The 56234-nt window shown below is 67.9% G+C and carries 56 protein-coding genes (1 of these 56 running past the window's edge); 34 read left to right on the top strand and 22 right to left on the bottom strand.

Translation table 11 applies throughout. The features are described from left to right. The 6 genes from smc to ACJH6J_RS20005 form a co-directional block, all read left to right on the top strand. Positions 1 to 1810 carry the 3' portion of a chromosome segregation protein SMC gene (smc, locus tag ACJH6J_RS20030; protein ID WP_406804439.1) on the top strand. Its footprint begins 1778 nt before the window's first position, so the window shows 1810 of its 3588 coding nt (coding positions 1779-3588); its start codon lies off the left edge, out of view; the stop codon is at positions 1808 to 1810. 60 nt (positions 1811 to 1870) lie between these two features. Then, the gene (locus ACJH6J_RS20025) at positions 1871 to 3712 is read left to right on the top strand and encodes a DUF222 domain-containing protein (protein WP_406804438.1); all 1842 of its coding nucleotides are present in this window, start codon (positions 1871 to 1873) and stop codon (positions 3710 to 3712) included. A 113-nt stretch (positions 3713 to 3825) separates the two neighbouring features. Continuing rightward, positions 3826 to 5193 carry a signal recognition particle-docking protein FtsY gene (gene ftsY / locus ACJH6J_RS20020; protein WP_212811901.1) on the top strand — a complete coding sequence of 456 codons (1368 nt, stop codon included), beginning with the start codon at positions 3826 to 3828 and terminating at the stop codon, positions 5191 to 5193. A 254-nt stretch (positions 5194 to 5447) separates the two neighbouring features. Then, a complete protein-coding gene (locus tag ACJH6J_RS20015) occupies positions 5448 to 6767 on the top strand; it encodes an ammonium transporter (protein WP_212811900.1) in 1320 nt (439 codons plus the stop codon). A gap of 60 nt (positions 6768 to 6827) precedes the next feature. Further along, positions 6828 to 7166 carry a P-II family nitrogen regulator gene (locus ACJH6J_RS20010; protein WP_212811899.1) on the top strand — a complete coding sequence of 113 codons (339 nt, stop codon included), beginning with the start codon at positions 6828 to 6830 and terminating at the stop codon, positions 7164 to 7166. 23 nt (positions 7167 to 7189) lie between these two features. Continuing rightward, a complete protein-coding gene (locus ACJH6J_RS20005) occupies positions 7190 to 9682 on the top strand; it encodes a [protein-PII] uridylyltransferase (RefSeq protein WP_406774891.1) in 2493 nt (830 codons plus the stop codon). Here the strand turns inward: ACJH6J_RS20005 and ACJH6J_RS20000 are convergent. Continuing rightward, positions 9663 to 11108 carry an FAD-dependent monooxygenase gene (locus tag ACJH6J_RS20000; protein WP_212811897.1) on the bottom strand — a complete coding sequence of 482 codons (1446 nt, stop codon included), beginning with the start codon at positions 11106 to 11108 and terminating at the stop codon, positions 9663 to 9665. The genes ACJH6J_RS20005 and ACJH6J_RS20000 overlap by 20 nt on opposite strands. A 133-nt stretch (positions 11109 to 11241) precedes the next feature. Here ACJH6J_RS20000 and ffh point away from each other — a divergent pair, with 133 nt between their 5' ends. Next, on the top strand, positions 11242 to 12819 hold the full coding sequence (gene ffh / locus ACJH6J_RS19995; RefSeq protein ID WP_212811896.1) for a signal recognition particle protein: 1578 nt from the start codon (positions 11242 to 11244) through the stop codon (positions 12817 to 12819). 5 nt (positions 12820 to 12824) lie between these two features. Beyond that, positions 12825 to 13892, top strand: coding sequence for an amidohydrolase family protein (locus ACJH6J_RS19990; RefSeq protein WP_406804437.1), 1068 nt, complete (start codon positions 12825 to 12827; stop codon positions 13890 to 13892). A 1-nt stretch (position 13893) separates the two neighbouring features. Here ACJH6J_RS19990 and ACJH6J_RS19985 read toward each other — a convergent pair whose 3' ends face one another. Further along, positions 13894 to 14727, bottom strand: a complete 834-nt coding sequence (locus ACJH6J_RS19985) for a D-alanyl-D-alanine carboxypeptidase family protein (protein ID WP_212811894.1) — start codon at positions 14725 to 14727, stop codon at positions 13894 to 13896. A 74-nt stretch (positions 14728 to 14801) separates the two neighbouring features. After that, a complete protein-coding gene (locus ACJH6J_RS19980; RefSeq protein WP_406804436.1) occupies positions 14802 to 15680 on the bottom strand; it encodes a D-alanyl-D-alanine carboxypeptidase family protein in 879 nt (292 codons plus the stop codon). Positions 15681 to 15716: 36 nt separating this feature from the next. Between ACJH6J_RS19980 and ACJH6J_RS19975 the strand changes: the two genes are divergently transcribed. The 5 genes from ACJH6J_RS19975 (at position 15717) to trmD (ending at position 18262) form a co-directional block, all read left to right on the top strand. Next, positions 15717 to 16148: a nuclear transport factor 2 family protein gene (locus ACJH6J_RS19975; protein ID WP_064979066.1), complete on the top strand. Its 432-nt coding sequence runs from the start codon at positions 15717 to 15719 to the stop codon at positions 16146 to 16148. 176 nt (positions 16149 to 16324) lie between these two features. After that, positions 16325 to 16795 (top strand): 30S ribosomal protein S16, encoded by a 471-nt coding sequence (rpsP, locus tag ACJH6J_RS19970; RefSeq protein WP_406804435.1) that lies wholly within the window; start codon positions 16325 to 16327, stop codon positions 16793 to 16795. Beyond that, the gene (locus ACJH6J_RS19965; protein ID WP_003881089.1) at positions 16792 to 17034 is read left to right on the top strand and encodes an RNA-binding protein; all 243 of its coding nucleotides are present in this window, start codon (positions 16792 to 16794) and stop codon (positions 17032 to 17034) included. The genes rpsP and ACJH6J_RS19965 overlap by 4 nt, the downstream gene beginning before the upstream one ends. Positions 17035 to 17036: 2 nt before the next feature. Next, positions 17037 to 17567, top strand: a complete 531-nt coding sequence (rimM, locus tag ACJH6J_RS19960) for a ribosome maturation factor RimM (RefSeq protein ID WP_212811892.1) — start codon at positions 17037 to 17039, stop codon at positions 17565 to 17567. 5 nt (positions 17568 to 17572) lie between these two features. Continuing rightward, complete coding sequence (trmD, locus tag ACJH6J_RS19955; protein ID WP_212811891.1) at positions 17573 to 18262, top strand: tRNA (guanosine(37)-N1)-methyltransferase TrmD; 690 nt, start codon at positions 17573 to 17575, stop codon at positions 18260 to 18262. Positions 18263 to 18267: 5 nt separating this feature from the next. Here trmD and ACJH6J_RS19950 read toward each other — a convergent pair whose 3' ends face one another. Continuing rightward, complete coding sequence (locus ACJH6J_RS19950; protein WP_212811890.1) at positions 18268 to 19188, bottom strand: serine hydrolase; 921 nt, start codon at positions 19186 to 19188, stop codon at positions 18268 to 18270. A gap of 316 nt (positions 19189 to 19504) precedes the next feature. On the opposite strand from ACJH6J_RS19950, the gene rplS reads away from it, so the two are divergent. The 5 genes from rplS (at position 19505) to ACJH6J_RS19925 (ending at position 22570) form a co-directional block, all read left to right on the top strand. Then, positions 19505 to 19846 carry a 50S ribosomal protein L19 gene (rplS, locus tag ACJH6J_RS19945; RefSeq protein WP_020103768.1) on the top strand — a complete coding sequence of 114 codons (342 nt, stop codon included), beginning with the start codon at positions 19505 to 19507 and terminating at the stop codon, positions 19844 to 19846. Between the two features lie 43 nt (positions 19847 to 19889). Beyond that, complete coding sequence (lepB, locus tag ACJH6J_RS19940) at positions 19890 to 20756, top strand: signal peptidase I (RefSeq protein ID WP_318985981.1); 867 nt, start codon at positions 19890 to 19892, stop codon at positions 20754 to 20756. Positions 20757 to 20765: 9 nt separating this feature from the next. Next, the gene (locus ACJH6J_RS19935; protein ID WP_212811888.1) at positions 20766 to 21449 is read left to right on the top strand and encodes a ribonuclease HII; all 684 of its coding nucleotides are present in this window, start codon (positions 20766 to 20768) and stop codon (positions 21447 to 21449) included. Between the two features lie 92 nt (positions 21450 to 21541). After that, positions 21542 to 21847, top strand: coding sequence for a DUF2469 domain-containing protein (locus tag ACJH6J_RS19930; RefSeq protein WP_003893809.1), 306 nt, complete (start codon positions 21542 to 21544; stop codon positions 21845 to 21847). A 3-nt stretch (positions 21848 to 21850) separates the two neighbouring features. Continuing rightward, complete coding sequence (locus tag ACJH6J_RS19925) at positions 21851 to 22570, top strand: trimeric intracellular cation channel family protein (RefSeq protein ID WP_244872588.1); 720 nt, start codon at positions 21851 to 21853, stop codon at positions 22568 to 22570. Here ACJH6J_RS19925 and ACJH6J_RS19920 read toward each other — a convergent pair. After that, positions 22561 to 23805, bottom strand: a complete 1245-nt coding sequence (locus ACJH6J_RS19920; protein WP_406804434.1) for a cytochrome P450 — start codon at positions 23803 to 23805, stop codon at positions 22561 to 22563. The genes ACJH6J_RS19925 and ACJH6J_RS19920 overlap by 10 nt on opposite strands. Positions 23806 to 23917: 112 nt before the next feature. Between ACJH6J_RS19920 and ACJH6J_RS19915 the strand changes: the two genes are divergently transcribed. Further along, positions 23918 to 24451, top strand: coding sequence for a TetR/AcrR family transcriptional regulator (locus ACJH6J_RS19915; RefSeq protein WP_406804433.1), 534 nt, complete (start codon positions 23918 to 23920; stop codon positions 24449 to 24451). Between the two features lie 60 nt (positions 24452 to 24511). Next, positions 24512 to 25180, top strand: coding sequence for a PadR family transcriptional regulator (locus tag ACJH6J_RS19910; protein WP_020103763.1), 669 nt, complete (start codon positions 24512 to 24514; stop codon positions 25178 to 25180). Here the strand turns inward: ACJH6J_RS19910 and ACJH6J_RS19905 are convergent. Continuing rightward, positions 25177 to 26688, bottom strand: a complete 1512-nt coding sequence (locus ACJH6J_RS19905; RefSeq protein ID WP_406804432.1) for a PTS transporter subunit EIIC — start codon at positions 26686 to 26688, stop codon at positions 25177 to 25179. The genes ACJH6J_RS19910 and ACJH6J_RS19905 overlap by 4 nt on opposite strands. A gap of 137 nt (positions 26689 to 26825) precedes the next feature. Between ACJH6J_RS19905 and ACJH6J_RS19900 the strand changes: the two genes are divergently transcribed. Together ACJH6J_RS19900 and ACJH6J_RS19895 are read left to right on the top strand one after the other, a co-directional pair. After that, positions 26826 to 27308 carry a PTS glucose transporter subunit IIA gene (locus ACJH6J_RS19900; RefSeq protein WP_406774892.1) on the top strand — a complete coding sequence of 161 codons (483 nt, stop codon included), beginning with the start codon at positions 26826 to 26828 and terminating at the stop codon, positions 27306 to 27308. A 3-nt stretch (positions 27309 to 27311) separates the two neighbouring features. Then, complete coding sequence (locus tag ACJH6J_RS19895) at positions 27312 to 27698, top strand: DUF2237 family protein (RefSeq protein WP_029118411.1); 387 nt, start codon at positions 27312 to 27314, stop codon at positions 27696 to 27698. 4 nt (positions 27699 to 27702) lie between these two features. Here the strand turns inward: ACJH6J_RS19895 and ACJH6J_RS19890 are convergent, their stop codons facing one another. Further along, complete coding sequence (locus ACJH6J_RS19890) at positions 27703 to 29409, bottom strand: 3-ketosteroid-delta-1-dehydrogenase (RefSeq protein WP_212811883.1); 1707 nt, start codon at positions 29407 to 29409, stop codon at positions 27703 to 27705. 143 nt (positions 29410 to 29552) lie between these two features. Here ACJH6J_RS19890 and ACJH6J_RS19885 point away from each other — a divergent pair, with 143 nt between their 5' ends. Genes ACJH6J_RS19885 through ACJH6J_RS19875 form a run of 3 tightly spaced genes read left to right on the top strand, consistent with a single transcriptional unit; the run spans position 29553 to position 31769 of the window. Beyond that, entirely contained in the window at positions 29553 to 30686 is a 1134-nt protein-coding gene (locus ACJH6J_RS19885; protein ID WP_212811882.1) for a Rieske 2Fe-2S domain-containing protein, read from the top strand. Then, entirely contained in the window at positions 30686 to 30964 is a 279-nt protein-coding gene (locus ACJH6J_RS19880) for a ferredoxin (protein WP_212811881.1), read from the top strand. Before ACJH6J_RS19885 ends, ACJH6J_RS19880 begins: the two co-directional genes overlap by 1 nt. Positions 30965 to 30968: 4 nt before the next feature. Then, positions 30969 to 31769, top strand: coding sequence for an SDR family NAD(P)-dependent oxidoreductase (locus ACJH6J_RS19875; RefSeq protein ID WP_212811880.1), 801 nt, complete (start codon positions 30969 to 30971; stop codon positions 31767 to 31769). A gap of 24 nt (positions 31770 to 31793) precedes the next feature. Here ACJH6J_RS19875 and ACJH6J_RS19870 read toward each other — a convergent pair whose 3' ends face one another. Both ACJH6J_RS19870 and ACJH6J_RS19865 read right to left on the bottom strand, forming a co-directional pair. Further along, positions 31794 to 32576, bottom strand: a complete 783-nt coding sequence (locus ACJH6J_RS19870; RefSeq protein WP_212811879.1) for an SDR family NAD(P)-dependent oxidoreductase — start codon at positions 32574 to 32576, stop codon at positions 31794 to 31796. Between the two features lie 84 nt (positions 32577 to 32660). After that, the gene (locus tag ACJH6J_RS19865; RefSeq protein ID WP_406804431.1) at positions 32661 to 33605 is read right to left on the bottom strand and encodes a hypothetical protein; all 945 of its coding nucleotides are present in this window, start codon (positions 33603 to 33605) and stop codon (positions 32661 to 32663) included. Between the two features lie 66 nt (positions 33606 to 33671). On the opposite strand from ACJH6J_RS19865, the gene ACJH6J_RS19860 reads away from it, so the two are divergent. Further along, positions 33672 to 34256, top strand: a complete 585-nt coding sequence (locus ACJH6J_RS19860) for a TetR/AcrR family transcriptional regulator (protein ID WP_346415769.1) — start codon at positions 33672 to 33674, stop codon at positions 34254 to 34256. A 6-nt stretch (positions 34257 to 34262) separates the two neighbouring features. Here the strand turns inward: ACJH6J_RS19860 and ACJH6J_RS19855 are convergent, their stop codons facing one another. Beyond that, a complete protein-coding gene (locus ACJH6J_RS19855; RefSeq protein ID WP_318985992.1) occupies positions 34263 to 35699 on the bottom strand; it encodes an amino acid permease in 1437 nt (478 codons plus the stop codon). Between the two features lie 69 nt (positions 35700 to 35768). Further along, complete coding sequence (locus tag ACJH6J_RS19850; RefSeq protein WP_318985993.1) at positions 35769 to 36281, bottom strand: anthrone oxygenase family protein; 513 nt, start codon at positions 36279 to 36281, stop codon at positions 35769 to 35771. An 80-nt stretch (positions 36282 to 36361) separates the two neighbouring features. Here ACJH6J_RS19850 and ACJH6J_RS19845 point away from each other — a divergent pair, with 80 nt between their 5' ends. Then, positions 36362 to 37288 carry a cupin domain-containing protein gene (locus ACJH6J_RS19845; RefSeq protein ID WP_406804446.1) on the top strand — a complete coding sequence of 309 codons (927 nt, stop codon included), beginning with the start codon at positions 36362 to 36364 and terminating at the stop codon, positions 37286 to 37288. 12 nt (positions 37289 to 37300) lie between these two features. Here the strand turns inward: ACJH6J_RS19845 and ACJH6J_RS19840 are convergent, their stop codons facing one another. From ACJH6J_RS19840 to ACJH6J_RS19815, 6 genes are all read right to left on the bottom strand, one after another. After that, positions 37301 to 38155 (bottom strand): SDR family oxidoreductase, encoded by an 855-nt coding sequence (locus tag ACJH6J_RS19840; RefSeq protein WP_406804445.1) that lies wholly within the window; start codon positions 38153 to 38155, stop codon positions 37301 to 37303. Between the two features lie 33 nt (positions 38156 to 38188). After that, positions 38189 to 39097, bottom strand: a complete 909-nt coding sequence (locus tag ACJH6J_RS19835) for an alpha/beta hydrolase (protein ID WP_318985994.1) — start codon at positions 39095 to 39097, stop codon at positions 38189 to 38191. Positions 39098 to 39128: 31 nt separating this feature from the next. Then, positions 39129 to 39929: an IclR family transcriptional regulator gene (locus ACJH6J_RS19830; protein WP_212811874.1), complete on the bottom strand. Its 801-nt coding sequence runs from the start codon at positions 39927 to 39929 to the stop codon at positions 39129 to 39131. Between the two features lie 250 nt (positions 39930 to 40179). Beyond that, complete coding sequence (locus ACJH6J_RS19825) at positions 40180 to 41643, bottom strand: FAD-dependent oxidoreductase (RefSeq protein ID WP_406804430.1); 1464 nt, start codon at positions 41641 to 41643, stop codon at positions 40180 to 40182. After that, positions 41640 to 42548: a biphenyl-2,3-diol 1,2-dioxygenase gene (gene bphC / locus ACJH6J_RS19820; RefSeq protein WP_318985996.1), complete on the bottom strand. Its 909-nt coding sequence runs from the start codon at positions 42546 to 42548 to the stop codon at positions 41640 to 41642. The genes ACJH6J_RS19825 and bphC overlap by 4 nt, the downstream gene beginning before the upstream one ends. 1 nt (position 42549) lies before the next feature. Further along, complete coding sequence (locus ACJH6J_RS19815; protein WP_212811871.1) at positions 42550 to 43731, bottom strand: acyl-CoA dehydrogenase family protein; 1182 nt, start codon at positions 43729 to 43731, stop codon at positions 42550 to 42552. Between the two features lie 281 nt (positions 43732 to 44012). Here ACJH6J_RS19815 and ACJH6J_RS19810 point away from each other — a divergent pair, with 281 nt between their 5' ends. The 3 genes from ACJH6J_RS19810 to ACJH6J_RS19800 all read left to right on the top strand — a co-directional run bounded on the left by ACJH6J_RS19810 (position 44013) and on the right by ACJH6J_RS19800 (position 46757). Then, a complete protein-coding gene (locus ACJH6J_RS19810) occupies positions 44013 to 44282 on the top strand; it encodes a hypothetical protein (RefSeq protein ID WP_406804429.1) in 270 nt (89 codons plus the stop codon). 67 nt (positions 44283 to 44349) lie between these two features. Next, a complete protein-coding gene (locus tag ACJH6J_RS19805; protein ID WP_406804428.1) occupies positions 44350 to 45957 on the top strand; it encodes a flavin-containing monooxygenase in 1608 nt (535 codons plus the stop codon). Then, positions 45957 to 46757, top strand: coding sequence for a mycofactocin-coupled SDR family oxidoreductase (locus ACJH6J_RS19800; RefSeq protein ID WP_318985998.1), 801 nt, complete (start codon positions 45957 to 45959; stop codon positions 46755 to 46757). Before ACJH6J_RS19805 ends, ACJH6J_RS19800 begins: the two co-directional genes overlap by 1 nt. 80 nt (positions 46758 to 46837) lie before the next feature. Here the strand turns inward: ACJH6J_RS19800 and ACJH6J_RS19795 are convergent, their stop codons facing one another. Further along, the gene (locus tag ACJH6J_RS19795) at positions 46838 to 47995 is read right to left on the bottom strand and encodes a serine hydrolase domain-containing protein (protein WP_406804427.1); all 1158 of its coding nucleotides are present in this window, start codon (positions 47993 to 47995) and stop codon (positions 46838 to 46840) included. 94 nt (positions 47996 to 48089) lie between these two features. Between ACJH6J_RS19795 and ACJH6J_RS19790 the strand changes: the two genes are divergently transcribed. After that, positions 48090 to 48695 (top strand): TetR/AcrR family transcriptional regulator, encoded by a 606-nt coding sequence (locus ACJH6J_RS19790; protein ID WP_406804426.1) that lies wholly within the window; start codon positions 48090 to 48092, stop codon positions 48693 to 48695. Between the two features lie 98 nt (positions 48696 to 48793). Here the strand turns inward: ACJH6J_RS19790 and ACJH6J_RS19785 are convergent, their stop codons facing one another. After that, positions 48794 to 50188 (bottom strand): WS/DGAT/MGAT family O-acyltransferase, encoded by a 1395-nt coding sequence (locus ACJH6J_RS19785; RefSeq protein ID WP_406804425.1) that lies wholly within the window; start codon positions 50186 to 50188, stop codon positions 48794 to 48796. Between the two features lie 269 nt (positions 50189 to 50457). Continuing rightward, positions 50458 to 51297, bottom strand: a complete 840-nt coding sequence (locus ACJH6J_RS19780; protein ID WP_406804424.1) for an alpha/beta fold hydrolase — start codon at positions 51295 to 51297, stop codon at positions 50458 to 50460. 113 nt (positions 51298 to 51410) lie between these two features. On the opposite strand from ACJH6J_RS19780, the gene ACJH6J_RS19775 reads away from it, so the two are divergent. The 3 genes from ACJH6J_RS19775 to ACJH6J_RS19765 are packed head-to-tail and all read left to right on the top strand — an operon-like array spanning position 51411 to position 55018. Next, positions 51411 to 52613 carry a CoA transferase gene (locus tag ACJH6J_RS19775; RefSeq protein ID WP_212811866.1) on the top strand — a complete coding sequence of 401 codons (1203 nt, stop codon included), beginning with the start codon at positions 51411 to 51413 and terminating at the stop codon, positions 52611 to 52613. Then, complete coding sequence (locus ACJH6J_RS19770) at positions 52610 to 53410, top strand: acyl-CoA thioesterase II (protein ID WP_212811865.1); 801 nt, start codon at positions 52610 to 52612, stop codon at positions 53408 to 53410. The genes ACJH6J_RS19775 and ACJH6J_RS19770 overlap by 4 nt, the downstream gene beginning before the upstream one ends. Before the next feature lie 45 nt (positions 53411 to 53455). Beyond that, the gene (locus tag ACJH6J_RS19765) at positions 53456 to 55018 is read left to right on the top strand and encodes an acetolactate synthase large subunit (protein ID WP_406804423.1); all 1563 of its coding nucleotides are present in this window, start codon (positions 53456 to 53458) and stop codon (positions 55016 to 55018) included. A 1-nt stretch (position 55019) separates the two neighbouring features. Here ACJH6J_RS19765 and ACJH6J_RS19760 read toward each other — a convergent pair whose 3' ends face one another. Together ACJH6J_RS19760 and ACJH6J_RS19755 are read right to left on the bottom strand one after the other, a co-directional pair. Then, on the bottom strand, positions 55020 to 55787 hold the full coding sequence (locus ACJH6J_RS19760) for a maleylpyruvate isomerase N-terminal domain-containing protein (RefSeq protein WP_212811863.1): 768 nt from the start codon (positions 55785 to 55787) through the stop codon (positions 55020 to 55022). A gap of 105 nt (positions 55788 to 55892) precedes the next feature. Further along, positions 55893 to 56060 carry a hypothetical protein gene (locus ACJH6J_RS19755; protein ID WP_165605545.1) on the bottom strand — a complete coding sequence of 56 codons (168 nt, stop codon included), beginning with the start codon at positions 56058 to 56060 and terminating at the stop codon, positions 55893 to 55895. Positions 56061 to 56234: the final 174 nt, after the last annotated feature.

Genomic DNA, 56234 nt, shown 5'->3' with positions numbered 1-56234 from the left:
CGAAGTACCGGCTCGGCTCTCGGGTGCGATGCACGCCATGCTGGCGCGGGTCGCGGTCGTCGCGGATCTACCTGCTGCGCTGGAGCTGGTCGCGGCGCGACCGGACCTGCAGGCCGTCACGGCCGACGGCGACCTGGTCGGTGCCGGGTGGGTCAATGGCGGCTCCGACCGCAAGCCGAGCGCCCTCGAGATCACCGCGGAGATCGACAAGGCGCGCGCCGCGTTGGTCGAGGCCGAACGCCAGACCAGCGAATACGGCGCCGCGCTGTCCGGTGCCCTCGCCGAACAGAAGGCGCGGCGCGACGCCGTCGAACATGCGCTGGCCGCACTGCACGAATCCGACGCCGCGATCTCGGCGATCTACGAGCAACTGGCCCGGCTCGGGCACGAGGCCCGGACCGCCGAGGCCGAATGGCAACAACTGGTCCGGCAGCGCGACGAACTGGACGCCGGCCGCAGCCGCACGCTGGCCGAGCTGGCGGAGCTGGAAGACCGGTTCCACAACGCGCAGCAGGAGCCGATGTTCGACGTCGAGTTCGTCGACCGGTCCGAGACGACGGCGGCCGCCGAAGAGGCGCGCGCAGTCGAGGTGGAAGCCCGGCTGGCAGTGCGTACCGCGGAGGAACGCGCGAATGCCGTTCGCGGACGGGCGGATTCGCTGCGCCGGGCAGCGGCCGCCGAGCGTGAGGCGCGAGTGCGCGCGGCGCGGGCGCGCGAAGCCCGAGAGAACGCGGCGAAAGTCGCGGCCGCTGTCGCCGATTCCGGCCGACTGGTGGCCGAAAAGCTCGCTGCCACAGTGAGTCTGGCGGCACGCAAGCGTGATGCACTGGCCGCCGAGCGGGCTCAGCGTTCCGAAGGTCTGACGCGGGTCAGGGCAGAGGTGTCCGAACTCAGCGCGCGCGCCGGCGCGCTGACCGAGGCGCTGCACCGCGACGAGGTCGCCAAAGCGCAAGCGGCCCTTCGTATCGAGCAACTCGAACAGCAGGTGCTGGAGCAGTTCGGTATGGCCGTCGCCGACCTGGTCGCCGAATACGGACCGGACGTGCCGCTGCCGCCGACCGAACTTGAGATGGCCGAGTACGAGCAGGCCAAGGAACGTGGTGAACAGGTCAGCGCGCCCACGCCGATGGCGTTCGACCGGCCCACCCAGGAGCGCCGCGCCAAGAAGGCCGAGAAGGAACTGGCCGAGCTCGGTCGGGTAAATCCGCTGGCGCTGGAGGAGTTCGCCGCGCTCGAGGAGCGCTACAACTTCCTGTCCACCCAGCTGGAGGACGTCAAGGGCGCCCGCAAGGACTTGATGGACGTCATCGCCGACGTCGATGAGCGCATCCTGCGGGTGTTCACCGAGGCCTACGCCGATGTGGAGCAGGAATTCACGCAGGTCTTCTCGACACTGTTCCCCGGCGGTGAGGGCCGGCTGCTGCTGACCAACCCAAGCGACATGCTCACCACCGGCATCGAGGTCGAGGCCCGGCCACCGGGCAAGAAGGTCAAGCGGTTGTCGCTGCTGTCGGGCGGTGAGAAGTCACTGACCGCGGTGGCGATGCTGGTGGCGATCTTCCGGGCGCGGCCGTCACCCTTCTACGTCATGGACGAGGTCGAGGCCGCGCTGGACGACGTGAACCTGCGCCGTCTGATCAGTCTGTTCGAGCAGCTGCGGGAGAAGTCGCAGCTGATCGTCATCACCCACCAGAAGCCGACCATGGAGGTCGCCGACGCGCTCTACGGCGTCACCATGCAGGGCGACGGCATCACCCAGGTGATCTCGCAGCGCATGCGCGGCCAGGAGTTGGTTTCCAGCCAGTCATAGGCGGGGTTCGGCGTGGCCCTTTTGTGGCACGTGTCGGTCCTTGATGGCATGTTCGAACACATGTTCGAACATGTGGGTGTCGGGGCCGGCGGTGTGCTGGTTCACGATGCCTCTGTGGTCGATGCGGTGGTGCATTTCGCGCGGGTGTCGAATGTCGCTGAGTGCGGGAAGTTCCGGGCGATCGCTGATCTGGTGGCGTTGCGTGTCGATGACGAAGATGGCCGGCAGTGGTGGGCCTGTGATGGGTGGGATGCTGCGGTCGCCGAGGTGGGGGCGGCGCTGGGTATCGGGAAGCGTGAAGCGTCGGGGCAGTTGTCGATTGCGGTCGCGTTGCGGTTCCGGTTGCCGCGGGTGGCGGCGGTGTTCGCCGACGGTGGGGTGTCGGCGCGGACGGTCGGCGCGATCTGTTGGCGTACCCGTTTGGTGGAGGATCCCAATACGCTGGCGGTGATCGATGTTGCGTTGGCGGGGGCGTTGTCGGAGTGGGCGGGGTTGTCGCGCAAGAAGATTGAACGCAAGATCGATGGTTGGGTGCAGAAGTTCGACCCGGCTGCAGTGATCAAGGTGCGCTCGGCTGCGCGCCGGCGTGGGGTCGGGGTGGGCAAGCCCGATGATGAGACCGGGGTGGCGTCGATCTGGGGTGCGCTGTTGGCCACCGATGCCGATCTGTTGGATCGGGTGCTGGACGAGATGGCCCGGCAGGTGTGTGAGGACGATCCGCGGACGTTCGGGCAGCGGCGGGCTGACGCGTTGGGGGTGTTGGCGGCTCGTGGGGATCGGTTGGTGTGCCAGTGTGGCAATCCGGATTGTCCGGCGGCGGGGCCTGATGCGCGGGCGGCGGCGGTGGTGATTCATGTGCTCACCGATCAGCTGCCGACGCCGGTGGCGGATCCACTGCTCAGTGGGGACCCGGCCGCGCCCCCGACTCCGGCGCCAAACCAGCCTGCACCTGAGCCGGTGTTCACACCCGAGCCCGAGCCCGAGCATTTCTTCACAGCTGAACCTGAGCCCGAGCCCGCGCCTGCACCGGCGGCCGATTCGCGGCCCGCCGAAAACCCGATCCCTGCTGGGTTCGAACCGGCCGGCGACGCGGCGCCCACCCCTGAAGCCCATGCGGCGCACCCGCCGATCCCGACTTCCACCAAACCCCCCGCGCCGGTGCGCACACCCGTCGGCTATGTCCTCGGCGGCGGTGTAGTGCCCCCGGCGGTGCTGGCGGACCTGGTGGCTCGCGGCGCGAAAGTGCGCACCGTCGCCTCGGCTGCGGATCTGGATGAGGTGCCGCGGTATCGGCCGTCGGCGGCGATGGATGAGTTCGTGCGGGTGCGGGCCATGACGTGCATGTTCCCGGGCTGCGATCAGCCCGCCACCGCCTCCGATATCGACCACACCATCCCGTGGCCGGTCGGGCCGACACATCCGGGCAACCTGAGCCCGAAATGCCGCAAACACCACCTACTCAAAACCTTCTACGGCGGCCCGGACGGGTGGCAGGACCGTCAACAGCCTGACGGGACGATTGTGTGGACCGCACCCACCGGCCACACCTACATCAGCGTGCCCGAAAGCCGAATCCTGTTTCCCCGCACGGTCACCGACACCCCACTGCCGAACCCACCACCACAGGACACCGATCTGGACACCCCACCGGCCCCCGGCCGGGGTGTGATGATGCCCATCCGGCGCCGCACCCGCGCCCAGAACCAGGCTCAGCAGATCGCCTACGAACGTGCCCTCAACCAAGCCGACATCGACGAGCGCGAAGCTGCCCAAGAAGCCTTCGCCCGCCGGCGTAAAGAACGCCAAGAACGCGAAGCCGCAGAAGCCGCCCAAGCCGCGGCGGCACCGGTACCCACCGAGCAACGCCAACCCGCTGAAAACGACATCCCACCACCACGGTGAGCACCCAGATCGATTGGCGTCGCCGCCCGAGACGATCGTTGTGCCGATCTGCACCGGCCGGGAGGACGTCTGCCACCCGCGGCAGAACTTGGTGCGGCTGACAGAATGGCACGGTGTCGGAAGGTCTCTGGATCGCGATAGCGATCGTTGCTGTTCTCGTTGTCACCGCTCTGGTGGTCGGATTCGTCCGCTACCGGCGCAGCAGGATTTCGCTGTCCGCGCCGGAGGAGACGCCGAAGCTGGACCGGTCTGGCGGCTACACGGCGTCATCAGGCATCACGTTCAGTAGTTCGGACACCGCGGAGAAGCTGCCGACCGTCGGCGACGACGCCGAGATTCCGCGAGACTCGCGCAAGCGCACCATCGCCGACGTCCAGCTGCCCGAGCCGGAGGTCGTGACCGAGCCGGAAGTGGTCGCCGAGGCACCGGAAGCGGTCGCTGAGCCGGAAGTGGTGGCCGAGCCCGAGCCGACCGCCGCGCCCGAACCCGAGGCAGCGCCGGAACCCGAGGCAGCTCCCGAGCCCGAGCCCGCACCCGAGGTTGCGCCGCGCGATGAGATCGCACCGACCGCCGGCCGGCTGGAGCGCCTGCGTGGCCGCCTGGCCAAGTCGCAGACCACGCTGGGGCGCAGCATGCTGGGCCTGCTGGGCGGTGGCGACCTCGACGAGGACTCGTGGGAGACCATCGAAGACACCCTCCTCATCGCCGATCTGGGCCCGGTCGCCACCGAATCGGTCGTCACCGCGCTGCGCAGCCGCATGGCAGAGGCCAACGTGCGCACCGAGGCCGACGCCCGCGCCGTGCTGCGCGAGGTGCTGATCAAGGAACTGCGGACCGATCTGGACCGGTCCATCAAGGCGCTGCCGCACGCCGACAAGCCGTCGGTGTTGCTCGTCGTCGGTGTCAACGGCGCCGGCAAGACCACCACGGTCGGCAAGCTGGCCCGCGTGCTGGTCGCGGACGGGCGTCGCGTCGTGCTCGGCGCGGCGGACACCTTCCGTGCCGCGGCGGCCGACCAGCTGCAGAGCTGGGGTGCCCGCGTCGGCGCCGACATCGTGCGTGGCCCCGAGGGCGCGGATCCGGCCTCGGTTGCCTTCGACGCCGTCGACAAGGGCATCGCAGCGGGCGCTGACGTCGTCGTGGTGGACACGGCGGGCCGGCTGCACACCAAGACCGGTCTGATGGACGAACTGGGCAAGGTCAAGCGCGTCGTCGAGAAGCGCGCCAAGGTCGACGAGGTGCTGCTCGTGCTGGACGCGACCATCGGCCAGAACAGCCTGCCGCAGGCCCGGGTCTTCGCCGAGGTGGTCGACATCACCGGCGTGGTGCTGACCAAACTCGACGGCACCGCCAAGGGCGGCATCGTGTTCCGGGTACAGCAGGAGCTCGGCGTACCGGTCAAGCTCGTCGGCCTCGGTGAGGGTCCGGACGACCTGGCGCCGTTCGAGCCCGCCGCCTTCGTCGACGCGCTCCTGGGCTAGTCGCCGCCATTCGCTTCGGGAACGCAAAACTGCCCTATTCCACCCGGAATAGGGCAGTTTTGTGTCCGCCGGCCAGGAACTCACAGAGCAGGCCAGGGCCTGCGAAGAGGGCATTAACCGCGCCGAAACGTAACTGGTCGATCCGTTCACATACGTGAAACGCCCGCGCGCCGTCGGCGAAACAACCGATGCGCAAAGTTCTGGCCTAGGTCATCGGCGTCTGCCTGTGACATGGGTTAAGGAGGAAGCGGCCAGTGGATGGATTCCCTATCTTGGGCACGCCGGACACCGGTGATACCGCATGGATGCTGGTGAGTTCAGCGCTCGTGCTGTTGATGACACCGGGTCTGGCGTTCTTCTACGGCGGCATGGTGCGCCGTAAGGGCGTGCTCAACATGATCATGATGAGCATCAGCGCCATGGGTGTCGTCACGGTGTTGTGGGTGCTGTACGGCTACTCGATGGCGTTCGGCAATGACAAGTGGAGCTTCGTCGGGGATCCCACCCAGTACTGGGGACTCAAGGGACTCATCGGCGGCAACTCGCTCGTTGCGCACCTGCCCGCGGGAACCACTGCGGCGGTGCAGATTCCGCTCGCCGGGACCATCCCGCAGCTGGTGTTCGTGGCGTTCCAGCTGATGTTCGCCATCATCACCGTCGCCCTGATCTCGGGCGCGGTCGCCGACCGTCTCAAGTTCGGCGGCTGGCTGCTGTTCGCCGGCCTGTGGGCCACCTTCGTCTACTTCCCGGTCGCGCACTGGGTCTTCGCCTTCGACGGCATCACGGCCACGCACGGTGGCTGGATCGCGAACCAGCTCAAGGCAATCGACTTCGCCGGTGGTACCGCGGTGCACATCAACTCCGGTACCGCGGGCCTGGTGCTGGCCATCATCCTGGGCAAGCGCTCGGGCTGGCCCACCACTCCGATGCGTCCGCACAACCTGCCGTTCGTCATGCTGGGCGCCGGCCTGCTGTGGTTCGGTTGGTACGGCTTCAACGCCGGCTCGGCACTGACCTCTGACGGTGTCGCCGCCTCGACATTCATCACCACCACCGTGGCGACCGCCGCCGCGATGCTGTTCTGGCTGCTGACGGAAAAGATTCGTGACGGCCACGCCACCTCCCTCGGCGCGGCGTCGGGCATCGTGGCCGGCCTGGTGGCCATCACCCCGTCCTGCTCGTCGGTCAATGTCATCGGCGCGCTGGCGATCGGCGCGGGCGCCGGTGTGGTCTGTGCTCTCGCGGTGGGCCTGAAGTTCAAGCTGGGCTTCGACGACGCGCTCGACGTCGTGGGCGTTCACCTGGTCGGTGGTCTGTTCGGCACCCTGATGGTCGGCCTGGTGGCCACCAAGGAGGCTCCGGCCGCTGTGGCGGGTCTGTTCTACGGTGGCGGGTTCGACCAGCTGTGGCGTCAGGCCGTCGGCGCGTTCGCGGTCCTTGGCTACTCGGCGATCGTTACCGCTATCTTGGCCTTGATCGTCAAGTACACCATCGGCCTTCGCCTCGACAAGGAGGACGAGGCCAACGGTATCGACGAGGCCGAACACGCGGAAACCGCTTATGAATTCGCGTGATCGGGAAGGATTTACGGTGACATCCACGAGTACCGCGGTTATTTGGAAGGAATTGATCAAATGAAGTTGATCACGGCGATCGTCAAGCCGTTCACGCTCGAAGACGTCAAGACCGGTCTGGAGCAATTGGGAATCCTCGGGATGACCGTCAGCGAGGTGCAGGGCTACGGCCGCCAGAAGGGCCACACCGAGGTCTACCGCGGTGCTGAGTACTCGGTGGACTTCGTGCCCAAGGTGCGGGTCGAGGTCATCGTCGACGACGCATCGGTCGACAAGGTCGTGGATGTCATCGTGCAGGCCGCGCGGACGGGCAAGATCGGTGACGGCAAGGTGTGGGTCACCTCTGTCGAGACCGTGGTGCGCGTCCGTACGGGTGAGCGGGGCAGCGACGCCATCTGACGTCGGCTGACCACCAGATGACAATGCAGACACCAGATTCCGCTGCCGGAGCCGACGATACTTCGGTGTCGTCTGCTTCGGCAGCGGGGTCAACCCGTCCGGCCAGCGACCTGAGTGCTGCTGTCGAGCAGTTGCTGGGCGGCGGCGCGCGCCGCCTCGATTCGGTGGCGTTGCGCGAGGCGCTGGTTGATCTGTACGAATTCTGGCTTGCCGCAAAGGCAACCGAGATCGGTATCACCGAGACCAGTGGCTTCGCCATCGTGGCGACCGGTGGTCTCGGGCGCCGGGAGATGCTGCCGTACTCGGACCTGGATTTGATGCTGCTGCACGACGACCTGCCGCAGGCCGCCGTCACCGAGGTTGCCGAGGCGCTCTGGTACCCGTTGTGGGACGCCAACATTCACCTCGACCACAGCGTCCGGACGGTGCCGCAGGCACTCAAGACCGCGGCCGGCGACGTCTCCGCCGGGCTGGCCATGCTCGACGCCCGGCACATCGCGGGCGATTCGGATCTGTCGTCCCTGTTGGTCGGCGGCGCCCGGAGGCAATGGCGGACCGGGATCACCTCCCGCTTCACCGAATTGATCGAACACGCCGCGGCGCGGTGGGAACGTTCCGGTCAGATCGCGCACCGCGCCGAACCGGATCTGAAGAACGGCCGCGGTGGGCTGCGCGACGTGCAGCTGCTCAACGCACTGGCCATGGCGCAGTTGGCCGACGTCTACCCGAGTCGGTCCGTGGCGTCGCCGATCGGCACGCTGGGCGACGCGCATCTCGCACTGCTCAACGTGCGCACCGAGCTCCATCGCGTCTCGCACAAGGGCCGTGAGATGGTGCTGGCCCAGTACGCCGACGAGGTCGGCGCCGCACTGGGCATCGGTGACCGCTTCGACCTGGCCCGCATGATCAGCGATGCCGCCCGCACCATCAGCTTCTACGTGGACGCCGGCGTGCGGACCGCGGGGAATGCCTTGCCGCGCAGAGGCTTTGCGGCACTCAAACGACCCGTCCGGCGACCGCTGGACGAGGGCGTACTGGAATTCGGCGGCGAGGTCATCCTGGCCCGCGACGCCAAACCGCAGCGCGACCCGGGCCTGATCCTGCGAGTGGCCGCCGCGGCAGCCACCAACGGACTGCCCATCGCGGGATCGACCTTGGCGCGGCTGGCCGAATCGGCGCCCGAATTGCGGGCGCCGTGGCCGAAAGAAGCGCTCAACGACCTGCTCGTGATGCTGGCCGCCGGGCCGGGTGCGGTCGCCACCGTGGAGGCCCTGGACCGGACCGGGCTGTGGGGCCGGTTGTTCCCGGAGTGGGGCGCGATCCGCGACCTGCCGCCACGTGATGTCGTGCACATCTGGACCGTCGACCGGCATCTGATCGAAACCGTCTCCCGGGCAAGCGCTTTCACCACCCGCGTGGACCGGCCCGATCTGCTGGTGCTGGGTGCGCTGCTGCACGACATCGGCAAGGGCCGGGGCGGCGACCACAGTGTGATCGGTGCCGAACTGGCCAACCAGATCGGCATCCGGCTGGGCTTGTGGCCGGCCGATATCGAGGTGCTGGTCAAGATGGTGCGCTACCACCTGCTGTTGCCGGAAACGGCGACTCGTCGAGATCTGCAGGACCCCAACACCATTGCATCGGTGGTCGACGCGCTCGGTGGCGATGGACTGCTGCTGGAATTGCTGCACGCGCTGGCCGAGGCGGATTCGCTCGCCACGGGTCCCGGCGTGTGGGGTGACTGGAAGGCCTCCCTGATCGGCGATCTGGTCCGGCGATGCCGGCTGATGATGGCGGGGGAGGACCTGCCGCACCCCGATCCCATTGATCCGCAACTGCTTTCGCGGGCCAGCCAGAGCGGTGTCCACGTCGAACTCACCGCGGCGGACAGTGCGCACCTGTTCAACGTCACGATGCTCGCCCCGGATCGGCGCGGTCTGCTGTCGAAAGCCGCCGGGGTGCTGGCCCTGCACTCGCTGCGGGTGCATTCGGCGTCGGTCAACAGCCATGAGGGACTGGCGATCAACACCTTCGTGGTGTCGCCACACTTCGGCTCCCCGCCGGCCGCGGAACTGCTGCGTCAGCAGTTCATCCTGGCGCTCGACGGCGATCTCGACGTGATCGCCGCGCTCGAGCAGCGGGACGAGGAAACTCCGGCCCCGACCCGGCGCGCCGGCGACGTCCCGGCGGCGGTGCCCGGCTACCACACGGTCGCGCCGCCCCGCGTGCGGTGGTTCGAGGGGTCGTCGGACGACGAGTTGGTCGTGCAGATCCGCAGCGCCGACCGGCCCGGCCTGCTCGCCCGCCTGGCCGCTGTCATCGAGCGCAAGGGCGCAGATGTGGCCTGGGCCAAGGTGACGACGCTGGGCGCCACCGTCGTCGACGCGTTCGGTCTGGTGGTGCCGGAGGACTTCACGGCCACCGAGGCCCGGGCAGCGTTCGAACAGGATCTGTATGCGGTGTTGCCCGCGCCCGCGCCGGTCAAGCCTGCCGTGATCACTGCCGAGGTGAGTTAGCGAGTTCCGCGCTGCCGCACCACTTCCGGACGGCGGCCGGGGCGTCGGTGGCCTCGCCGGCCCACGCGACGTAACCGTCGGGCCGGATCAGCACGGCGGGCGGCAATTGGTCATCGCCGGTGACCGCGCAGGTGACGTCGGTGCGGTCGAGCGTCAGACCGCCCTTGGTCAGCAGTAGGAATCGGCCGTCACGCAGTAGTTCGTAGACCCGGGTGTCCGCGCACGCGATGTCCGGCATGCGGCGCCCGACCAAACGGTGATCGTCGCGCTTGCGGGGATAACTGATGGCGATTCCGCTGAGGCGGCCGCCCATGGCACGCCTGGTGGGCCCGGTGCTCAGGAGCGCGGTGATCGCGATGCGCCGCAGGACTCGCCGCGGCAGGCTGCGGCCCAGGACCAGCTGATTGAACGCATCGGTCAGTTTGAGCACGTTGGCGCCGACGGCATGGCGTTCACTCTGGTAACTGTCCAGGAGCCACGCCGGCGCGGTGCCCTTGACGGCCGACGCCAGCTTCCAGCCCAGGTTCATCGCATCCTGGATGCCGGTGTTCATGCCCTGTGCGCCCAGCGGCGAGTGGACGTGCGCCGCATCGCCGGCGATGAAGCAGCGGCCGACGCGGTAGCGGTCGGCCTGGCGTCGCTCGGACAGGAACCGGGTGCTCCAGCGCATCTCGCTGACGCCGAAGTCCGTTTTCGCGATGCGGCGCAGTGAGCCCGTGATCTCGGAAAGCGGTACCGGTTCGCCGAGCGGCACGTCTTCCCGGGTGCGGTCCCACGCGATGGCGCGGAACCAGCCGTCGCCGAACGGGACCAGCAGCACGACGCCGTCGGGGCTGTTCGCGGCGGCCAGCCCGCCGGCCGGCGGGTTCGTCAGCTGAACGTCTGCCAGCAGGATGTGGGTCTGGTACTGCTTGCCGGCGAACCCGATGCCCAGCATCGTGCGCACCGCGCTGTGGGCACCGTCGCAGCCCACGAGGTAGCCGGCACGCACCGTGCTGTGATCGGCGAGGCGCACGGTGACGCCGTCGTCGTCCTGCGTCAGACCGGCGACTTCGGCGCCGTAACGGATTTCGACGCCGAGTTCGATGGCGCGCGCGGTCAGCACCCGTTCGGTCAGGCTCTGCGGTGCCATCAGCACCATGGGGTAGCGGGTGGGCAATTCCCGCAGGTTGATCGCGGCGCCCGGGACGGGACTCACGCTCTGGACGGGGAGCCCGCGCTGCACGAGTTCGTCGGCCAGGCCGCGGGCGTCCAGCAGTTCCAGCGTCCGCGCATGCACGCCGAAGGCCCGGGTGATGTTCGGGATGTCACGGCGTCGTTCGAGCAACTGAACCGCGACGCCGCGCATCGCCAGTTCGCACGCCAACGCCAGACCGGTCGGGCCGGCACCGACAACGACGATGTCCGCGCTGTTCATGGTGGTCATTTCAGGCTCCTCATTAATTCATCAAACAATGAATTCATCATGTGATGAAATACTGCGCGCCCGGGTATCGCCGTGTCAAGGGGACGGTGGTGCCGAAGTACCGGCGACGGGCGCTGCAGTTAGGCTTAACCCCGTGTTTGAATCCCTGTCCGACCGGTTGACCGGTGCGCTGTCGGGTCTGCGCGGCAAGGGCCGGCTGACCGACGCCGATATCGACGCCACCGCCCGCGAAATCCGCCTGGCCCTGCTCGAGGCCGACGTGTCGTTGCCGGTCACGCGCGAGTTCATCGGCCGGATCAAGGAACGCGCCAAGGGCGCCGAGGTTTCCGGTGCGCTGAACCCGGCGCAGCAGGCCGTCAAGATCGTCAACGAGGAGCTCATCGGCATCCTCGGTGGTGAGACGCGCCAGCTGGCGTTCGCCAAGACCCCGCCGACGGTCATCATGCTGGCCGGTCTGCAGGGTTCCGGTAAGACGACCCTCGCCGGCAAGCTGTCGAAATGGCTCAAGGATCAAGGACATACGCCGCTGCTGGTCGCGTGTGACCTGCAGCGCCCCGGCGCCGTCAACCAGCTGCAGATCGTCGGTGAGCGGGCTGGCGTCAGCGTCTTCGCACCGCACCCGGGAGTCTCGCCCGACGGCGTGACCATCGACCAGATGACCACCGGCGACCCGGTGTCGGTCGCCGCCGCGGGTCTGGCCGAGGCCAGGGCCAAGCACTTCGACGTCGTGATCGTCGACACCGCCGGCCGCCTCGGTATCGACGAGGAACTGATGGCCCAGGCCGCCGCGATCCGCGACGCCGTCAAGCCTGACGAGACGCTGTTCGTCCTCGACGCGATGATCGGTCAGGACGCCGTCACCACCGCCAACGCCTTCCGCGAAGGCGTGGGCTTCACCGGTGTCGTGCTGACCAAGCTCGACGGCGACGCCCGTGGTGGTGCCGCGCTGTCCGTGCGCGAGGTCACCGGCGCGCCGATCCTGTTCGCGTCGGCCGGCGAGAAGCTCGAGGACTTCGACGTCTTCCACCCGGACCGCATGGCGTCCCGCATCCTGGGCATGGGCGACGTCCTCACCCTGATCGAGCAGGCCGAGCAGGTCTTCGACCAGAAGAAGGCCGAAGAGGCCGCCGCCAAGATCGGCTCCGGTGAACTGACGCTCGAGGACTTCCTCGAGCAGATGCTGATGATCCGCAAGATGGGTCCCATCGGGAACCTGCTGGGCATGCTGCCCGGTGCCGGTCAGATGAAGGACGCCCTGGCGGCCGTCGACGACAGCCACCTGGACCGCATCCAGGCCATCATCCGCGGCATGACCCCCGCCGAGCGGTCCGACCCGAAGATCATCAACGCCTCCCGGCGCCTGCGCATCGCCAATGGATCCGGTGTCACGGTGGCCGAGGTCAATCAGCTGGTCGACCGCTTCTTCGAGGCCCGCAAGATGATGTCGCAGATGGCCGGCCAAATGGGAATGCCGTTCGGCCGCAAGAGCTCTCGCAAGGCCGCCAAGGGCAAGAACAAGCAGGCCGGCAAGGGCCGCAAGGGCGGACGCGGCCCGACGGCGCCGAAGGCGGCCGCCAACCCGTTCGGTCTGGACCCGAGCGCGCTGCCGGGCGGTTTCCCGGACCTGTCGAACATGCCGCAGGGGCTCAACGAGTTGCCGCCGGGCCTCGCCGACTTCGACCTGTCACAGCTGAAGTTCCCGAAGAAGTAGCCGCCGTGCGGGCGCTGCACATTCGCGGTCGGGGACTGCCCGACGGCGACGAGGTGCAGTGGTGGATACATCAGGGCGTGCTCTCGGCCGAGCCGATCGCGAACGCCGACACCATCTTCGACGGTGGCTGGATCATCCCCGGGCTGGTCGACGCGCACTGCCACGTCGGCATCGGTCCGGGTGGCCCCGTCGAACTCGACGAGGCCGAGCGCCAGGCCGAGACCGAGCGCCAGGCCGGTGCGCTGCTGCTGCGCGACGCCGGGTCTCCGGTCGACACCCGCGACTTCGACGACCGCGACGACCTGCCGCGGATCATCCGCGCGGGACGGCATCTGGCCCGGCCCAAGCGCTACCTGCCCGGGTTGCCGATCGACATCGAGGACGAATCGCAGCTGCCGCAGTACGTCGCCGAGCAGGCCCGGCGCGGTGACGGCTGGGTGAAGCTGGTCGGCGACTGGATCGATCGGGGAGTGGGCGACCTGGCGCCGCTGTGGTCCGACGACATCCTCAAAGAAGCCATCGACGCCGCCCACGCCAACGGTGCGCGCGTCACGGCGCATGTGTTCGGTGAGGAAGCGTTGCCGGGGCTGATCAACGCCGGTATCGACTGCATCGAGCACGGCACCGGGATCACCGACGACATCATCGAGCTGATGCTGGCCCACGGCACGGCGCTGGTGCCGACCCTGATCAACATCGAGAACTTCCCCGGGATCGCGGAGAAGGCGACCAAATTCCCGGCATACGCCAAACACATGCGCGATCTCTACGCGACGTGCCCGCAGCGCGTCGGCGCCGCGCACGAGGCCGGCGTACCCATCTACGCGGGCACCGGCGCCGGCGGGATGATCGCCCACGGCCGCATCGCCGACGAGGTCGCCGCCCTGGGCCGGGTGGGCCTGAGCCCGACGGACGCGTTGGGCGCGGCAAGCTGGAACGCACGAAAGTGGTTGCAGCGCACCGGCTTGGAGCACGGCGCCTCGGCCGATCTCGTCTGCTACGCCGACTATCCGCGACTCCCGGGCGTCCTCGACCATCCCGACCTGGTGATCTTGCGCGGCCGGGTCTACTGACTCAGGTGTAGTGGCTGAAGCCCCAGTCGAACAACTGTCTCGCCTGCGGGTAGAGATTGCCGGTGCCGTACATCTGCACCACGACCAACCGGTGGTTCCCGCGCTGCGCGGCGCCGACGTACGTCTTGCGGGCCCGGTCCGTGTAGCCCGTCTTGCCGGCGAAATCGCCGGGGTACCCCGTCAACAGCTCGTTCTGACTGGTCAGGGTCTTGCCGGGAAACTGCGCCGACGTCTGCCGGAAAATCTCGGCGATCACCGGGTAGGTCAGCGCCGCCCGGTAGATCACCCCGAGGTCGCGCGGCGTGGTCAGCGATTCCCAGCCGGGACCGTCGAGTCCGGACGGTGAGCCGGCGCGGGTGCTGCGGGCGCCGAGCGCCGCGGCCTTGCGATTCATGGCCGCCACCGTGACGCGCTGGCCGCCGAGCATGTCGGCCAGCATGTTCGCGGCGTCGTTGCCCGACACCATGAGCAGGGCATCGAGGAGCTGGCGGACCGAGTACACCTGGCCGGGTTTGAGCCCGACGCACGAGCACTCGACCTTGGTGTGCGACTCGTTGGCCCGTCCCAGCGCGTCCGGGCGCAGGTTGTCCAGGACGACCATGGCCAACAGCGGCTTGATGGTGCTGGCCGGCGCGTACGAGCCGCCCGGATCCTGCGACGCCAGCACCTGGCCGGTATCGAGGTCGGCGACCAGCCAGGCTTTGGCCGGGCCGTTGGCGAATGCCTGTGCGCCCGTGGGTTGCCCGGTGGGTTCGGCCGTCGCGGACGGTGTGGCGATCGGCGTCACCAGTAGTGTGCCGAGGGCCAGCGCGGTCGCCGTGAACAGTTTGCGCACGAGCGCCGACGCTACGGAACCCAGGCTGCGATCAGCTCGCGCCGAGATTCCGGTCGGGTCTCGGTTGGTTCGGTCTACAGAGAGCCGACGCTGACCGAGCGGTCCTGCGCGAAGCCCCAATCGAGCAACTGCGAGGCCTGATCCCAGTAGGTCGGCCCGCCCTCGCGCACCATGCCGTACATCATCGCGATGACCAAGCGGCGGCCGCCGCGGTCGGCGGCGCCCACGTAGGTCTTCTTGGCGGCGTTGGTGAACCCGGTCTTGCCGCCGATGGCGCCCGGATACCGCTGCAGCAGCTGGTTCTCGTTGACGATCTGCTCGTTGCCGTTCTTGCCGGGGAACGTCGCGGCGGGCTGCGCGGTGATCTGCGCGAAGTACGGATTGGCCATCGCGGCCCGGAAGATGATGGCCAGGTCCCGGGGAGTGGTCCAGCCCGAACCGCCCGCGCCGTCGAGGCCCGACGGGGTGGCGGCGTGGGTGTCGACGGCGCCGATGGCGGCGGCCTTGGCGTTCATCTTCGCGACGGCGACGTCGTAGCCGCCGATCATGTCGGCCAGGGCGTTGGCGGCGTCGTTGCCCGAGGCGAGCAGCACCGCGTCCAGCAGTTGGCGCGCGGTGTACACGTGGCCGGGGACGATACCGGCGCAGTTGCACTCCACCTGGGTGTCGGCGACGGTGCCGGCCACGGTCGCGTCCAGGTTCGGCAGTTCACTGAGCGCGGTCAGCGCCAGCAGCGTCTTGATGGTGCTGGCGGGCGGATGCCGCAGGTCGATGTCCTGTCCGGCGAGAATCTGGCCCGAGTCCATGTCGGCGACGATCCACGCCGGGGCCGGCCCTGCCGGGGCCTGTACCGTGCCGACCGGCTGGATGTCGGGGTCAGCGGCCGCAACCGGCGGCGCGCCGAGGAATACGAGCGTCAGGGTCGCCATGACGGCGGTTGCGAACCTTCCCATGGAGCCAGCAGCCTACTGGTGGTGTTCAATCGGTTCATGCTGAGTCTGGAAGAGATCTCGGACCGTCTGGAAATCCAACAGCTGTTGATCGCGTACTCGACGGCCATCGATACCCGCCAATTCGATGATCTGGCAAAGGTTTTCACGCCGGATGCCTACATCGACTACCGCGCGATGGGCGGCATCGACGGGCATTTCCCCGAGGTCAAGGAATGGCTGGCGCAGGTGCTGCCGAATTTCCCGGCCTATGCGCACATGCTCGGCAACTTCGACGTCACCATCACCGGCGACACCGCGAAGTCACGCACCATCTGTTTCAACCCGATGGTGCTGCCCGCGGCGGACGCCGACGCACAGCCCCAGGTGCTGTTCTGCGGCCTCTGGTACGAGGACGAGTTCGTCCGCACCGCCGAGGGCTGGCGTATGACCCGCCGCGTCGAGACTAAGTGTTTCGACCGGGTGGTCTGAGTCGCCGTTCACGGGATTTGGGCCGGTCGCGGCTGCTCTGGCAGAATGGTCGGCTGTCTGTCCGCGACCCGTTCAATGCGCCGCGCGGCGGTCACACACGTGAGGCAAGACCGGACCGGGCAATCCGCCCGAGTCGCTGAATTGCAGCGTGGCAATCATCAGGAGAAGTGCAGAACATGGCTGTCAAGATCAAGCTCACCCGGCTTGGCAAGATCCGCAACCCCCAGTACCGCATCATCGTCGCCGACGCGCGCACCCGCCGCGACGGCCGCGCCATCGAGGTCATCGGCCGGTACCACCCGAAGGAAGAGCCGAGCCTGATCGAGATCGATTCGGAGCGCGCGCAGTACTGGCTGGGCGTCGGCGCACAGCCGACCGAGCCGGTCGCCGCCCTGCTGAAGATCACCGGTGACTGGCAGAAGTTCAAGGGCCTGCCGGGCGCCGAGGGCACCCTGAAGGTCAAGGAGCCCAAGCCGTCCAAGCTGGACCTGTTCAACGCCGCGCTGGCGAACGCCGACGCCGCCCCCGGTGGCGAGGCCGTCATGCTGAAGAAGCGCAAGGACAAGAAGGAAGAAGCGGCTGAGGCTGCCGCCGAGACCGAGGCTGCCGAGGCCACTGAGGCCGAGGCCGAAGCGCCCGCCGAATGAGCAGCGTCGTCGTCGACGCCGTAGAGCACCTGGTCCGCGGGATCGTCGACAACCCCGACGATGTCCGGGTCGACATGGTGACCAGCCGCCGCGGTCGTACCGTCGAGGTGCACGTGCACCCCGATGACCTGGGCAAGGTCATCGGGCGCGGCGGCCGCACGGCCACCGCGCTGCGGACACTGGTCGCCGGCATCGGCGGCCGGGGCATCCGCGTCGACGTGGTGGACACCGACCAGTAAATATGGACCTCGTGGTCGGCCGCGTCGTCAAGGCGCACGGCATCAGCGGCGAGGTTGTCGTCGAAGTACGTACCGATGATCCCGGCGAGCGTTTCTCGCCGGGATCATCGCTGCGTGGCAAGCCCGGTGCGCGTAGCATCGAGCGCGCCGAACGTACCTATGTGATCGACGCCGTTCGTGAGCACGGCGGGCGGCTGCTGGTGAGGCTGGCCGGTGTGAACGATCGCAATGCGGCAGATGCGTTGCGCGGCACGCTGTTCCTGGTGGACTCCGCCAGCCTGCCGCCCATCGACGAGCCCGACGAGTTCTACGATCACCAGCTCGAGGGCCTCAAGGTCCGCACCGTCGACGGTGTCGACGTGGGTGTGGTGACCGAGGTGCTGCACACCCCGGGCGGCGAATTGCTGTCCATCCGAACGGAATCCGGTGCCGAGGTGCTGGTGCCGTTCGTCACCGCGATGGTGCCGACGGTGTCGCTGGCCGACGGTCTGGTGGAGATCGATCCGCCCGACGGCCTGCTCGAGTTGGATTGATACCCATGCGGATCGACGTCGTCACCATCTTCCCGGCGTATCTCGACGCGCTGCAGCAGTCCCTGCCGGGCAAGGCGATCGCCAACGGCACCGTCCAACTCGGTGTGCACGACCTGCGGAACTGGACGCATGACGTCCACAAGTCGGTCGACGATTCGCCGTACGGCGGCGGGCCCGGCATGGTGATGAAGGCGCCGGTCTGGGGTGCCGCCCTCGACGAAATCTGCACGCCGGAAACGGTTTTGGTGGTCCCGACGCCGGCGGGCCGGCTGTTCACACAGGAACACGCGCACCGCTGGACCGGCGAGAAGCACCTGGTGTTCGCGTGCGGCCGCTACGAGGGCATCGACCAGCGGGTCGCCGACGACGCCGCCCGGCGCATGCGGGTCGAAGAGGTTTCGATCGGTGACTACGTGCTGCCCGGCGGTGAGTCCGCGGCGCTGGTCATGATCGAGGCCGTGGTGCGGTTGCTGCCCGACGTCCTGGGCAATCCGGCGTCACACCAGGATGATTCGCATTCGGCGCACGTCGGGGGAGTGCTGGAGGGGCCGAGTTACACGCGGCCGCCGGTCTGGCGTGACCTCGAGGTGCCCCCGGTGCTGTTGTCGGGCGACCACGCCAAGGTCGCCGCCTGGCGCCGCGAACAGGGTCTGCAGCGGACGCGCGAGCGCCGGCCGGACCTGTTGCCCGACTAGCCCGGCTAGTTGATCCGCCCGCCCGGGAACATCGTCTTCACGGCGTTGGTGATGGTCGCGCGTGCCGTGGCGTCATCGGTGGGCTGCAGTGAGCCGATCGCCATGACGTAGCGCCGGTCGGCGCCGATCACGCCGGTGGACATGTGCATCCAGTTGTTGCCGCCCCAATCCGGCATCCAGCCCTGCTTCACCGCGACCGGTTCGCCGTACAGACCGTCCGGGATGCCGAAGCGCTGCGGGTAGCCGTCGGCGCCGGTGGGCGTGGACGCGGCCAGGTTGGCCAGGATGATGCTGGCCCGCTCGGGCGGGAGCCCGCCGGAGCCGTTCAGCAACTGGTCGTAGTAGTGCACCAGGTCGGTGGTGGTGCTCATGGTGTTCCACCACTTGCCGTCGTAGGGCACCGAGGTCCCGGTCAGCCCGTAGCGGGCCGCGACGCGGCTGACGACGCTGTTGCCGCCGCTGCGATTCCAGAACACCTCCGCCGCGGAGTCGTCCGACGAGCGCAGCATGGTGTCCAGCGACTGACGGTCGGCCGCGGTGAGCTCGATCTGGCCCTTCGCCTCCTGCAGCAGCAGATCGTCGGCGATGAACAACTTGGCCACCGACGCGATGGGCATGGCGGACTTGTTGCCGGCGGCGATCAGCTGGCCCGTGTTGCGATCGAGAACCGCGGCACTCATCGACGCGCCGGCCGCCGCCGCGTCACTGGTGGCGGTCCGTTCGCGGGCATCGAGGCCCGCCAGGGCAGCGGCGGGCTCGGTGGCCGGGGCCTCCGGCATCTCCAGGGCGGTGACGACCGGGACGACGGTCAGCGCGATCCGGTTCGGCGGCGGCGCCCCGTAGACCTTGGCCTCGCAACCAGCTGTGAGCATCACCGTTGCCGCGGCAGCGGTGATGGTCAGCAGCTTCACGTGCTGCGGGCGCATGGGTCTCCTCAGATCACGGTGGATAAAAATCTGATTGATCAGCGTAACCGGTAAACGTGTGTTGGGTGTGACGACTGTGACGGTGCCGCGTGTGATGTCGGCTGCACCGGCCCGGCGGGGGTCACGATTTCGTCACCCGGCGGCTGTCTGGCACAATTGAGCAGTTGTCTGCGCTGGGCGCGGGGTCGGCGTCTGTTTCGGATGTGTCCCCGCCCGCTACGGCATCCGACCAACGTCCGTAAAGAGAATGGCTTTTCCGTCGCGCCGCATGGTGTCCGGCGGCTGTAGCCCGCGAGTTAGCAAGGAAGTGTCACCGATGAAAACGCTGGACTTCGTCGACCAGGCGTCGCTGCGCGACGACATCCCGGCCTTCAACCCCGGCGACACCCTCAATGTGCACGTCAAGGTCATCGAGGGCAACAAGCACCGCATCCAGGTGTTCAAGGGCGTCGTGATCCGTCGTCAGGGCGGCGGCATCGGTGAGACCTTCACCGTCCGCAAGGAGAGCTACGGCGTCGGCGTCGAGCGGACCTTCCCGGTGCACTCGCCGAACATCGACCACATCGACGTCGTCACCCGCGGTGACGTCCGTCGCGCCAAGCTGTACTACCTGCGCGAGCTCCGTGGCAAGAAGGCCAAGATCAAGGAAAAGCGCTGAGCTTGTTCGGCGATTCTTCCGCCGAGCTGACTAGCCTGGTGCCGTGACCGGCCCAAGCGAAGACAGCACCACTCCGGACAGTCCGGCGACGGACGACGCCGACACGACAGCGACCGCCGACCCGGTCAAGGCAGACGAGGCCCGCAAGGCCGAAGATGCCGACGAGAAGCCGAAGTCGAAGCTGGCCGCGCTGCGTGAGGGCGTCGTCCTCGTCGTCACTGCGGTGCTGCTGTACTACCTCGTGCTGACGTTCGTCGCGCGGCCGTACCTGATTCCGTCGGAATCCATGGAGCCCACGCTGCACGGCTGCAGCGGCTGCGTCGGCGACCGCATCATGGTGGACAAGCTGACCTACCGGTTCAGCTCGCCGGAGCCGGGCGACGTGGTGGTCTTCAAGGGCCCGCCGAACTGGAACATCAGCTACAAGTCGATCCGTTCGGACAATCCGACGATGCGCTGGATTCAGAACGCGCTCTCGGTCGTCGGCTTCGTGCCGCCCGATGAGAACGATCTGGTGAAGCGCGTCATCGCCGTGGGTGGTCAGACCGTGCAGTGCCGCAACTCGACGGGACTGACGGTCGACGGCAAGAAGCTCAAGGAGCCGTACCTGGACCCGGCGACCATGATGGTCGACCCGGCGACAGATCCGTGCCTGGGCAACGAGTTCGGCCCGGTGAAGGTGCCGGACGGTCGGCTCTGGGTGATGGGCGACAACCGCACCCACTCGGCGGACTCGCGCGCGCACTGCACGAACACACCGGCGGACGCCATCAACGCGCTGATGTGCACCGGTGACCCGACCGCGGGTACCGTGCCCGTCGCCAACGTGATCGGCAAGGCCCGGTTCATCGCGTGGCCGCCGTCGCGCTGGGGTGGTGTCGTCACGGTCAATCCGCAGACCGGTCAATAAGGTTCTTCGGTGTCCGTTTGGCCGCCTCGCACGGTGATCCGCAAGTCCGCGGGCCTGCGCACGCTGGAGTCGGCGCTGTACCGCGGTGGCCTCGGTCCGGTGGCCGGGGTCGACGAGGTCGGCCGTGGGGCCTGCGCCGGCCCGCTCGTCGTGGCGGCCTGTGTGCTGGGCCCGAATCGGCTGGAAAGCCTGGCCGCCCTTGATGATTCGAAGAAGCTGAACGAAGCCGAACGGGAACGGCTGTTCCCGTTGATCCGGCGTTACGCGCTCGCGTACCACGTGGTGTTCATCCCGTCGGTCGAGGTCGACCGGCGCGGGGTGCACATCGCCAACATCGAGGGCATGCGCCGCGCGGTCGCGGGCCTGTCCGTGCGGCCGGGCTACGTGCTCTCCGACGGGTTCCGGGTGCCGGGCCTGTCGGTGCCGTCGCTGCCGGTGGTCAGCGGGGACGCCGCGGCGGCCTGTATCGCCGCCGCCAGCGTGCTGGCCAAGGTGAGCCGCGACCGCCTGATGGTCGAGATGGACACCGTGCACCCGGGCTACGGGTTTGCGGTACACAAGGGGTACAGCACCGCTGCCCACACCGCGGCGCTGGCCGAACTGGGGCCCTGCCCCGAACACCGATTCTCGTTCGCCAATGTGCGCAAGCTCGCTGCCAACCCGGCGATAGGGCAGCGCTGCCGATCCGGGTAGGGGAAAATGGGAACCGGCCGCCGATCCGAACAAGACATGGCCCTGCAACACCGAGTAAACCGAAGGACCGCTGAACTGATGAGTCTGTGCCGATGAGTGCCGAGGATCTCGAGAAGTATGAAACCGAGATGGAGCTCTCGCTGTACCGCGAGTACAAGGACATCGTCGGGCAGTTCAGTTACGTCGTCGAGACGGAGCGGCGGTTCTATCTGGCCAACAGCGTCGAGCTGATCCCGCGCAACGCCGACGGAGAGGTCTACTTCGAGCTGCGTCTGGCCGACGCCTGGGTCTGGGACATGTACCGGCCGGCGCGGTTCGTCAAGCAGGTCCGGGTCATCACCTTCAAAGATGTCAACATCGAAGAGGTCGAGAAGCCCGAGCTGCGCCTGCCCGAATAGCCCGTGCCGACCCTCGGCGAGCTGTTCGCCGTCATCGACCTGGCCGGTGTCCTGACCAACGCGATCCTGGGCGGCATCGTCGCCCGCGACGAGCGCATGGATCCGATCGGCTTCCTGACGCTGGCACTGCTGTCCGGGCTGGGCGGCGGCATCATCCGCGACACCCTGCTGCAGCACGGACCGCCGGTGGCGCTCACGGACTTTCGCTACGCGCTGTGCGCGGTGATCGGCGCGGCGATCGCGTTCCTGATGCCGATCGGCGGTCGCGGCTGGCAGGCGGTGTTTCCCTACGTGGACGCGCTGGCCCTCGGTTGTTGGGCGACCGCCGGTGCGCAGAAGACGTTGGCGCTGGGGCTCGGCTGGGTGCCGGCCCTGCTGCTGGGCACCATCACGGCGGTCGGCGGCGGCGCATTGCGGGATCTCACGACGCACCGGGTACCGCAGATTTTCGGTGGCAACACGCTGTACGCGACGAGCGCGCTCGCGGCCAGCGCGGTGGTGGCCGCGTTCTGGAATCTGGGGCTGGCGCAGACCGGCGTCCTGGTGGGCACCGCGGTCGGGGCCGGACTGTGCCTGATCTCGCGTCGCCGTGGCTGGCAGCTGTGGGGTGGACTGTCGTGGGAGTACAGCTTCAGCCGCAAGCCGGGGCAGCGGCTGCCGCATGTGTCGGTGCGGATGGTGCGGGACGACGCCGGTGGCGCCACCGGCGACGGTCAGCGGTAGCGCAGCTGCAGTCGTAGGTGCCGGCGGACCATGAGGCTCGGCACCCATTCGGCGCCGGCGAGTTCGAACCAGTTGGTGGCCTCGAGCAGCGTGGTGATCCCGATGCGCGCCTCGGTGCGGGCCAGCGCCGCGCCGACGCAGAAATGCAGGCCCTTCCCGAACGCCAGGTGATTGCGCAGGTTCGGCCGGCCCAGTTGCAGCCGGTCGGGGTCGTCGAAGGCCGCCGGGTCGCGGTTTGCCGACCCCCAGAGCAGGAGCAGGTGACCGTCTTTGGGCAGCGGAACACCCGCCAGCGTGGTGTCCTGCCGGATGTGCCGGTGATGGTTGCGAAACGGCGACTCCAGTCGCAGCGTCTCCTCCAGGAGGGCGGGCACCAGTTGCGGGTCGCGGCGCACCTGTTCCTGGACGTCGGGGTGGGTGGCGAGGAGCCGCGCCGCGTTGCCCATCAGCCCGGCGGTGGACTCGCCGCCGGCGCCGACCAGCTGCAACAGCATCAGCACCGCCACCTCGGCCGTGACGGTGTCTTGGGCCACCGCGCGAGTGAGGTCGCCGAGCAGGTTGTCGCCCGGATTCGCCTGTGCCTCAACGAATTTGGCGTACAGGTAGCCGGCGAGTTGTGCCGACGTCTCGACGGCGGTGCCGATGTGCTCGAGGTCGAAGACGCCGCTGAGCAGTTCGGTGCTGCCGTAGCCCCACTGCACCAGCTGCGGCACGTCGTCGTCGGGCAGCCCGATGAGCCTGGCCACCAGCGTCATCGGCAGGCGGTCGCCGATGGCGGACATCCACTCGATGCGGCCGTCGACCGCCGCGTCGTCCCACAGCTGCCGGGCGATGTCGGTGATCGCCGGCTCGAGGGCCCGAATCCTCTTGGCCACCAACGCCGGTAGCACCAGTTTGCGTTCGTGTGCATGACGCGGGTCGTCACCGGTGGCGAGGACATGTCCGGCGGTGTCGACGGCTCCCATGTCGAAGGTTCCCGGCCGAACCGTCCCGGTCTGTGCCCCGGCATTCACCAGGGTGGCGGTCAGGTTGGAGGAGAAGTCCGCCGGGCGGCCGACGGCTTCCTGTACGGCATCCCAGGTGGTGGCCAGATAGAAGTCGGTGCCGGGCACGCGGTGTACCGGACCGGCCAGGCGGAGCTGCGCATAACAGTCATACGGATCGTCCAGCGTGGACGGGCTGAGCAGATCTGAAACTAGTTGCACGCCTTGAGTTTTGGGCTCATGTAACGGCATGTCAAGGCCGGAATTCGGCTGTCTCACGCACGGTCTGCGAGCTGCGGTGATACAGACGGATTGAGAAATTTCGTCTCGCTATGAGACAAATCAATGGATTAGTATCAGGCCGATGGACTGGCTGATCGGCGCCGACCGCCGCGACGCGGGCATCGAACGCATCTATGCCGCCGCGGCCGCGAGCGCCGCAGCCCGAGGCCTGGACCGGTTGAACATCGACGAGGTCGCCGCCAGCGTGGGCTGTTCGCGCGCCACGGTGTACCGGCATGTCGGCGGCAAACAGGCGCTGCGCGACGGGGTGCTGGCGCGTGCGGTCATGCGGGTCGGGCAGGAGATCGCGCAGGCGGTGGCCGGGCACACCGGGCCGGAGCGGATCGCGGCGGCCGTGCTGACGTCCCTGCGGGTGGTCCGGGCGGACCCGCTGGCCTCGGGTGTGGTGCGTGGCGGAGCCCTCGTCGACTTCCACTCACCCCGGCTCTCGCAGGCGGCGGCCGAGCTGACGGGCATCACGGATCCGCTGCTCGCGGACTGGATCGTGCGGGTTGTACTGTCGTTGCTGTGCTGGCCGTTGGCCGACGAAAAGGCCGAAGAGCTGGTGGTACGCCGGTATGTGGCCGCCGTAGCCCCGCCGGCGGGTGGTAAATGACTGTCCCGACAGGCGGTCATGACTGGGGCCTTTGCGGCAATAGATTGTTAGGCTAAACAGATGGCAAGCAAGCCGCAGAGCAAACCGTCGCTGGCGGCGACGAGTTGGACGCTGCTGGGCATGTTGTCGTACGAAGAGGAACTCAGCGGCTACGACATCAAGAAGTGGATCGACTGGAGCGTCGGTTTCTACTACTGGAGCCCGTCGTACAGCCAGATCTACACCGAGCTGAAAAAGCTTGAGGGACTTGGCTATCTCGAGTCCCGCGTCGAGCAGGACGAAGGCCTGCGCACGCGCCGTCTGTACAAGATCACCGAGTCCGGCATGGCTGCCGTGACCGACTGGACCAACAACGCTCCCGTCGACCCGCCGGTGCTCAAACACAGTGTGCTGCTGCGGGTTACGTTCGGCCACCTGAGCAACCCGACCCGGCTGCGGGAGCTGCTCGAGCAGCACGTCGCCTACTGCGAGGCCATGGAGCGGCAGGCCGCCGAGGACTCCGACGGCGCCAAGGCGCAGCCGGTGTGGGCGTATTCGGTGATCGCGCTGCGCTGGGCGGCCAAGTACTACGCCGCCGAGCGGGAACTGGCGCTCGAACTGATGAAGGACATCGACGACGCCGATGCGGTGCTACAGACCGCGGCGAAAGGCGTTGCGGGCATGCCGCGTTCGATGCCGGGCCTGTGGCGTGAGGTCGAGCGCGAGGTTCAGGGCCGCCACGACGTCTAGAGGATCGCGGCGATGTGGTTCTTGAGGGCTTCGGAGTCGGTGCCGAAAACCGCTTGGACACTGTTGCCGACCTCGATGACGCCCGCGGCGCCGAGACTCTTCAGCCGGTCCTGATCGACCTTGCTCGTGTCGGCGACCTCGATGCGCAGCCGCGTGATGCACGCGTCGACGGCGACGAGGTTGCCCCGACCACCGAAGGCCGCGATCACCTGCTCCGGCCTCGAGTCCGCGCCTTCGCCGAGATTGGCCTGCTCCTCGGCTTCGAATTCGGTATCCGGCTCCCGGCCCGGGGTCCGCAGATTCCACTTCGTGATGGCGAACCGGAACAGCACGTAGTAGACGACGAAGAAGACCACGCCCATGCCGATGAGCAGCGGGATGTTCTTCGCGGCCGGGGCGGTGCCGTAGAGGAGGAGGTCGGCCAGTCCCGCGGAGAAGGAGAAGCCGAGGTGGATGTCGAGCAGGTACGCGACCGCCAGCGACAGCCCGGTCAGCACGGCGTGGATGACGTACAGCGGGAACGCCACGAACATGAACGAGAATTCGAGCGGCTCGGTGACCCCGGTCAGCAGCGCCGTCAGCGCCGCGGCCGACAGGATGCCGACGGCGACCTTCCGCTGTTTCTTGTCGGCCACGTGGATCATCGCCAGGGCGGCGGCCGGCAATCCGAACATGAGCACCGGGTAGAACCCCGATGTGAGGATGCCCGCGGTCGGGTCGCCCGAGGCGAAGCGTGTGAGTTCACCCGTGACGACGTGGCCGTCGGGGGTCTGATAGTCGCCGTAGAGGAACCACACGTAGGAATTCGGGATGTGGTGCAGGCCCAGGGGGATCAGCATGCGGTTGGCGAATCCGTAGACGAAGGCGCCGAAGGCCCCAGAACCGCCGATGAACCTGCCCAGGCCGGTCAGGCCCGCGTCGAACAGCGGATAGCAGTAGCTCATCGCGAACGCGAGGAACAGGCAGGCGATCGACACCACGATGGGGACGAACCGCCTGCCCCCGAAAAACCCGAGGTACGCGGGTAATTGGATGGTGTGGTAGCGGTCGAAGAGCCACGCGGTGAGCAGGCCGACCACGATTCCCGCGAACACGCTGTAGTTGATCTGGGCCTGGGCGCCTGCCTTGTCGACCTCGCCGGCCAGCACGACGGGCGACATGGTCTTGAACACCGACTGCACCACGAGGTAGCCGACGACGGCGGCCAGCGCTGTCGAGCCGTCGGCCTTCCTGGCGAACCCGATGGCCACGCCGACGGCGAACAGCAGCGGGAGGTTGGTGAACAGCGCGTCGCCGGCGGCGCTCATCGCGTGGACGAACGGCCCGATGACGGGGGCCTTGATCTTGCCCAGCAGGTCGTCCTGGCCCAGCCGGAGGAGGATTCCCGCCGCGGGCAGCACGGCGATCGGCAGCATGAGGCTCTTGCCGAGCCGTTGCAGCTGAGCGAAGCCGGGGATGCGCAGGTCCGACTTTTCCTGTGCACCTGAGATTTTCGCTGTGCCGTTCATGTGCGAGACCCTTCTCTGCCGCAGAAACGCCACTCGGCGCGAGAGCTTTGCGGCAGCTTAGACGAGAACCTGCGTCCGTGAGAGCTCGTTCGGCGGCGCTCGTATTGTGGGAGCGCACGAACAGAGGAGATACGCCAGTGAGTCAGACGTCAGTTCTCGCCCCGGTCGCGGGGCGCGCGGTTCGGCTCGAGGACGTCCCGGACCCCGTGTTCTCGGCGGGCATGGTCGGCTACGGCGCCGCGATCGACCCGCCGCGCGGCGTGATCGAGGCCGTCGCCCCGGTCACCGGCAGACTCCTGAAACTCATGCCGCACGCCTACGTCGTCCTGACCGCGGACAACGTGGGCGTTCTCGTGCACCTCGGCCTGGACACCGTCACGCTCAACGGTGACGGTTTCACGGCTCATGTCAGTCAGGGTGACGACGTCACCGCGGGGCAGGTCGTCATCGGCTACGACGTGCCCGCGGTCGAGGCCAGGGGGCTCAATCCCATTGTCGCGGTGGTGGTGATGGACGAACGGGTGCCGGAGAACGTGACCTTGTCGGCCGCGGTCACCTCCGGTGCGGATATCGAGTGCGGGGCAAGCCTTTTCACCGCGAGCAAGGTAAGGAAGGATTGACCGGTGGCAGATCGCAATGTGCTCGGTGCTCCGCTGGAACCGTGTGGCACCGAACCGCTGACGGGCTTCTACCGTGACGGCTGCTGCTCGACCGGGCCCGAGGACGCCGGCCGGCACACCATCTGCGCCGTCGTGACCGGCGAGTTCCTGGCGCACCAGCGTTCGATAGGCAACGACCTGTCCACGCCGATGCCGGAGTACCGCTTCCCGGGCCTGTCGCCCGGCGACCGCTGGTGCGTGACCGCGGTGAACTGGCTGCGCGCGCACAACGACGGCTACGCGGCACCGGTGGTGCTCGCCTCCACACACGAGCGGACGCTCGAGGTCGTGCCGCTCGAGGTGCTCCAGGCGTACGCCGTCGACGTGCCCGACGACCTCGGCGGGCTCTGAGCTCTCACAACTTCCCGGCGGCATCCCGTCCGGCGATGTAGCCGTACACCAGGCCCTGCGCGATGGTCGCGCCCGCGCCCGGGTAGACGGCGCCGAAGGCGTTGGCCGCGGTGTTCCCCAGTGCGTACAGGCCTTCGATGACGCCGCCGTCCTCCCTGCGCACCCGGCCGCGCTCGTCGGCCACCACGCCACCGCAGGTGCCGAGGTCGCTCAGCGTCATCTTCACTGCGTAGAACGGGCCCTTGACCAGCGGGCGCAGGTTCGGGTTGGGCGTCACCGTCGGATCACCGTAGTAGCGGTCGTAGGCGCTCAGACCACGGTCGAAATCGGGATCGATGCCGGCGGCCGCGCTCTCGTTGAATCGCGTCATGGTCCGCTCGAAATCGGCGGCCGGGACTCCCATCTGGGCCGCCAGATCGGCGAAGTTGGTGGCCTTGGCGGCGATACCGGCCCGGTACCAGGACTTGGGCAGCGGCATCCGCGGGAACGAGCCGGCGGCGAAGACGTAGCTGTTGCGATACTTCTGGTCGAACACGATCCACATCGACTCGACGGGGGTGCCGGCCCGCTCGAGTTCGAGCACGCGCTGGCCGAACGACATGTAGTCGGTCGACTCGTTGGCGAAGCGCTTGCCGTCCTGATCGACGATGAGTGAGCCGGGCAGCGAGCGCTCGGCCAGCAGCACGGCGGGCGGGCGACCGTTCGCGGACGCGACGGCCGGGAACCACCAGGCCTGGTCCATCAACGCCGTGGCGGCACCGAGGTCGGTGGCCGCGCGGATGGCCTCACCGGTGTTGGAATCGGCGCCGAGGCTCTCGTGGTCGCCGAGCGAATCGGACTGGTACTTGTGGCGCATCGCCATGTCGTGATCGAAGCCACCGGCCGCCAGCACCACGCCGCGTGTGGCGGTGACGGTGACCTCACCGCCGCCGTGCGACAGCACCGCGCCGGTGACGCGCTGACCGTCGCCGGTCAGCCGGACCAGCGACGTCTCGGTCCAGATCGGGATGCCGGCCCGCAGTACACCGGCGAACAGCCCGGCCGCCAGCGCCTGACCACCGGCGATGTACTCGCGTCCCAGCAGCTTGCCGCCGACGCCCTGCGCGAGCCGTTTGGCGATGAGCGGCAAGCCTTTTCGCGGCACCCGCGCCATCAGGTTCATCCATTTGTAGTCCGCGCCGGTCGTCGGCATCGGGACCTTGACCTCCATGACACCGCCGCGCAGCCGGTCCCGGTAGGCGCCCAGCACGCCGGCGTCGAGCGGGCGGCATTCGCAGGTGCGCCCGGTGGCGCGGCCGCCCGGTCGCTCGGGGTGGTAATCGGAGTACTCGCGGGCCCAGAACAGCCGCATCGGGGTGGTGCGGCCCAGCATGTCGACGGTCGCGTTGACGTGCTGCAGGAAGCCCGCCGAGCGGGCCGCCGGTGCGGTGCCGTCGACGACGGCGTCGAGGTACGTCGCGGCGCGGTCGGCGGTGTCGGCGGTGCCCTTGTCGGTCAGCAGGGGAGTTGTCGGCAGCCACAGGGCGCCACCCGAGCGGGCGGTGGACCCGCCGATATCGGAGGCCTTCTCGACAACCAGGACGTTCAGCCCCGATTCATGACCGCTCAGCGCGGCGGCCAGGCCGGTACCGGAACCGATCACCAGCAGATCGACGGTGGTGTCGGTGATGTCGAGGCCGGCCGGAATCGTGGCCGCGGCAGATGTCGTCACGGCCGCCAAGCGTATTGCGACAGACCGATTTCCGGCCTCGGACGTCCCTGCCAGCGGGAGAACACGTGCATTGCGCACCCCGTTGCTGTTAGACCTGAAACATCAAACTGCAGCCCAGTTTTCAATGTGAGGATGGTCATCAGATGTCGGTGGAGGATGTCGATGTTCGCCAGATCGAAGCCGGTGAAGCGCCGACCCGGTTCGCCCGTGGCTGGCACTGCCTTGGCCTGACCAAGGATCTCGGTGACGGCAAACCGCACTCGATCAAGGCCTTCGGGCAGAAACTCGTCGTGTTCCGCGGCGCGGACGGCCGGCTCAACGTGCTGGACAGCTACTGCCGCCACATGGGTGGTGACCTGAGCCAGGGCACCGTGAAGGGCAATGAGATCGCCTGCCCGTTCCACGACTGGCGCTGGGGCGGCGACGGCAAATGCAAGTTGGTGCCGTATGCCAAGCGCACCCCGCGGCTGGCACGTACCGCGAAGTGGGAGACCCTCGAGCAGGACGGGATGCTGTTCATCTGGAACGACCCCGAGGGCAGCGCGCCGCCGGCGGAGAACTACATCCCGCGCATCGAGCAGGCGGGCAGCGACGAGTGGACCGATTGGCATTGGTACACAACGGTTGTCAACGTCAACTGCCGCGAGATCATCGACAACGTCGTCGACATGGCGCACTTCTTCTACATCCACGGCGCGGTGCCGTCGCACTTCAAGAACATCTTCGAGGGCCAGGTCGCGACGCAGTACATGAACGGCGGTGGTCGCGAGGACATGCAGGGCACCGAAGGTGCGAAGATGCTCGGCTCGACGTCGGTGGCGTCGTACTACGGGCCGTCCTTCATGATCGATGACCTGACGTACCACTACCCGGACGCCGACCACAAGACCATCCTGATCAACTGCCATTACCCGATCGACTCGAATTCCTTTGTGCTGCAGTACGGAATCATCGTGAAGAAGATGGCGGGCCTGCCCGAGGAGGCGGCTGTGGCGACGGCGCACGCGCTCGGTGACTGGGTGAAGCAGGGCTTCGAGCAGGACGTGCAGATCTGGAAGAACAAGGCGCGCATCGACAATCCGCTCCTGGTCGAGGAGGACGGCCCGGTCTACCAGCTGCGCCGGTGGTACGAGCAGTTCTACGTCGACGTCGCGGATGTGGTGCCGGAGATGACCGACCGTTTCGAATACGAATTGGACACCACCGTCCCGCGTGAGGCGTGGACCAAGGAGATGGAAGCCAACATCGCAGCAGCACGGGCCGCGGAGTCGGTCTGATGACCGCGCGGCCCGACATCCGGCTGGCCGACATGCCGATGGTGCCGGTGGCCTGCCGTGCCTGTGGCGCAGAGGTGTTGGCGCGCAAGGGCAGCTGGCAGCAGACCAGCGTGCAGTGGACGCGCGAGTCGGCTGCGCGGTGCGAGGAGCGCCGGCGGGCCGAGTGCCTGCCGGGCCGGATCTTCCTGGCGTGCGGCCAGTTGAAGGAGTCCATCGCGGATGCGGTGGCGGCCGGTGTCGTGCACGTCGTTGAGGACGAACTGGGCGTGGCACCATAGCCGCATGAGCTCAGACAAGCGGGTCGCGGTCGTCACCGGTGCCAGCCGGGGCGCCGGCAAGGGTATTGCCGCGGCGTTGGTGGCCGACGGGTGGACGGTGTACCTGACGGGCCGTACCGTCACCGATCCCGGCGACGGCGGTATCGCCGTGCCGGTGGATCACCGCGACGACGACGCCGTGGCCGCGTTGTTCGCGCGGGTGGCCGACGAGGCCGGACAGCTCGATCTGCTGGTCAACAACGCCGCCGTGGTGCACGACAACCTCGTCGACCCGAAGCCGTTCTGGGAGAAGCCGATCGGCCTCGGTGACGTGCTCGACGTCGGTCTGCGGTCGGCGTATGTGGCGTCGTGGCACGCCGCCCCGCTGCTGGTGGCACAGGGCCGTGGCCTGATCGCGTTCACGTCGTCGCCGGGCGGGGTGTGTTACATGCACGGCCCGGCCTACGGCGCGCAGAAGGCCGGCGTGGACAAGATGGCCGCCGACATGGCCGTCGACTTCCACGGCACGGGGGTGTCGACGTTGTCGATCTGGATGGGCATCCTGCTCACCGACAAGTTCAAGCAGGCGTTCGACGCCGAGACGCTGGCCAAGGCCGCCGGCAATTTCGAGACCCCGGAGTTCATCGGGCATGTGATCAACGCGCTGTATCAGGACCCGGACCTGGACGGCATCAGCGGGCAGACCGTGATCGCCGCGGAAGAAGCCCAGCGCTACGGCATCACCGATGTCGACGGGCGCACGCCGCCGTCGCACCGGGCGATGCTTGGTGATCCGCGGGTGCCCAGCGACGTGGTCGTCCGCTGAGCACCCGCGGAAGTTCGTGGCGCGTCAGCAGTGCGCGCCGCCGTCGATCCGGATCTCGGTGCCGGTGAGGAACGCGCCGTCATCGGAAGCCGCCATGGCGACCACCGCGGCGACCGCGCTGGGATCACCCAGGTTCGCGTCGTTGCCGGTGTTGAGCATCGGGACCTGCTTGGTCCACAGCCCGTAGTCGGTGCCTTCCGGCATCTTGGCGAACGTGCCGTTGGCCAGCGGGGTGGAGACACCGCCGGGCTGGATGTTCACCGCGCGCAGTCCCTGCTTGGCGTATTCGAGCGCCAGCGAGTGGGTGAAGCTCAGGATGCCACCCTTGCTGGCGGAGTAGGCCGCCATATAGGGGTGGGCATAGCTCGCCGAGGTCGAGGTGAAGTTGATGACCACACCGCGCCCCGATGCCAGCAGCGCCGGCAGCGCCTGGCGGGTCATGAGGAAGGTGCCGGTGAGGTTGACCGCGATGATGCGGTTCCAGTCGGCCAGCGTGATCTCGTGGGTGTGTGAGCACGTCTCGATCGCGGCGACGTTGACCAGCACGTCCAGGCCGCCCATGTCGGCGATGGCGGCGTCGACGCCCTTGATGACGTCCGCTTCGGACGAGATGTCGAGCACCGTGGTGGTGAGACGCGCTGCGGTGCCGGCCTTTTCGGCGGCTTCCTTGGTACGGGCCAGGCCTTCGGCGGAGATGTCGCACGCGACGATGGTGCCGCCCTCGTCGAGCAGGCGGGCCACGGTGGCCTGTCCGATGCCGGACCCGGCGCCGGTCACGATGACCCGGCGGTCGCTGAATCTATCCATGCTGCAAGTCCTTTCGTTGCCGAAGGATTCTTGCGGCACCGGTGTCCGGCTGGACGGCTGTGGTCCGGTCACCGGGATGTCTTCTCAGCCCGCGGTCGGCGTCAGCTTGCGGACGGTGCCGAAGAGGTCGGTGCTGTACAGCGCCTGCGGGTCCCAGCCCGGGCCCGCGCCGAAGCGCACCGAGGTACTGCCGAACATGCCAGAGGCCAGGATGCACGCGGCGTGGCGTTCGGGATCGATGCGGACGATGTCGCCGCCGTCCATCGCCAGGTAGATGAGGCCGTCCGGACCGACCGTGAGGTCATCGGGGAATCCGAACAGCCCGAACAGGCCCAGGTTGACGGTGCGGATGTGGCTGGGGTCGGCGACGTCCACGATGGCCAGGGTGCTGACGGGCTGCAGGTCCATCGAGGCGATGACGGTGTGGTGGGCGGTGTCGTATGTCAGGCCATTGGCCATGGTCACCGAGGGTGCGAGGCGGCTTTCGCGGGTGCCGTCGGCGCTGATCCTGGTCAGCCCGGTGGTCCAGCCGATGTTGCGGGAGACGACGAACGAGCCGTCGGGCAACCGGACCATGCCGTTGGGCATGGTGAGCTTGGTCGCGACCGTCGTCAGCACGCCGCTGCCGAGATCCACGCGGGCGATGCCGCCGCCCTTCGCGCCGAAGACTCCGGAGAGAAAGCTGTTGCCGGTGGTGAAGTACGCCGCCCCGTCGGCGACGGTGATGCTCCCCGGCGCAGCAACATTCGGTACGAAGGTGCTGCCCTTGCCGTCGGGGGTGAGGCGGTACAGCTGCCCGGAACTGCCGACGGTGCGTGAGACGAGCATGGTGCCCGCATTGTCGAACGCGAGGTTTTCCAGGGAGCCCAACCCACTCGCGACGGTGGTGGCGCGCCACGGGCACCGGGTGATGGCCACGGCGGACGCCGGTGCCGGCGGTGCGCCGACGACGGCCAGCAGCGCCAGCGCCGCGGCCGATGCCAACCGGGCGGCGGTGCCGCGTCTGCGGCTTCGAATCGCACGAATCATGGTTTCCCCGTCTGTGAGTACGAGGTCGTACTCGCACGTCAGGGCACAGTACGATAACGTACTGGGATGCGCAACACGGAGGACGACGACGCCCGACAGCGATTCGTCGACGCGCTCGCGGCATTGATCGGCGAACGCGGCTACGCCGCGACGTCCGTCGTCGACATCGTGCGCAAGGCGCAAGCCTCCAAGACCACCTTCTACCTGCACTTCGCGAACAAGCAGGAGTGCTACCTGGCGCTGCTGGCCTCGGTGACCGACGATCTGGTCGCCGACATCCGGGCAGCCGTCGATTCAGATGCGCACTGGCACAATCAGATTCGGCAGATGTTCACGGCCTACATCGCGCATCTCACGGCGCGCCCGGCGATTTCGCTGAGCTGGATACGCGACCTGCCCGCGTTGGGCGCGGCCGCCCGTCCGATTCAGCGGCGAAACTTCGCCGAACTCGCCGCGCTGCTCGGCGAACTCGCCGCCAACCCGGGATTTCAGCGGGCCGGGCTGCCGCCCATCACCAGGCCCAAGGCCGTGATGCTGCTGGCCGGCGTGCGCGAGCTCGCCGCGCAGACCGCCGAAGACGACCTGGACATCGAGACCGTCATCGGCCCGGCCACCGACATCGCGATCAGCATCCTGTCGGCAGGGCAGTGATTCGGGTCAGTTCTCGACCGCGTCGGCGGGAACACGACTGTCGACGCTCGTCGGCGCCGGGGTGCCGGGTTCGGCGTCAGGTGTGTTGCGCCGGCGGACCACCTCGAACGAAACGAGGATGACGGCCAGGGTGACACCGCTCATCAGGAACTGCGAGCGGGTGTCGGGGAGGAACGCCATCGCCAGGATGACGGTCGCCATGAGCGCGATGGTGGCGTAGCTCAGCCACGGGAACAGCCACATCGTCAGCTTCAACGTGCCGGGCCGCGTCCGTTCGATGCGGCGGCGCAGGACGACCTGCGATATCGCGATGATCAGGTAGACGAACAGGGCGACGGCGCCGTAGGAGTTGATCAGGAAGTTGAACACCACGTCGCCCCACACGTAGGTCGCGGCGACCGATGCGTAGCCGACGGCGGTGCCCAGCAGGATCGCACGGCGCGGGACGCCGCTCGGGGACAGCTTGGTGAAGAACCGGGGCGCGTCACCAGAGGTGGTGAGCGCGAACAGCATTCGCGACGTCGTGTACAGCGCGGAGTTGAGGCAGGACAACACCGCCGTGAGCACGATGAAGTTCATGATCGTCGCGACGCCCGGGATGCCCAGAACGGTGAGCACCGAGGCGTAGGGGCTGATGCTGACGCTCTTGGTGTTCCAGGGCTGGATGGCCACCACCACGAGGATCGAGCCGACGTAGAACCCGATGATGCGGAAGACGATCGACTTCATCGCCCGGGTCACCGCCCGCTCGGGTTCGTCGGATTCGGCGGCGGCGATGGTGACGATCTCGGCGCCCGTGTAGAACGCGACGCACGGTACGACGGCCGCCAGGACCGCGCCCCAGCCCAGCGGTGCGAAGCCGCCGTGGTCGATCAGGTTGGCCAGGCCGGGTGTCGAGTGCGGCCACAGTCCGGTGATCCACAGCGCGCCCATGCCCAGGAACACCACGATGGCAATGACTTTCACCGACGAGAACCAGTATTCGAACTCGCCGAACGAGCGCGCCGAGACCAGGTTGCTTGCGGTGAGGGCCAGCATCAGACCGAGGCTGAGCACCCACAGCGGCACCGCGGGCAGCCAGAGATGCAGGATGCGGCCGCCCGCAACGGCTTCGACCGCGACCACGATGACGAAGAAGTACCAGTACATCCAGCCGGTGACGAAACCGCCACGGCGCCCGAGCGCCTGCCGGGCGTAGACGTAGAACGAGCCGACCACCGGTTGCGCCACCGCCATCTCGGCGAGCATCCGCATGATCAGCAGGGTGATGATGCCGGCGATCAGGAACGACACGATGGCCGCGGGCCCGGCGCTGCCGATCACGACGCCGCTGCCGACGAAGAGCCCGGCGCCGATCACTCCGCCGAGGGCGATCAGGTTCAAATGCCTGCGCCGCAGGCCTTTCGCCAGCTGCGCATCACTGGCCTTGATCTCTGAACTCACCACTGACGCGACGATGCCGCAGTTCGGCGCGCCGGCCCATGGTTGTGGTCACCGTGCGTTAATCCCGCGTCAACCGCGGACCGGCACGGCGAGCGCCCAACCCAGGACGGCGGTGGCCGCGGTGTTGGCCACTGCGCGGATAATGTTCCAGCGCACCCACGACGACTCGAACTGCTGGCGAAGTGACGCGAGATCGGCGGCACTGCTCGAGCCCGCCGCGGTGGCGAGCTTGTCGTTGAGCGGCACGTTGACCACCGATGTGACGGCGAGACTGGCGAGGTTGAGGGCCAGGCCGATACCGATCCAGATCAGCACCGGGCGGGCGCCGGGCTTGACGAAGAACGCCCCGGCCAGCGCGGTGAAGCCGACCGACCCGAGGAAGGTCAGCAGGAACGGCGGATTGACGATGACGACGTTGATCTTGTTCATGACGTCGATGAAGGTCCGGTCGTCGAACGCGCCGAGTGCGGGCAGCACCGACACCGCGTATGCGTAGTAGAGGCCCGCGAGCAGCCCGGAGGACAACAGCGCGACGATGAGCGCCGTCGTGCCGAGGGGCTGGGGGAGCTTGGTGAATGTCATGAGCTGACGGTATTGACCGACGGCTGGACGCTCCATCCGCAAAAGGCTCACTTTCATACGTGAGCGTCTACGCTTTCCACGTGGATGCCCTGGCCGGGTTGCTGGACGGGCCACGTGCGCGTGGCGCATTTCTGATGCGGTCATTGCTCGACCCGCCGTGGTCGCTGCGCGTGCAGGACCGCGCGCCGCTCACCATCGTGGTGGTCGCCCGCGGGTCGGCGACCGTCATCCCGGATGGTGCCGCCGGCCGGCGACTCGAGGCGGGCGACATCGCGATCTGCCGCGGGCCGGACTGCTACACCGTCGCCGACGACGCGGCGACCGCGCCCGGAGTCGTCGTGCACCCGGGGCAGGTCACCACGACCATCGATGGTGAACCACTGTGTGAGGCATTGAGTCTGGGGATCCGGAGCTGGGGTACCCGACCTGACGCGCAGACCCTGTTGATCACCGGCGCCTACGAAGAAGTGGGTGCGGTCTGCCGGAGGCTGCTGACCGCGCTGCCGCCGCTGGTGGTGATCCGGCGGGGCGAGGTCAACACCATGCTGGTCGATCTGCTGCTCGACGAGATGGCGCGCGATGAGCCGGCCCAGGGCGCGGTGCTCGACCGGATGCTCGATCTGCTCACCATCGCCGCTCTGCGCAGCTGGTTCTCCCGTGCCGAGGCACCGACCTGGTATCGCGCGTATCGAGATCCTCAGGTGGGCACGGCACTTCGGCTCATCGAGAACAATCCGGCACATCCCTGGACCGTGGGGTCGCTGGCCGCCGAGGTCGGGCTGTCCCGGGCGGCCCTGGCGCGGCGGTTCACCCAACTCGTCGGCGAGCCGCCGATGGCGCTCCTCACCGAGATTCGCCTGGCGCTGGCCGTCGACCTGCTGCGCGGTTCCGATGCCACCATCGAAGCCGTTGCCGGCCGCGTGGGCTACGGCACCGCCTTCGCGCTGAGTACGGCGGTCAAGCGCCGTTACGGCATGAGCCCCAAGGCAATCCGCGCCCAGGGGTAGGCCGGTGGGCGGTCAGCGGGTCTTGGCGAAGCGGCGGTGCCGCCACACATACCGCGGAATGCCGCGCAGGGGGACACCTTTGGGCCAGCCGTCGGGCCGGAAGTAGGCATCGGAGCCGCCGTCGACGAAAATGACACTGCCGCAGAGGAAGTCGGCGGAGTCCGACAGCATGAAGACGATCCAGTTGGCGAGGTGCACGGGATCGCCGAAGTTGCCGGTCGGGATCGGGAAGGCGCGGACGGCCTTGCCCTCGCGCGGCGAATCGAGCTGCGCCTGCAACAGCGGCGTCATGATGGCCCCGGGCGCCAGTACATTCAGCCGGATGCCGCGGCCGGCCCAGTCGGCCGTCACCGCGGTCTGCCGGACCCAGCGGGCCACGGCGATCTTGGACGCGGCGTACATGAGCGCGGAGGCGCCGCCGCCGAAGAACCGCACGGCGCGGGCTGCCCGGTCGGCGTCGCCGGCCAGCAGTGCGCGGATGGCGCGGCGGGGGACCGCTGGCACCGTCGTGCTGGAGTTGCTACCCAGCGCAACGACTTTCGCGTTACCGGCGGCCGACAGTGCGGGCTGCCACGCCGTCAGCAGGTCGACGGTGCCGAGGTAGTTGATCTGGGCGATCAGGCGCGCGCGGTCGGCGCCGGCACCGGGCCCGATCCCGGCGGCCAGCACGGCACCGTCGAGCGTGCCTTCGGACAGCTCGAGCACCCGCGTGGCGGCGGTACGCCGGCCGTCGGCGGTCGACAGGTCCGCGATGACATCGGCGTCCTTGAGGTCGACGCCGATCACCGTATGGCCCTGATCGCGCAACTGCTTCGCCGCCTGGTATCCCATGCCGGATGCCGAACCGGTCACAGCGTAGGTGCCGATGATGAACTCCTCGATTGGTTGGGGAAGCGCCGTCTAATCGGCGAGCAACTTGGTCACTGCGTCGGCCACGTCACGACGGGCCCGGTGCGCGATGTCGAGCACCGGCATGGTCAGGAAACCGTGGATGGCGCCGTAGTACAGCTCGGTCACCGGTACCTCGGCCTCGCGCAGCGCTTCGGCGTAGGCGAGGGCCTCATCCCGCATCGGGTCGTAGCCCGTGACGACGAGCACGGCCGGGGCGACATCCTCGACGGATGCGGACAACGGTGCCGCATAAGGGTTTTCGCGGTCGGTGGTGTTGGGCACGTACTGGTCCCAGTACCACTGCATGGCGGCCGTGGTGTTGTAGTAGCCGGTGCGGAACTCGTGGTACGAGCCGTAGGTGAAATCGGCGGTCAGCACCGGGTACAGCAGTACCTGCGCGGCCAGCGGCGCACCGCCGCGGTCGCGGGTCATGAGCGCGGTGACGGCGGCGAGGTTGCCGCCGGCGCTGTCGCCGCCGACGACGAGCTTCGCCGGGTCGCCGCCGAGTTCGGCGGCATGGGCGGCGGCCCACTGGGTCACGGTGTAGACGTCTTCGGCGGCGGCCGGCCACCGATGTTCGGGTGCCAGCCGGTAGTCGACCGAAACGACCACGGCGGGAATCGAATTCGCGAAGCTGCGGCAGAGGCCGTCGTGCGAATCCAGATCGCAGAAGACGAAGCCGCCGCCGTGTGCGAAGACGAAGATCGGAAGCGGGCCGTCGGCCGCGGGGCGGTAGACCCGGACCCCGATGCCGTCGACCTCCGTGTCGGTGACGGAGGCGACCGCTTCGGGTTCGGCAGGTGCGACGAATCGCGCACGAATGGCGGCGCGCGCCTGCGCCCCGGTCATGTTCGGCAGGTCGGGGAAGCCGCTGTTGAGTGCCTCGAGGAGGCCGGCGATCTGGGGGTCCAGGCTCATGCGTGATCCGCTAGCGCTACTCGCTGGCGGCTCATGCGTACTGCAACGCCGGGCCCATGCGCAGCGGCCGCATCGGCTGCAGCGTCGGCGCGACCCGGGAATCCTCGGCGTTGCGCCAGATGCCCATGGCGGTCATGCGCACCGGCGCGGTCAGCTGTTCGAAGGCCATGCGGTTCATTGGACCACACACCGAGACGGCGGCGACGGCCTCACCCTGGCGGCCGATCGGCGCTGCGACACAACCGAATCCGGGTACCGACTCCTCGCGCTCGAAGGCGACGCCGTGGGCGCGGACCTTGGCCAGTTCGGTGGCGAGCTGGGCGCGGTTGGCGATCGAGTATTTGGTCTTGCGGCTCATGAGGTCGACCTCGGCGTCCTGGTTGTAGGCCAGGATCGCCTTGCCGACGGCGGTACAGTGCGCCGGCTGGCGGCCGCCCACCCGCGACGGCAGCACGGTCATCATGCCGTTGCCGACCTTCTCCAGGTAGACGACGTCACCGCCGTCGAGCACGGCGAGGTGCACGACGAGGCCGGTGGCGCGGTGCAGCTCGTGCAACAGCGGGCCGGCGGCGCGGTGCATGCGGTCCTGATGCACGGCCAGCGAGCCGAGCTCCACCAGACGCATCCCGAGTTCGTAGTCCCGGCCGTTGCGGCGCAGCCAGCGCAACTGCACCAGACGCTCCAGCATCCGGTGCGCGGAGGAACGGGGCAGGCCCGTGCGGCGCACGATCTGCGCCAGGGTCAGGCGGCCGGGGCCGTCGAACGCGTCGAGGACCAGCGATACCCGGTCGATGACCGCGCTGGGGGTGGTGGATTCGACTGTTGCTGTCATGTCGGCCTCCAAGCTCCGTTGCTCCGTGTCGATATTCCTATTAGGAATATGCCTGTTTGTATCACACGGCGGTGGGGCTTGTCACACATTTCGTCGGAGCGCGGCAGAATATATGCACGACGAGGCGCCCCGAGCCGGGTTGGCAAGGGGCGCCTCGTGTGTCAATTTTGCAGCTCATGGCCCAGATTTGGGACACGAGCTCGTGGTCATTCCGGCGGCGACACGCGGGGTGGCGACACGCCGGGCGGGCTCAGTTCTGCGCCGCGGACCTCCCGGCGCGGCGCCCGTAGAAGCTGCCGTCGCCCAGCGACACGCCGCTGGCATAACCCCAGGCAGACAGGCCTGCTGAGCACCGGCCGGCCGCGAACAGCCCCGGAATCGGCTCGCCGCTGACATGCAATACGCGGCCGTCCAACGTGGTCAGGAGGCCGCCGAGGGTGAACCCGCCGGTGCTGCCTCGTAGGTCGATCGCACCGACCGGGGACCCGATCGGGCGCAGCCACTGCGGCTTCTTGTGCAGCAGCGGGTCCGCGCCGTTCGCGGCGTGCTCGTTGTAGTAGGCGACGGTGTGCTGCAGGACGCCGGCGGGCAGGCCGATCTCGGCTTCGAGCTCGGCGACGGTCTCGCACACCCACGTTGCCGGGCGGCGCAGGAACGGTGTCGCCGAGGTGGCGGCCATGGCCTCTTCCATGGCGTCGCCGTCGATGATCAGGTAGGCCGTGTTGTCCTGGTAGTACAGCGTCTGCTGGCCGATGCGTCCCGCGTAGGTGTCCTCGGCGATGTAGCGCTGGCCCAGGCCGTTGACGAGGATGCCGCGGACCAACTGCTGCGGGTCGCAGAAGAACGCCACCTCGGTGGCATCCATGTGCGCGAGGTCGGCGCCGAGCGCCTGTGCCATCCGGATCGCCCGGCCGTCGTGCTGCTCGATACTCGCCGCCGGGCGGCCCGCGATGCGGGGTGCGTACTGGGCGACCATCGCGTCGCTGTAGGCGAAGCTGCCCGAGGCCAGCACCACGCCGCGGCGCGCCTTGATCGCCACGGTGTCGCTGTACCGGCGTGCGACGATGCCCACCACCCGGCCGTCGGCCTCGGTGATCAATGACTGCACCTCGGTGTCGTACACCGACCGGACGCCCTGCGCGGTGGCGGTTTCCACGAGCGGCTTCATCAACATGTAGCCGCCACTGCGCTCACCGGCGACCTTGTCGGTCATCTGCGGCACGTGACCGCGCGGCGCCGGGGAGGCAATGGTGTTGTACGGGAAGGCGTTTTCGCCGCCCGTGAACATCAGGCCCTCGTCGCTCGGTGGCTCCCAGCCCGGTTCACCCCAGAACACCGGCTTGAACGGCACGCCGCAGCTCACGAGCCAGTCGTAGTGGGCGACACTGCCCGCGCAGTAGTCGTCGATCCGTTCGGTGTCCGCGCCGGGACCCATGGCCACCTTCAGGAACGCGGCCATGTTCTCCGCGGAATCGTCGAAACCGCAGGCCTTTTGGAGAGCGGTGCCACCGCCGAGGTAGACGAATCCACCGGCCATGGCGGCGGCGCCGCCCCAGCCGCCGGTGCGTTCGACGACCAGGACGTCGGCGCCCGCCGCCGAGGCCGCCACGGCCGCGGCCGCGCCGGCGATGCCGTAGCCGACGACCACGACGTCGGCCTCGTCATCCCACGCGGTGATGGACGATGCCGGGACCGGTTTGAGATCGGCGCTCATGGCAGCATCGCCCGAGGCGGCACGCCCATCCACTCATGGCCCCAGTAGCTGTCGGCGGTGATTTCCTCTGCGGTGTAATACCGTTCGTCGACCTTCATGCCCTCGGTGCCGAATTCGATGTCCCAGTCGCCGGGTGAACGCACGTAGAACGACACCATCTTGTCGTTGGTGTGCCGGCCCAGCGTGGAGGACAGCTGGAAGCCGTCGCGGTTCACGCGGTCGAGCGCCTGCCCGACGGCGTCGAGCGTGTCGACCTCGACCATGAGGTGGATCAGCTTCGGGTCACGCAGCGTCGCGGCCGGGCAGATCGCGAGGCTGTGGTGCCGCTCGTTGATGCCCAGGAACTGCACGCGCAGGGGGCCGAACTCCGGGGGAGCAGGCACCCGGAAGGCGCCGCGGGGCAGGAAGCCCAGCACCTCGGTGTAGAACGTGAACAGGCCCTTGGCGTCCTGCGCCGGCAGCACCACGTGGCCGAGGCCCAGACCCTCGGTGACGAAGCGGGCGCCGAACGGCGTGACGACGGGGCTGTGGTCCAGCACCGCGCCGTGGAACACCTCGACATCGTTGCCGGCCGGGTCGACGAAGGCGATGACCTCGTCGACGCGACGGGCGTCGGCCTCGTCCAGCGACAGCTGCTTCCACGGCACACCGGCGCCGTCGAGGGTGGCCTGCACCCGGCGCAGAGCGGCGCCGTCGCGAACCTCCCAGCCCACGGTGACGATGCGGTCGGCATCGCCCGGCACCACGATGATGCGCGCGGTGCGCTCGTCCATCCGCAGGTACAGCGCGTCGGGATCAGGGCCGCTGCCCTTCGCGAAACCCAGTACGTCGAAGGCGAATTGGCGCCAGCGTTCGATGTCGGCGGTCTGGACCTTCACATAGCCCAGGCTCTTCAGGTCACTCACGTCAGATCATGCCTCGCAGCGGGCCCTGCGGATCCACGCCCAGGCTGCTCAGCGCCGACGCGTGGTAGGTGGTGCCGGGGACATGGATCGCATGGGCCTGGCCGACGTGTGCGTCCCGCCAGTAGCGCTGCAACGGCTTGTCCATGCGGGTCGCGTTGCCGCCGCACCGGGCGAAGATCTCGTCGACCGCGGACACCGCGCGCCACACCGACCGGATCTGGGTGCGCCGGCCGGCGGCGCGGTCCTCGAAGGACACCTCCTTGCCGGCGGCGACCATGTCGTAGATCCGGTCGACGTTGGCCAGCAGCTCCTGGCGGGCGGCGTTGATGTCGGCGGCGGCCTCACCGATGGCGTACATGACGTACGGGTCGTCCTTGATGGCCACGCCACTGGAGTTGACGCGCTCGCGCTGGTAGTCGAGCGCGGCGGCCAGGGCGCCTTCGGCGATGCCGATGACGGCCGACGAGATGCCGAGCGGGAACATGGTCGACCACGGCATCAGGTACAGCGGCGAGGTCATGCCGGCCTCGATCTGCGCCCGGCCGTCCATCACCTTGGTGGCGTCCATGGTGCGGTAGGTGGGGACGAAGGCGTCCTTGACGATCACGTCCTTGGAGCCGGTGCCGCGCAGGCCCACCACGTTCCAGGAGTCCTGGACGATCTCGTAGTCGCTGCGGGGCAGGATCATGTGCAGCATCTGCGGCGGCATGACGGGCTTGCCCTCGGCGTCACCGAGCATGGCGCCCAGGAAGATCCACTCACAGTGGTCGGTACCCGAGCTGAACTGCCAGCGGCCGTTGAAGATGTAGCCACCATCGACGGGGCGGGCCACGCCCTGCGGCGCGTACGGCGAGGCGACCCAGGTGTCGGTGTCCGATCCCCAGATCTCGGCGGCGACCTTCGGGTCGGCATAAGCGAGTTGGTACGGGTGCACACCGACGACACCGTTGATCCAGCCGGCGGCCGGGTCCAGCGCGGCGGTCGCCATCACGGTCTCGGCGAACTCGCGCGGGTGCACCTCCAGGCCGTCATATTCCTTGGGCTGCAGCAGCTTGATGTTGCCGGCCGCCTTCATCAGCTTCACGGTCTCGTCGGGCAGCTGGCCCAACTTCTCTGCCTCCCAGGCTTGTTCGCGAAGCTGGTCGGCGATGTCACCGAGTCTGTCGATAACCCGCTGGGTCATGGTCGTTTTCCTAACTCCTGTGATGGGCTAATCAATGGTTTACCGCACCCGTAGCGCACCGGGAGGCGCTTCCCGGTCAGCGGGCGAAAATCCTGCAGCGACGTGGATCTGGTTGTCCCATCACACTCCTGCGTTGCCGCAGGACGGGACCTAAGGCTCTTGCCGGCGGACCGATGGGCTCTACCTGGCCGGCCGGAGACAGCGGATCATCGAGCGCGAAGGTTGACGACACACAGAGCCGAGGCAGCGCGATGTACGGACGGACATGTCATTGGAAGCAGGTGGTCGGACCGAGCATCTTCGTCGCCGCCACACTGGTGTTCGCCGGCACCGTGGCCATTCCTGTGGCCCAGATTGCAGGCGCGCCGGGCGGGTTGCAGTCGCTGGTCGCGGAGCCGCCCGGATGTTGGGGACCCCACGGTGTGGATCCGGACTGTCTGGGGCCCGGCCCGTACGGGCACGGCGAGTGGGGGCCAGGCTCCGGAACGGTTGCATCGGGCGCCACGATCGTGCCCGGCGGTCCGGCGCAATCCGACTTGACTGTGCCCTGAATATCGGGTCGTCCGTTCACCGGGACGCCTCGTACTGGGTTGTGCGGCGGACGGCTAACTTCGCACTATGAGCAGCGCAGAACAGGTTGACGTCGTAGTAGTGGGTGCCGGGTTCGCCGGTCTTTACGCACTGCACAAGCTGCGGTCGGAAGGCCATTCGGTCGTGGCGTTCGAGGCGGCCTCGGACGTGGGCGGCACGTGGTTCTACAACCGGTACCCCGGTGCCCGGTGCGACGTGGAGAGCATCGACTACTGCTACTCGTTCGACAAGGATCTGCAGCAGGAGTGGACCTGGACCGAGAAGTACGCCACCCAGGCCGAAATCCTCACGTACATCAACCATGTCGCCGACCGGTTCGATCTGCGCCGCGATATCCGGCTCAACACCCGCGTGGTGTCGGCGACCTTGAACGAAGAGACGCTGCGCTGGACCGTCACCACCGACACCGGTGAGACGGTGGACGCGCAGTTCTGCGTCATGGCCACCGGCGCGCTGTCCGATCCGCTGCTGCCGAACATCCCGGGCGTCGAGACCTTCGCCGGCGAGACCTACCACACCGCGAACTGGCCGCACGAGGGCGTCGACTTCACCGGCAAGCGCGTCGGCCTCATCGGCACCGGTTCGTCGGGCATCCAGACCACGCCGATCGTGGCCGCTCAAGCTGCCGAACTCGTTGTCTTCCAACGCACTCCGAACTTCTCCGTGCCGGCCGGTAACGAGCCGCTGACGCCCGAACGCGAAGCCGAGGTCAAGGCCAACTACGACGAGCGCCGCGCGCTGTCGTGGCGCAGCGGCGGCGGTTCGCCGCACATGGCGCACCCCAAGCGCACCATGGAGCTGTCGGCGGAGGAGCGCCGCGCCGAGTTCGAAAAGCGTTGGCAGCTGGGCGGTGTGCTGTTCAGCAAGACCTTCCTGGACCAGATGGTCGACCCGGTGGCCAACGCCGAGGCCAAGAAGTTCTACGACGAGAAGGTCCGCGCGGTGATCGACGACCCCGAGGTCGCCGACATGCTGATCCCGAACGACCACCCGATCGGCGCCAAGCGAATCTGCACCGATACCAACTACTTCCAGACGTTCAACCAGCCGCACGTGAAGCTGGTCAGCGTGAAGAAGACGCCGATCGAGCAGATCGACGCCACCGGCATCACGACCACCGAGGCCCGGTTCGACCTGGACGCCATCATCTTCGCCACCGGGTTCGACGCGCTCACCGGCGCGCTGGGGCGCATCGACATCACCGGCCGCGGTGGTGCGAAGCTCAAGCAGAACTGGGTCGACGGGCCGCGCACCTACCTGGGCCTGGGCGTCGACGGCTTCCCGAACATGTTCCTGGTGAACGGCCCCGGCGCGCCGGCCGTGCTCGCCAACATGGTGCTGCACGCCGAAGCGCACGTGAACTGGATCGCCGACGCGATCGAGTACGTCGGCAAGAACGGCTACGCGGCCATCGAGGCCACCACGGACGCGGTCGACGAATGGGGCGCCGAACTGGTGCGCCGCGCCGACCAGACGTTGTTCCCGAAGGCGAACTCCTGGTACATGGGCGCGAATGTGCCCGGTAAGCCACGGGTTTTCATGTTGTTCATCGGTGGCTTCGCCGCCTACAACGACATCTGCGCCGAGGTTGCGGCCGCGGGGTACAAGGGATTCGAACTGACCAAGGCCAACTGATGTCGGGGCTGCTGAACAAGGTCGCCCTCGTCACCGGTGCCGCCCGCGGCACCGGCCGGACCCACTGCGAGCGGTTCGCCGACGAGGGCGCCGACATCATCGCTCTCGACGTCGCCGGTGCCGCAGCCGATTTGGCCGATCTCGCCGACGCCGTGAAGCAGCGCGGTCAGCGCTGTTTCACCGCTGTGGCCGACGTGTCGTCGTTCGACGAGGTGCAGGCCGCGGTCGACGAAGGGGCCTGGGAATTCGGCCGGCTGGATGTCGTGGTCGCCAACGCCGGCATCCATTCGGCGTCGGCGCCGGCGTGGGAAGTGACCGCCGAGGACTGGCAGCGCGTCATCGGCGTCAACCTGACCGGGGTGTGGCACACCGTCAAGGCCGCGATCCCGCATTTCGGCCCCGCCGGTGGATCCGTGGTGATCATCAGTTCCACCAACGGACTTCGCGGCACCGCGAACACCGCGGCGTACACGTCCACCAAGCATGCGGTGGTGGGTCTGGCCCGGACCCTGGCGAACGAGCTGGGGCCCAAGCGGATTCGGGTCAACACCGTGCACCCCGGCGCGGTCGGGACCCCGATGGTGCTGAACCCGGAGACCTTCAAGCGCATCCGGCCCGATCTGGAGAACCCGACCGCAGAAGACGTCGCCGAAGTCCTTGCCGCGCGCAACCTCTTGCCGGTGCCGTGGGTGGAGCCCGAGGACATCAGCAACGCGGTGGTGTTCCTGGCGTCCGACGAGGCCCGCTACATCACCGGCACCCAGTTGGTCGTCGACGCCGGGCTGACGCAGAAGGCCTGACCCGCCTCGAACGTGCAGAAAACGAACTCTGCTGCGATGCAACGATGATCGGCCACTCCTGGTCCGGCGCGCGATGCGGCTCAGCGGGCTGGTTGACCGACCAGCGTGCGGAGGAAGGCGACCGTCTCGAGTTCGCGGTTGGTGATTTCGTCGTCGCTGGTGCCGTACCTGCGGTTCGCCGACAGTTTCACGATCACCGTCTTCATGCCTGGGTCGACGTAGATGAACTGGTTGTACACGCCGATGGCGCTGAACTCGCCCGAATCCACGGCGGGCAGCCACCATTGGTAGCCGTAACCCAGGTCGAGCGGATGGCTGCCGATGATCGGACGCCCCGGTAGAAGATGTTCGGCATCAGCCGCCAGCGACGCGTCCACCCATGACTGAGGAACCAATTGCTGACCCCGCCAGCGGCCGCCATTGCGATACAGCTCACCGAATTTCGCGTAGTCGCGCGCAGTCATGACGAGGCCGCCGAATGCAACCTCCATGCCGGTCGAGTCGACCAACCAGTACGCGGGTGAGCTGATTCCCAAGGGCTCGACGAGCTTCTCCTGCATATAGTCGGTGATGGAACGGCCCGTCGCACCGACGAGTAGCGCTCCGAGAGCCTGCGTATCGCCGGAGTTGTAGCGGCAGACGTGTCCTGGTTCGATGTCACGGACCATGGTTGCGACGAACTCCTCGAGCGTTCCACCTTCGCCCATCGCGGCCGCCAACCGGAAGATGTCGGACCCCGCGTCGTTGTAGTCCTCGTTCCACCGCGCACCCGAAGACATCTGGAGGACATCCTTGATCGAGACGCCGTCATACGCAGAGCCCGGGGCGACGCGAATGTAGTCGCTGATGGGCCGATCGATACCCGCAATGTGCCTGTCCTCGACCGCTATGCCGACAAGTGCCGAGATGACGCTCTTGGCCACAGACATCGAAATCCACGGAACCTTCGGGCCGCCGGTCAGCCCGTACCACTCGTGGGAGATGGCGCCGTCGCGCAGAACCAATAGTGCGGCAGTGTCCGTTTGCGCCAGGAAGTCCTCTGTCGACTTGCATTCTCCGTTGAGCGCGTACGACTTCGGCAATTCGAGGGGATCGCCCACGGGCCAGTCGTGTGGGGTCGAGGAGGGGGACATCTTGCTGGTGGGAAGCAGTTCGGGGATCCGGGAAAAGTTTTCGTGTTGTGGAATTCCGGTGAACAAGCCCAGTTCAACGAACGAGGACGGAGTGTGGTCGGCCATGTCAACCTCTCATGTCGCGGCGGTGCGCCTAATATAGGCGTACCAACTGGTTAGTACAACCACTTGGTACGCCTATCTGAAAGTGGGGCCCGGAATGCAGGCGAGCGAAGGTCGAGTGGACGGACGTACGCTCCGTTACCAGCATCGGCGGCCTGAACTACTGGCCGCCGCCACCGAGTACGTGCTCGATAACGGAATCACTGACCTGTCACTGCGTGACATGGCACGCGTCCTGGGGATCACCCATGCCACGTTGCTGCGGCACTTCGTGTCGAAGGAAGACCTACTGCTACAGGTCATCGCAAAGATCAGGGCGGACTTCGTCGATCAGCTGTCCGGTGATGACCAGATGCATCCTGACCAGACGGCGTCGCGGCTGTTGCGCACGACGTGGAAACGGCTTTGCGACCCGGCTGAGCAGCGGCAGTTCGTTCTTCTCTTCGAGGTGGTGGGTCGGGCAACCCGAGAGGGCGGCCGCGTTGCTGAGCTGGCGCAGGCGAGCATCCATGATTGGCTCAACATCATTGCGGCACAGCTGGTGCGGACCGGCTGTTCGCCCAAAGAGGCGGACACCCTTGCGACCCTGGTGCTGGCGCAGATGCGTGGTCTTCAGGTCGATCTTCTGCTGACGGGTGACCGACGTCGCGTGGATCGCGCGATCGAGGCGCTGATCGAAATGATTGACCGGCGCTCGGAATAGGACTTCTCAGGACCGTCGGCGGATGAATTCGTCGACTTCGCCCACTGACTCGGATGCCCACCCGCGAAGTGCCCAGCCTGGCATATGACGGTGCGCGGTCATGGCTCGACGAGCCCGGCCGCGATCTCGAGCTCCACTAGCGCCGGCTCGATGGCGTCGGCCATGGCGTCGATGTCGTTGGCCATCTCGGGCGTCGTGACGAAGCCGAAATCGATGCGGTCGCGATAGCTGAAGCAGGTGACGTTGAGTCCCACATCCATCACCAAGGGGCCCATCGGCATCATCTGTTCGAGGACCGCGCCGTCCATGAAGAGCGGCACGGGCGGCCCGGGCACGTTGGAGACGACGAGGTTCATCGGCTTGAGCGTGCCGCCGAGCTTGCTGGCGGTGTAGGCGCGGGCGGCCAGGGCCACCAGGCCGGGCGGAGTGGTATCGGTCAGCCCCATGATCTGGTGCGCCGTAAGCGCTTTCGCCATTTCCTTGGCGCTCTGGGAGCTGGCGTAGATGGCCTTGATCCGCTCGGCGGGGTCGATGATGTCGGACGCCAGCGACACCGACATCGCGCTGACCTGGTTGCCGACCTGGTCGCTGGAGCTCTCGGTCCGGGTGGACACCGGAACCTGCGCGATGAGCGACTTGTCGGGCAGCTCGCCGCGGTCCTCCAGATACGTGCGCATGGCACTCGAGACGAGCGCCAGCACGACGTCGTTCACCTTCACGCCGAACGCTTCCTTGACCGCCTTTACGCGCTCCAGCGACACGCCGGAATTGCTGACCCGCCGGTGCGGTGAGATCGGGCCGTTGAACCGCGTGTGCGGTGCGTCGAAGTAGCCGGGCGGCTTGTTGGCGACGCCGAGCGCCGCAATCTGCTGGCGCACCGTCTGCTCGAGGAAACGCACGACGCGATAGGGCGTCTTGATGCCGATGTTGATCAGGCCGCCCAGGGCCTGCAATTCGATCCCGGGTGCCTTGACGCCGACCAGTGACCTGCTCGGCTCGGCCGCCGGCGGCCGCGGGGTGGGCGTGATATCGAGCAGAATCTCACCGAGCCCGGCTCCCGAGACGCCGTCGATGATGGCGTGGTGCATCTTCATCAGCACGGCGACCCGGCCGCCCTCGACGCCCTCGATGAACCAGAGCTCCCACAGCGGCCGGGACCGGTCCAGCTTGTAGGACATCAGCCGCCCCACCAACTGGTCGAGTTCGCGGCGGCCGCCGGGTGCGGGGACCGCGATGTGGCGGACGTGGAAATCGAGGTCGAGTTCCTCGTCTTCGACGAACCACGGCCGGTCGAGGCCGAGCGGTGCGCCGGTCACCCGCCATCGCAATTGCGGCATCTCCGGCAAACGCGCCGCGATGAGCGCCTTCACCGACTCGAAGCTGAAATCCGGTGCGTCGGTGGGGTCGTAGATCGACGAGGCGGCGACATGCATATGCCAGCTGTTGGTCTCCGCGAACCAGAAGGTGGCGTCGGCACCGGACAAGCGATTCATGGGCCTGATCCTAGGGTGCGTGCTGCGCGCGGCGCGTGAAATCGGCGGATTGGTACGAATTTCGGCGTGTGACGGTTGTCTCCGCGCGCCGTGGGTCGGCAATCAAGTTGGGACACAACGAGACCCGCTGGTCCGGCAGTGGCGGTCGATGTTGCATGCCGGTCAATTGGTAAGCCGGGCAATATATTCCGGTGGCCTCGATGCAGACGAGCGGCCGCGTACCGCACACCATCGAACCGGTGTGCGGACGCGGCCGCCCGTGAAGACGATCAGCGCTGCAGGAAGCCCAGCACCGTGCTCTCGAACGACTCCTTGGCCTCGATCATCGCCCAGTGTCCGCAGTTCGGGAACACGTGCAGCTCGGCGTTGGAGATGGTGCGCATCGGGATGAGCGCCATGTCCAGCGGGCTGACGCGGTCGTCGCGGCCCCACGTCAACAGCGTCGGCGCCTTCACCTTGTGCATCTGGGCCCAGGGCTGCGGCGGTGCGTCGGCCGACCGCATGAACTTCATCATCATCTTGAAGGCGGCCTTGCCGTACATCCGGCGCGCCGACTCGAGCGTCTCGGGATCGGAGGCCAGCTTCAAGCGCTCTTCGATGAGTTCCTCGGTGACGATCTTCTCGTCGTAGACCATCGAGTGGAGCCAGTCGATCAGCCGTTGCCGGGTCGGGTCCTCGGTGAACTCCTGCAGCAGCCGGATGCCCTCGCTCGGGCCGGGGCTGAAGATGTTGGTGCCGATACCGCCGATGGTGACGAGCTTGCCGATGCGGTCGGGGTTGTTGATGGCGAAGTTGATGCCGACGCCGCCGCCCATCGAGTTGCCGACGATGTCCACCTTCTCGATTCCGAGTGCGTCGAGGAAGGGCACCACCGCGGACTGGGCGTCGATCATCGGGTGGCCACCGAAGTCGTCGCTGACGCCGAAGCCGGGGAACTCGAGGATCAGGCAGCGGAAGTGCGCCGCGAACGTCGGCAGGATGCCGCGGAAGTTCCGCCAGCCCGTCACGCCCGGGCCGGAACCGTGCAGAAACAGCACTACAGGCCCACTGCCCTCGTCGTAATAACGCAGCGTTCCGCGCTCGGTCTGGACTTCCTTCAGCTCAGTCATGCGTTCCAAATTACGGTGCGGATGTCACGCGGTCGCCACCACCTCCCGTCCGGCGGGACGCGACGCGCCCGGGGTCGCCCGGTTGTGCTGCGGGTGGCCTTTATGGTGTCCAGATGACCGTGCCGGAGTCTGCGCGTCCGCTGGCGGGTGTGCGCATCGTCGAAATCTCCAGTTTCGTCGCGGTGCCCCTGGCGGGGATGACGCTGACGCAACTCGGCGCCGAGGTCATCCGGATCGATCCGATCGGCGGCGCCGCCGACTACCACCGCTGGCCGGTGACCGATGGCGGCGAGAGCATCTACTGGGCGGGCCTCAACAAGGGCAAGCGATCCGTCGCGGTGGACATGCGCTCACCGGAAGGTCAGGACCTGGTCACCCGGCTCATCGTCGACGCCGGTGTCTTCATCACCAATGTGGCAGGCCGGCAATGGCATTCGTACGAGACCCTCTCCGCGCTGCGGCCCGACCTGATCCACGCCGAGGTGTCCGGCCGGGCCGACGGCGGCACGGCCGTGGACTACACCGTCAACGCCGGGCTGGGCTTTCCGCTCGTCACCGGTCCGCCCGAGCTGCATACCCCGGTGAACCACGTGCTGGCAGCCTGGGACGTGTCGTGCGGCCTCTATCTGGCGCTGGCGGTGACGGCGGCGCTGCGGCACCGCGACAGCAGCGGCCAGGGCCAGCAAGTCAGCATCCCACTGGAGAACGTGGCCCTGGCGACCGCCGGGAATCTCAGCTTCCTGACCGAAGTGATGGTCAATGGGGTCGGCCGTGAACGCATCGGCAACTCGATCTTCGGACAGTACGGGCAGCAGTTCGTCAGTGCCGACGGCGCCGCGTTCATGATCGTCGCGCTGACCGGACGCCATTTCCGGGATCTGGTTGAGGTCACCGGCACCACGAAAGCCGTTGCGGCGCTGTCGGAATCGCTCGGCGCCGACTTCACCGACGAGGGGCATCGTTACCTGCACCGCGACGCGCTCACCGGTCTGTTCACCGTCTGGTTCTGCGGGCACACCGCCGAGCAGATCACGGCGGCGTTGGGTGCGACGTCGATCCTGTGGGAGCGCTACCGCGGCTTCAGCGAGGTGGCCGCGAGCCCCAAGGTGACGGACAACCCGCTGTTCACCGAACTCGACCAGCCGCGCATTGGCCGCCACCTGGCGCCGGGCCTGCCGCTGCGGATCGATGGTGAGTATCCGCCCGCGCGGCCGGCGCCGGCGCTCGGCGACGACACCACCGCCGTGCTGACCGAGCGGCTCGGGCTCACCGCCGACGACGTCGCCCGGCTCGAAGCGGCGGGGACCGTGGCATGACGGTGCTGCCCGGTCTGTTGTGGGTTTCGCCCGGAGATGGAGACGACGCCTGGGTGGGCAAGGCCGGCGGACCGGACGGCAAACGGGCCTTCGGCGGCCTGCTGATGGCGCAGAGTCTGTCCGCCGCATGTCAGACCGTGAATCCGGAGATGCGCCCGACGGCCATGCACCTGCAGTACCTGCGTGGGGGCGAGGCCGGCGCGACCACGGACTACACGGTGGTCCGGGTGTACGACGGACGAACGGCGGCGGCGCGGCGGGTCGAGGCCTGTCAGGCCGGACGGCTGCTGACCGTCGCGACGGTGTCCTTCTCGGTGGACCTGGCCGGCCCCCAACACGGTGAATCATGTTCACTGCCAGAAGATCCCGAGCTGCTGCCGTTGACCGGGCCGCCGGGGCCGGCACCCGCGGTGCCGCTGGACGAGATCGACATCCGGATCGTCGACGACCAGTCGTCGGGCGAGTTCGTCCGGCGCATGTGGTGGCGGGCCACGGTCCCGATGCCACCGGAACAGTTGCCGCACATGATGATTGCCTGCTACATCACCGACCTCTACGGGATCGACCCGGCGCTGCAGGTCCACGGTCATTCCATGCAGGCCCGCACCCACCGCAGCGGCACCACCGATTTCTCGATCTGGTTCCACCACCCGATCCGGGCCGACCGCTGGAATCTGCTGGAATCGAGATCGCCGGCCGCGGGTCGAGGCCGCGGTGTGATCACCGGGAGTCTGGTCGACGCGGACGGCACCCGGGTCGCGACATTGGTGCAGGAAGGTCTGATCGCGGACCGGTAGTACCGTCGTCGGCAGGCTGTCGACGGAACCCGGCGAAGGAGAACGATGAACGGCGCACAGGCACTGATCCGCACGCTGGTCGACGCCGGCGTCGACGTCTGCTTCGGTAACCCCGGAACCAGCGAGATGCACTTCGTCGCGGCATTGGATTCGGTGCCCGAGATGCGTGGTGTGCTCTGCCTTTTCGAGGGCGTGGTCACCGGAGCCGCGGATGGGTATGCCCGCATGGCCGAGAAGCCGGCGGCCACCCTCCTGCATCTGGGCCCGGGATTGGGCAACGGCATCGCGAACCTGCACAACGCACGGCGGGCCTATTCGCCGGTGGTCAATGTCGTCGGCGACCATGCGCTCGGCCACAAGAAGTACGACGCACCACTGGAATCCGATATCGATGCGATGGCCGGCACGGTATCGGGGTGGGTGCGGCGGTGCGAGAAACTGGCCGACGTCGCCACCGACGCGGTGGCCGCGATCGAGGCCGCGCAGCAGGGACAGGTGGCCACGCTGATCCTGCCGGCCGATGTCTCGTGGACCGAGGGCGCCGAGCCCGCGGTGGGGGAGCCGGCTGTCGGTCCTGCCACGTTCGACTACCAGGCGGGCGTCGACCCCGATGAGCACCAGCTGCTCGACGCCGGTGCCGAGGTCTTCGGCCCCGGCACCGTCCTGTTGCTGGGTAGTGCCGCGTGCCGGGAGCGCGGCCTTCGCGCCGCAAGCCGGATCGCCGCGGCCACCGGGACCAAGGTGTTGATCGAGACCTTCCCGGCCCGGCTCGAACGGGGTGCCGGCCGGCCCAACTTCGAACGCCTGGCGTATCTCGCCGAAGCTGCCCAGTTCCAGCTGACCGGTACCGAGCACCTCGTGCTGGCCGGCGCCCGCTCCCCGGTGTCGTTCTTCGCGTACCCCGGCAAGGCGAGTGATCTCGTGCCCAGCGGCTGCCAGATCCACACCGTGGGCGGCGACGTCGTCGCACGTCTGGAAGAGCTGGCCGATGCGGTGGCGCCGGGTACGGAGCCGGTGCTGACCGAGCTGAAAGTGGCGGAGCCGCCGTCGGACTCGGCGCTGACGACGCAGAACTGGGTCGAGGTGGTGGCTGCGACGCTGCCCGATGACGCGATCATCGTGGACGAGTCCAACACCAGCGGATTCCTGCTGCCGCAGGCGACGATGAGCGCGCCGCGGCACGACCTGCTGACTCTGACCGGCGGGGCCATCGGCTTCGGCCTGCCGAGTGCGGTCGGTGCCGCCGTGGCGTGTCCGGACCGTCCGGTGCTGTGTCTGCAGGCCGATGGCAGTGCGATGTACACGATTTCGGCGTTGTGGACCATGGCGCACGAGCAGCTCGATGTGGTGACGGTGCTCCTCAACAACGCCGCTTACGCGATCCTGCGCATGGAGCTGCAGCGCGTCGGGGCCGAGGCCAGTGGTCCGAAAGCCGCGGCGATGCTTGACCTCTCGGGCCCGACGACGGATTTCGCGGCGCTGGCGGCGGCCATGGGCGTGCCGTCGGCCAAGGCGACGACCACGGCGGAGTTGGCCGACCTGCTCCGCGTGGGCTATGCCACACCGGGGCCGTACCTCATCGACGCGGCGGTGCCGGCGCTGCTGTAGCTCAGTAGCCGCTGAGCAGCGTGCGCAACCGGCCCAGTTCGAGTGGGCCTGCCGCGCTGCGGATCCGGCCGGGATCGGCCGGGCGGCGTCCCCACAGGAGCAGCACGCGGGTTGCCGCGTCGGTCTCGATGGTCGCCGCTCCGTCGGGCGGGGCCAGAGTGATGGCCGTGTTCTCGGCGTCGACGGTGACCACGACATCGTCCTCGTCAGCCACGCGGATTCGTGCTTCCACCCGCTCATTGCCGTGCAGCGCCAGGATGTCTCGGCCACGCCGCAGCAACGGCACACCTACCGCGTGGACGCTGTGGTCGGTCATCCACGGTTGCGCCAGCCGGGCGCGAGCGGGCGCGTCGTCTCCGGTGACGTCCCAGCTGTGCAGTGCCAGTTCCTCGCGCATGTGCTCGGCGAACCAGGGCACCTTCATCGTGCGGCCGGTCCACGCGACATCGGTGTCCTCGGGTAGCTCTTCCGCGGCAGCCGCGACCCGTCCGAGGTGCGTCATGCGGTCGTTGAACGCCGTCCACAGGTCGGCATCGTTGAGCGCCCGGTACGGCCGTTCGCGCTCCCCGAAACCGCGGGTCGCGACGGGGTCGCCGGCCAGGTGTCGCTCCAGTACCCGGGCGAGCTCTTCGGCGTTGCCGGTCTGATGGATGACGATGTCGCGCACGGTCCAGGCCTCACACCAGGTGCCTGTCTCGGGGTTGCGCCGCTGTACGGCTGCGGCGAATTGCGCGAACTCGGGAAAGCGGTCGATGTCGACGGTGTCCATATGTCCATCGGTACCCCGCAAGTGTTTCGGTGCCCGCCGAACTGACGGTCGGCGGGCAAAAAAATTCGGGGCCCCTCGGTGAGGGGCCCCGAATCCTGCTGACGCTCAGCGGCTCTGGTGCACGCTGTTGTCTACCTGCGGCGCCTCGGCGCGCGGGTGGATGTCGTTGACCCAGTCGTGGTGGGAGTAGTCCGCCGATGCCGGCGCGGCCAAACCCAGGACGGCTGCTGCCAGTCCGTTCGCCACCAGTGCGGCGATTCCGAGCTTCTTCATTTTCCCCAACTCCTTGTATCCGAAGCTTTGATGCTCGGTTCAACGGGTCAGGGCCCGGCGGTATTTCAGCAGATGGGGCGATGGCAGCAATTGATTGGGTCAAGTCCACCCACGTGGTGTACGACGTCGTCGTGTGATTCTTCGATGTGATGGTTTAGGCGGTCAGGGCCGCGG

It is taken from the genome of Mycobacterium sp. SMC-18, assembly GCF_045310895.1.
In the GTDB taxonomy this organism is placed as follows: Bacteria; Actinomycetota; Actinomycetes; order Mycobacteriales; family Mycobacteriaceae; genus Mycobacterium.
Note: the sequence above shows the minus strand (reverse complement) of the source record. Positions and strands in the feature narration are given on the sequence as shown.

Bases quoted from the DNA above. Each gene is read 5' to 3' on its own strand.
- ACJH6J_RS19755 (WP_165605545.1), bottom strand. From the start codon at position 56,060: ATGAAGAAGCTCGGAATCGCCGCACTGGTGGCGAACGGACTGGCAGCA.
- ACJH6J_RS20025 (WP_406804438.1), top strand. From the start codon at position 1,871: ATGTTCGAACATGTGGGTGTCGGGGCCGGCGGTGTGCTGGTTCACGAT.
- ACJH6J_RS19815 (WP_212811871.1), bottom strand. From the start codon at position 43,731: ATGACCCAGCGGGTTATCGACAGACTCGGTGACATCGCCGACCAGCTT.
- ACJH6J_RS19805 (WP_406804428.1), top strand. From the start codon at position 44,350: ATGAGCAGCGCAGAACAGGTTGACGTCGTAGTAGTGGGTGCCGGGTTC.
- ACJH6J_RS19930 (WP_003893809.1), top strand. From the start codon at position 21,542: ATGAGTGCCGAGGATCTCGAGAAGTATGAAACCGAGATGGAGCTCTCG.
- ACJH6J_RS20000 (WP_212811897.1), bottom strand. From the start codon at position 11,108: ATGACCACCATGAACAGCGCGGACATCGTCGTTGTCGGTGCCGGCCCG.
- ACJH6J_RS19950 (WP_212811890.1), bottom strand. From the start codon at position 19,188: ATGCGCCCGCAGCACGTGAAGCTGCTGACCATCACCGCTGCCGCGGCA.
- ACJH6J_RS19980 (WP_406804436.1), bottom strand. From the start codon at position 15,680: ATGGGAAGGTTCGCAACCGCCGTCATGGCGACCCTGACGCTCGTATTC.
- ACJH6J_RS20005 (WP_406774891.1), top strand. From the start codon at position 7,190: ATGCAGACACCAGATTCCGCTGCCGGAGCCGACGATACTTCGGTGTCG.
- ACJH6J_RS19965 (WP_003881089.1), top strand. From the start codon at position 16,792: ATGAGCAGCGTCGTCGTCGACGCCGTAGAGCACCTGGTCCGCGGGATC.
- ACJH6J_RS19760 (WP_212811863.1), bottom strand. From the start codon at position 55,787: ATGGACACCGTCGACATCGACCGCTTTCCCGAGTTCGCGCAATTCGCC.
- ACJH6J_RS19785 (WP_406804425.1), bottom strand. From the start codon at position 50,188: ATGAATCGCTTGTCCGGTGCCGACGCCACCTTCTGGTTCGCGGAGACC.
- ACJH6J_RS20010 (WP_212811899.1), top strand. From the start codon at position 6,828: ATGAAGTTGATCACGGCGATCGTCAAGCCGTTCACGCTCGAAGACGTC.
- ACJH6J_RS19765 (WP_406804423.1), top strand. From the start codon at position 53,456: ATGAACGGCGCACAGGCACTGATCCGCACGCTGGTCGACGCCGGCGTC.
- ACJH6J_RS19975 (WP_064979066.1), top strand. From the start codon at position 15,717: ATGCTGAGTCTGGAAGAGATCTCGGACCGTCTGGAAATCCAACAGCTG.
- ACJH6J_RS19870 (WP_212811879.1), bottom strand. From the start codon at position 32,576: ATGGATAGATTCAGCGACCGCCGGGTCATCGTGACCGGCGCCGGGTCC.
- ACJH6J_RS19800 (WP_318985998.1), top strand. From the start codon at position 45,957: ATGTCGGGGCTGCTGAACAAGGTCGCCCTCGTCACCGGTGCCGCCCGC.
- ACJH6J_RS19830 (WP_212811874.1), bottom strand. From the start codon at position 39,929: ATGACAGCAACAGTCGAATCCACCACCCCCAGCGCGGTCATCGACCGG.
- ACJH6J_RS19865 (WP_406804431.1), bottom strand. From the start codon at position 33,605: ATGATTCGTGCGATTCGAAGCCGCAGACGCGGCACCGCCGCCCGGTTG.
- ACJH6J_RS19795 (WP_406804427.1), bottom strand. From the start codon at position 47,995: ATGGCCGACCACACTCCGTCCTCGTTCGTTGAACTGGGCTTGTTCACC.
- ACJH6J_RS19910 (WP_020103763.1), top strand. From the start codon at position 24,512: ATGGCAAGCAAGCCGCAGAGCAAACCGTCGCTGGCGGCGACGAGTTGG.
- ACJH6J_RS19920 (WP_406804434.1), bottom strand. From the start codon at position 23,805: ATGCCGTTACATGAGCCCAAAACTCAAGGCGTGCAACTAGTTTCAGAT.
- ACJH6J_RS19770 (WP_212811865.1), top strand. From the start codon at position 52,610: ATGACGGTGCTGCCCGGTCTGTTGTGGGTTTCGCCCGGAGATGGAGAC.
- rimM (WP_212811892.1), top strand. From the start codon at position 17,037: ATGGACCTCGTGGTCGGCCGCGTCGTCAAGGCGCACGGCATCAGCGGC.
- ACJH6J_RS19775 (WP_212811866.1), top strand. From the start codon at position 51,411: ATGACCGTGCCGGAGTCTGCGCGTCCGCTGGCGGGTGTGCGCATCGTC.
- ACJH6J_RS19780 (WP_406804424.1), bottom strand. From the start codon at position 51,297: ATGACTGAGCTGAAGGAAGTCCAGACCGAGCGCGGAACGCTGCGTTAT.
- rplS (WP_020103768.1), top strand. From the start codon at position 19,505: ATGAAAACGCTGGACTTCGTCGACCAGGCGTCGCTGCGCGACGACATC.
- trmD (WP_212811891.1), top strand. From the start codon at position 17,573: ATGCGGATCGACGTCGTCACCATCTTCCCGGCGTATCTCGACGCGCTG.
- ACJH6J_RS19860 (WP_346415769.1), top strand. From the start codon at position 33,672: ATGCGCAACACGGAGGACGACGACGCCCGACAGCGATTCGTCGACGCG.
- ACJH6J_RS19915 (WP_406804433.1), top strand. From the start codon at position 23,918: ATGGACTGGCTGATCGGCGCCGACCGCCGCGACGCGGGCATCGAACGC.
- ACJH6J_RS19850 (WP_318985993.1), bottom strand. From the start codon at position 36,281: ATGACATTCACCAAGCTCCCCCAGCCCCTCGGCACGACGGCGCTCATC.
- ACJH6J_RS19905 (WP_406804432.1), bottom strand. From the start codon at position 26,688: ATGAACGGCACAGCGAAAATCTCAGGTGCACAGGAAAAGTCGGACCTG.
- ACJH6J_RS19880 (WP_212811881.1), top strand. From the start codon at position 30,686: ATGACCGCGCGGCCCGACATCCGGCTGGCCGACATGCCGATGGTGCCG.
- rpsP (WP_406804435.1), top strand. From the start codon at position 16,325: ATGGCTGTCAAGATCAAGCTCACCCGGCTTGGCAAGATCCGCAACCCC.
- ACJH6J_RS19825 (WP_406804430.1), bottom strand. From the start codon at position 41,643: ATGAGCGCCGATCTCAAACCGGTCCCGGCATCGTCCATCACCGCGTGG.
- ACJH6J_RS19885 (WP_212811882.1), top strand. From the start codon at position 29,553: ATGTCGGTGGAGGATGTCGATGTTCGCCAGATCGAAGCCGGTGAAGCG.
- ACJH6J_RS19790 (WP_406804426.1), top strand. From the start codon at position 48,090: ATGCAGGCGAGCGAAGGTCGAGTGGACGGACGTACGCTCCGTTACCAG.
- ACJH6J_RS19835 (WP_318985994.1), bottom strand. From the start codon at position 39,097: ATGAGCCTGGACCCCCAGATCGCCGGCCTCCTCGAGGCACTCAACAGC.
- ACJH6J_RS19875 (WP_212811880.1), top strand. From the start codon at position 30,969: ATGAGCTCAGACAAGCGGGTCGCGGTCGTCACCGGTGCCAGCCGGGGC.